Genomic DNA, 56,328 nt, shown 5'->3' with positions numbered 1-56,328 from the left:
CGATTTGGTGTCAATGTCCGCTTCTTCAACATTGAGGGCACCGAGGATATGCTCATCGACACAGTGGGCATGAACACCCTGTTCCTGCCGGACCTCCAGTACCACTTCCATAGCATGGATCCCAACTGGGTAGTGAACCACGCCTATAATGCGGCGTCGTACATACTGGAGCATGATAACCCCATTGGGGATGGGGAAACGATTGACGGCATAGAGAATGGCCGGATGAGCCGGGAGATTCAGTGGAAGTGCCAGTACGAGGATGCCCTGATCCAGCCGCCCAGGGGAGTGGTGGACATCCATATGGGCGACTATGCTTCCGGAAAACGCTGAACGGATAGAATGACTGCATGTACAGCCGGAGAAAATGTTTGCTCCCCTTAAGCGGATTTTACATTCAGCGGGTTATCTTGGCTATTGTATGATAGAAAATAACAGGAGAGAGTACACAGCTGATGTGTGGATGAACGCATCGGGGGGAGCCGATTTATGAGAAAGAACATTTCCCCACAGCATATTGTGGGGGGCGTCGGGACTGCGCAGCCGCGTGACTTCCTGCGCTGCGGATAAGGGAGGAGTGATCGATTTGCATCCAGAAGAATGCCTGATCTGCAAGGCACCGCTGGAATATCTGGTCCGGGACGAGGACATGGAGTGCGCCATCTGCCATAAAAAGGAATCCAGCAAGACCCGGTGCGTCAACGGCCATTATGTTTGCAATGACTGCCATACCCAGGGCATGGACACCATCTTCGGCCTGTGCTTGGCGGAGACTTCCGCCGACCCCGCCGCTATCCTCCGCCGGATGATGGACCTGTCCTTCTGCCATATGCACGGGCCAGAGCACCATGTGATGGTGGGAGCGGCGCTGCTCACCGCCTATAAAAATGCCGGGGGCAAGTTGGACCTGGAGAGCGCTCTCCGGGAGATGTACAGCCGGGGCAAAGCTGTCCCCGGCGGGGCCTGCGGCTTCTGGGGCGCCTGCGGGGCGGGGATCAGCGCGGGGCAGTTCCTGGCCATCGCCACGGCATCCACGCCCCTGGCCCGGGAGCCCTGGGGATTGAGCAATCAGATGACCGCCCGGGCCCTGGACAGCATCGGCAAGGTGGGTGGCCCCCGGTGCTGCAAACGGGATTCCTGGCTGGCCGTCCAGGCTGCCGTGGACTTTGTCCGGGAGCACCTGGGGGTGGAGATGCAGCACAGCGTGCCCGTCTGCTCTTACAGTGCCCGAAACAGCCAGTGCATCGGAAAACGCTGCCCCTTCTCGGCGGCAAAGCAAAGGGCTCTCGAGGCGAAAACAGCCCCGAGTTTCTGAAAGGCCAGAAGCTCCGGGACATACTTGTTTTTCCGGAGAATCTGCTCCATAGGGGTCCCTTGGGCAGCTCGTCCACCAGCTTGCCCAGATACCGGATATCCCGTATCAGCAGGTCCCATACCCGGACACCGCAGACCTTGTCGGTGATGAGGGCACGGTCAGGATTCATGGCGGGGGCACGTTGAAAAAAGTGAGCGCAGGTGACGCTGGACCGCTCCAGCCGGGCGAGGTCCGCCAGCGTGTACCCGGTGAGACAGGCAGTTACCTGGTCCACCTCCGCCCGGGTGCGGCCCTTTTTCACTTATGATGGATACAAGATCAGCCTGGGCAAGGAGGGCAGGAAATGAACCTGAAGGAGGCCCTCGTTTCCGGAACAGGCTGCAGGTCCTGACGGAAGAGCGGCCGCCCGGGGCGCCGCTGCTTGAGGCGAGGGGTGATAATCCCTCCTGAAATGCACAGACTATTTCTGCTCTTTGGATGTGAAGGGGCGGGTGGATTGGAGACCTTAGCAGATTATCTGGCGCAGGCGAAAGCGCCGCAGCGCCGCGTCCGTATGGCGGAGGTGCTGGAGTGGGCGGAACGGACGTTTTCCGGCCTGGAGCTCAGGGTTGCATGGAACCAGCCTGTGTTCACAGATCATGGGACGTTCATCGTCGGGATCAGCGTCTCCGCCGGGCATCTGGCCGTTTCTCCGGGGCGGGCTTGGAGGGCTTTTTCCGGGAAATCGCCCGGGGCGGCTATGCCGGGGCAAAATGCTGTTCCGCATCCCGTGGGAGAGGGACGTGGATTACACGCTGCTGCGCCGGATGATCGCCTTCAACCGCACCGAAAAGGCCCACTGCAAGACTTTTTGGCGGGGGAAGGCATGACGACCTGGATACCTTGGCGGGCCAGGGCGCTACTTGCCGGAATCTACCTGCCCGGTCCGACACCAGGGGCGCGCTTTGCCCGGCCGCTCCCGCCGGATCTGGCCCGCTGAGGCGGAAGTCCGCGGAACAAACTGCGGCCCCCGGCCCGTGCCGGATGGGGAAAACGCCTTGTATAAGCAGGGGGCAAGCGCGGCACTGGACGGAAAACCTGCGGAACCATGCGGGCGGCAGTGCGCCGCCCGGTCAAAGGAGGACGACCCATGCCCAACCGGCTGCAATTTGAACAATCCCCGTATCTGCTCCAGCACCGGGAAAATCCCGTGGACTGGCGGCCCTGGGGGAGCGAGGCATTCCAGACCGCACGGGAGGAGGACAAGCCGGTGTTCCTCAGCATCGGCTACTCCACCTGCCACTGGTGCCACGTCATGGCCCATGAGTCCTTTGAGGACGAGACGGTGGCGGAGGCGATCAACCGGGATTTTATCCCGATCAAAGTCGACCGGGAGGAGCGCCCGGATGTGGACGCGGTCTATATGGCCGCCTGCGTGGCTATGACAGGCTCCGGCGGATGGCCGCTGACGGTGCTGCTCACGCCGGAGCAGGAGCCCTTCTGGGCGGGGACGTACCTCCCCAGACAGGCGCTGCTGTCCCTGCTGCAGCAGGCGGCGCGCCTGTGGCGGGAAGATAGGGGCAGTCTGCTGACCGCCGGAGAGGCGCTGACCGACCGGCTCAGGGAAGCGGAGGGCGCAGGCACCGGCTTTCCAGACCGGGCACTGGCAGGCATGGCGGCGGGCCTTTACGCCCGGAGTTTTGACACCCGCTGGGGCGGCTTCGGGCACGCGCCAAAATTCCCCACGCCTCATAATCTGATCTTCCTGCTCCGGTACGCCCGGCGCACAGGGGAGTCCCAGGCCGGGGCCATGGCGGAGCAGACGCTGGAGAGCATGTACCGAGGCGGCCTGTTCGACCATGTGGGCGGCGGCTTTGCCCGGTACTCTACCGATGAAATGTGGCTGGTGCCCCACTTTGAAAAGATGCTCTATGACAACGCCCTGCTGGCACTGGCCTATACGGAGGCCTATCAGCAGACCCGGCGCCCGCTCTATGGGGAGATCGTCCGCCGCACGCTGGATTACGTCCTGCGGGAGCTGCGTGATTTTCAGGGCGGATTCTACTGCGGACAGGACGCGGACAGCGAGGGCGAGGAGGGGAAATACTATGTATTCACCGAAGGCGAGCTGAGAGACCTGCTGGGACCGGAGGACGCAGAGGCGTTCTGCGGCTGGTACGGCGTCACCGAGACGGGGAACTTTGCGGGGAAAAATATCCTCAACCTAATCGGCCGGGAACAGGTCCAGCGGGAGCCGGTGCGCATCAGGCCCCTGCGGGAGAGGGTGTATGCCTACCGCTTGGAACGGACCTGCCTCCACAGGGACGACAAGGTGCTTGCCGCATGGAATGGACTGATGATTGCGGCCCTGGCCCGGGCGGGACTGGCCCTGGATGAGCCCCGCTATCGGGACGCCGCCGTGGGAGCCGCGGCATTTTTGAAGCGGAGCCTCACAGAGGAAAACGGTCGTCTGCTGGCCAGATGGCGGGCGGGGCAGGCGGCCCACCCCGGAAAGCTGGATGATTACGCCTTCTGCGCCTGGGGCTTGCTGGAACTCTACGGCGTGACCTTCCGGACCGCCTATCTGGCGGAGGCCGGGGACCTGACGGCACGGCTGCTGGAGCAGTTTTTTGACGGGAAAAACGGCGGGTTTTACCCCTACGCGGCGGATGGGGAACAGCTCATCACCCGGACAAAGGAGACCTATGACGGGGCCATGCCGTCGGGCAATGCGGCAGCGGCGCTGGTTCTCTCCCGCCTGGCCCGCCTCACCGGGGAGGCCCGCTGGCGGACCGCCGCCGATCTGCAGCTGGGCTATCTGGCTGGGGCCACCCGGACCTATCCCGCCGGACACGGTTTTGCCATGCTGGTGTTTCTGGAGGAGCTGTGGCCCTCGGCGGAGCTGGTCTGCGCGGCCCGGACCATGCCGGAGGAGTTGGCGGCTTTTCTGCGGGAGGCCTCCAGGCCCGAACTGACGGTGCTGGTGAAAACGCCGGAGACGGCAAAGCCGCTGGAGGAGCTTGCCCCCTTCACGGAGGCCTATCCGATTCCGGAGACAGGCGTCCGGTACTATCTATGCCGGAACGGCGCCTGTGCCCGGCCGGTGGACAGTATTTCAGAAGTCAGACGGCTGCTGGAACAGAACTGAGGATCCTGCCCAAAGGGCTCCGCCGGACCGCGCGGTTTGCCGCATGACAGGTTCCTTTTCCGTGGCCTGCCGCTCTGCAAAACAAGGATACAAAAACTGCCCGGAGGAATCTGTTCCATCAGATACTCCGGGCAGCTGTGTTCTTTTCAGGCCGCCTGCATCCCGGATGCCTGCATTTTGAACGGGATGGGCATATATGCGGGAGGACTTCAGCCGTTCTCTGCCGCATTTCTTCGATCAGGCGCCGCCTGCCAGATATTCTTCCGCCATGTGGACCGCCATGGCCCCATCGGCCACGGCCGTCACTACCTGGCGCAGCGGCTTCGTCCGTACATCGCCCACGGCATAGACGCCGGGGAGATTGGTCCTTGTGGTTTCGTCCGCCGTCACATAGCCGCCGGCATCCAGCTCCAGCTGGCCTTTCACCAGCTCCGTGGCCGGCTTTCTGCCGACGCTGATGAAGAGCCCGTCGCAGGGAAGGACGGATTCCGCCCCGGTCTGCACATCCCGCAGCCGGATGCCGGTCAGCTTCTCTTCGTGCAGCAGCTCCGTAACAGTGCTGTTCCAGCGGAATTCCACGTTCTCTGCCTGTATCAGTGGCTCGTGGTAGATCTTCGTGGCCCGTAGCTGGTCCCTGCGGTGCACCAGGACCACCCTTTCGGCGATACGGCTCAAAAGCAGGGCGTCGCCGGCGGCGGAATTCCCGCCGCCCACCACGGCGACCGTTTTGCCCTTGTAGCGCATCCCGTCGCAGGCGGCACAGTAGGCCACACCCCGGCCCACCAGGGCCTCCTCGCCTGCAAGGCCCAGCTCCCTGGGATTGGCTCCGGTGGCAAGGATTACCGTCCTGGCATAAAAGGTCCCCTCGCTGGTCTTCAGCGCCTTGGGGGCAGCGGTCAGTTCCATGCGCTCCACCTGTGCGTACGCTGTCTGCGCACCGAACCGCTCTGCCTGCCGCTGCATCTTCTCCGCCAGGGTGAAGCCGTCGATCCCGTCCTCATAGCCGGGATAGTTGTCGATCTCCTCCGTCAGGGCCATCTGCCCGCCTGCCGAGAGTTTCTCCAGCACCAGTGTATCCAGCCCGGCCCTGGCTGCATAGAGCGCCGCCGTATAGCCGCCCGGCCCGCCGCCCACCACGATCATGTCGTAGACACGAGTTTCGCCCATGGATTCCGCCTCCTTACTTCGCCATAGCCTCCTGGATGAACTGGTCGATGGCCGCTTTGGACCCGGGGTTGACGATAGAATCCACGGCTTTCCCGTCCCGATACAGGACCAGCGTAGGAATGACCTCGATCTGCGCCGCCTCGGCCAGCGCGGCCTCCTCGTCGATGTTTACCTTCGCCACGGTGAGACGGTCGCCGTATTCGTCCGCGATCTTCTCATACGCGGGCCCGATCCGGCGGCAGTAGCCGCACCAGGGAGCCCAGAAATCCACCAGGATGGGCTTGCCGCCCTCTGCCATCTGCTGGAATTGTTCCTTGTTTAGATTGATAGCCGCCATGCTGGTCAGCTCCTTTCCTTGGTTTGGTCCTAGTATAACCGAAAGTCCGCGATTTTTCTGTGACGACATCACCCAAAACACGGGATTTTCCGAAAAGCGGGCCGGTTGACAGCAAAGCTCCTGTCAACTATACTGAGAACACGATGAGGAGGGACACGGAATGACCTTTCAGGACTATTTTCCCATCTGGAACAAGCTCCAAACAGACCAGCAGGACCGGATCCGCAGCAATCTGAATTTCCGAACCGTGAAGAAGGGGACGATCCTGCACAACGGGGACATGGACTGCACCGGACTCCTCCTGGTGAAGGCGGGGCAGCTCCGGGCCTATATCCTCTCTGATGAGGGGCGGGAGATCACCATTTACCGCCTGTTCGACCGGGATCTGTGCCTGTTCTCTGCGTCCTGCATCATGCGCTCCATCCAGTTTGAGGTCACCATCCAGGCGGAGAAGGACACGGACCTCTGGGTCATTCCCGCGGAGGTCTACCAGGACATCATGGAGACGTCGGCGCCTGTGGCCAACTACACCAACGAGCTGATGGCCAGCCGGTTCTCCGAGGTCATGTGGCTGATGGAGCAGGTCATGTGGAAGAGCCTGGACAAGCGGGTGGCGGCCTTTCTGCTGGAGGAGGCTTCCATCGAGGGGAGCAGCGTGCTGAAGATCACCCATGAGGCCATTGCCAATCACCTGGGCACCCACCGGGAGGTGATTACCAGGATGCTGCGCTATTTTCAGAGCGAGGGCATGGTGCGGCTCTCCCGGGGCATGGTCCGGCTCCTTGATGAGGACAGGCTGCGGCAGTTGCAGGATTGAGCCGCGTGATACGGCACGGTCATGTGCGGCTGTTCCTTGCTTTGCAGATCAGCTGTGTCATGGTGCCCATGGGGCAGTAGACACACCAGCTGCGGGGCTTGAACAGCACCATGGTGATTAGCCCCAAGACTGTGGATGTGAGCATGACGCCGTAGAAGCCGAAGGCGAACTGCGCCACGCCGGGATGGAAAAGGGTGCCGTGGTAGGCCCAGTTCCAGGGCAGCTTGAAGGTCCACAGCAGGGTGACCGCCTGCCCCAGATCCCGCACACCGGCGAACACCAAATAGGTGTTCCACAGCATCAGAAAGAACATGGCGAAGAAAAAGGCGAGAAATCCGTATCGGAACGCCTTGCTTTTCATCCATTTGGGGATGTCTTTCCTGCGGGACAGCCCGAAGCGCCCGCCCAGCAGCCCAAACAGCTGGCCCCGGCCGCAGTAGCGGTTGCAGTAGCTCTTGGTCCCGCTGACCACGGAGATGATGAGGGGGATGAAGAAGCACAGCAGGCCCAGCCAGGCAAACAGAATGTTGAAAAATCCCAGCAGGAGGTACAGGAGCGAAGCGATCCACAGATAGTCGTACCAGTGCTTCTTCATGCCTCTACCTCCCGGATTTTGATGACGCTGGCCGGACACTCCCTGGCGCACTTGCCGCAGCCCACGCATTTGTCCTGCCGGACCTGGGCCATAACGCCCCGCACGATCTCAATGGCCTGCAGGGGACAGACCTTCACACAGCAGCCGCAGGCCACACAGGCTGACGGGTCCACCACGGCTCTGCGCCGCTTTTTCACGGAATTCATAGCATGCCTCCCTAAATTGAGTGGGTTCATCATACCGCATATCTATGAATTGCACCGTGATGAAATCACAAATGCCGCAGGCAGAATAGCACCGCACGCACCGGCCTAAACGGGATGCGGGGAAGGTGAGGGCACGTCCGGGGCTTGTGCCTTGGAGGGACAGCTGTGAGGAAGGTCATCTGTTTCGCCGATTCCAGCACCTGGGGCTACGATCCCCGGTCCCGGCTGGGCGGGCGCTGTGCCCCGGGCAGCTGATGGGTGGACATCCTGGCGGCCGAAACCGGATGGGTGTTGGGCAACTGGGGCGCCAACGGCCGGGAGCTCCCCGACGCGGCACCTGACATTCCGGCGGACACCGACCTGCTGATCGTGATGCTGGGCACCAATGACCTTTTGCAGGGCCGCAGGCCCAAGGCCACGGCGGAGCGGATGGAGCGATTCCTGACCGGCCTGGAGCTGGCACGGGGGAAGATCCCTCTGTTCGCGTTGCCGTCCCGGTCCCCGGGGGAATGGGTGCCGGGCCAAATGCTCATTGCCGCTTCCCGGACCTTCGCCGGGTGCTGCCGGACCCTTGCCGGGCGGTGGAACGTCTCCCCGGCCTATGACGGTGTGCCACTTCGCGGAGCAGGGGCACAGGGCCCTTGCCGCCGGGATTTCGCCCCATGAAACGCATCGTTCCCCGGCACCGTGCGCCTGCTGGAGGGAACCATCAATGGGAGAACCGGTGCCGCCCAGAGCGGGCCGCTGCGGCTCCGGCGGGATATGGGGATATCAGCAAATCCGGCAGGGGGCTTATGGAGCGCTGCCCCGAGCATTGACGGCGGGAGCCTTTCGCGCAGACGCGCACGGAAACGAGACAAGGAGGAGCACCATGCGGATTCTGATGCTGGGCAACAGCCTCACCTCTGCCCAAGATATGCCGGACATTCTGGCGGAACTGACCGGGGCGGAAGTGGTCTGCCATACCCGGGGCGGGGCCCGGCTGTCCGAGCATCTGAACCCGAACACCCGGCTGGGCGCCCGAACGCAGGCGGCGCTTGCAAAGGAGCAGTGGGACTATGTGGTGCTGCAGGAAATGAGCCACGGCCCCATCACCGCTCCCGGGAGCTTTTTCGCCAGCGTGGAGCGGCTCTGCCGGCAGATCCGGGAGAACGGGGCCATCCCGGTGCTCTATGCCACCTGGGCCTATCAGAAGGGTGGGGCCCGGCTGTCGGCCAAGGGATGGGACTATGGTGGGATGGCCCGGAACCTGTCCGCGGCGTACCGCAGGGCGGCGGAGGAAAACCGCGCCCTGCTTGCCGACGTGGGGCGGCGGTTTTACCAGCTGCCCGGCACGCAGGACCTCTACGCCGCCGATGGCGTCCACCCCAGCGGGCAGGGGGCCCGCATTGCGGCGGAGACCATAGCGGCGGCGATTCAACGACACAAGGAGGACCCATCATGATTCGGGACATCTGCAAAGACCAGGCATTTCTGGCCCAAAAGGCCGAGCCCGCCTCTCCGGAGGACCTGCCGGTGGCGGCGGATCTGCTGGAGACACTGGAAGTCCACAGGGACGGCTGCGTAGGTATGGCGGCCAACATGATCGGCGTGAACAAGCGCATCATCGCCTTCGACAACCAGGGCGGCTATATGGTCATGTTCAATCCGGAGATCGTGAAAAGGGCCGGCCCCTATGAGGCGGAGGAGGGGTGCCTGTCCCTCTCCGGCACCCGCAGAGCCCGGCGGTGGGAGTCCATCAAGGTCCGCTGGCAGAACGAAAAATTCCAGGAGCGGATCAAGACCTTCACCGGCTGGACGGCCCAGATTATCCAGCACGAGATCGACCACTGCGAGGGCATTATCATCTGAGGGGGAGGGGAAACCTATGAAACTTGCCATTCTCTCCGACACCCACGGCCTGCTGCGGCCGGAGGTCACGGAGCATCTAAAGACCGCCGACGCCATCCTCCATGGCGGAGATATCAACAGGCAGAGCATCGTGGATGAGCTGCGGCAGTATGCGCCGCTGTACATCGTCCGGGGCAACAACGACAAGGACTGGGCGGAGGCCATCCCGCACGATCTCACCGTTACCCTGGGCGGCGTGACCTTTTTCATGGTCCACAACAGAAAGGAGGTCCCGGCGGACCTGGCCGGTGTGGACGCGGTGGTGTTCGGCCACTCCCACAAGTACGTGCAGGAGGAGAAAGGCGGCGTCCTCTGGCTCAACCCGGGCTCCTGCGGCCCTCGGCGGTTCCATCAGGAGATCACCATGATGACGGCGGAGGCGGAGGATGGGAAGATCCGGGTGGAGAAGGTCATCATCCCCCACGGGACGGCGTGAGAACGGCGGGAAGACTGCTTCTCACCGGCGGTTCCGCCGTCTGCGGGGGCGGGGCGGCGCACCCCGGGCGGGGGAGGGGACAGGGCATTGACAACCGCCTGGCACAGGCAGTTCTGCCCTGAGATGGGGGCCGGCTTTGGCGGCGCACCGGGGATGCGGCGGCTCAAACAGACTCCGCCGGGCCGGAGTTCCGGAGCGTGCCGCTGCGGCGGCCCGCTTGCTGAAAGCCGGGGAACCGGCAGTGTATTCGAATTCTTGCAGACCTCACAGCTGCACACAAGCCGGCGCGGCCTGAAATCACTTGATTTCAGGCCGCGCTTCTCTGTCCATAGCGGGGGGCCTTCCATACGCCGCCGTGCATACTGTGCGGCCCCGGGGCTTCAGCCCACGATGCGCAGGAGCTCATCCAAGTCACGGACGGCGCCGCACATCACCTCTCCGCCGCTGACCGCGGCGAAGTGTGCGCGGGCGCACTGGAGTTTCGCCGCCTCCACGCCCTGGGGCTGTGGGGCCCTGCCGCTGGTCTCTGCCACGAAATAGACGGGATCCCCTGCGCGGTCCCGGAGGGCGATGGCCCAGTCGGGCGTGTACCGCCCCACCGGGGTGGGAATGAAGAAGGACTTGGGAAGTCGGACATATAATCTGACCGCCTCGCTGGCCTCCAGCGCCTCGGCAAAGGCCCGTTCCCTGTCGGTGTCACAGATCACATAGTCTGAGATCGAATGGGCGGCGGGCACGGCGGTGCACCCCAGCCTGCCCCGGCGGACGGCATTGGTGAAGAGGGCGGCGTCATACGACGCGTCCAGCCGGTGGTATGTGATGTGCCGGACGACGGCGGCCGCCTTCTCCCGGTTGATGAGCCTGGAGGCCTGGAGGAGGAAATCCTCCGGATTCAGGCGGAACATGGCAAATGTCTCAGGGGCTATGCCCTGGAGAATGGCTGCCGCAGTGGTACGGGTCAGGCCGGTTTCCTCCACCAGCCTGCCCACTAGGTCATACCGTACACCGCCCGGCGCCGGGGGACCGGCGGCCTGCACACGGCTTTCCCTGCGGCGGAAGGCCCGGCCCTGAAGCAGCTGTTCCCGGGACTGCAGCTGCGTCGCCTGCTCGCCATACACCGTCCGGACAGAGACGGGGGTCACCTGTAGATGCGCGTCCAGAGCCTGGATGACGTTCCCGATCAGCTCCCGGGTGTCAAAGGAGACGGTGTAGAAGGACTTGGGGCCGACCCGCGCCCAAAGGGAGCGGAACGCCTCGGTCTGCAGCTTCTCCGGGTCCGCCCGGGCGGTGACGTTGCCGCCGTGGGCGTTCTCCGCGGGGATGGCCCGGGGGGTATAGACGCCGGAGAGGACTTGCGCCACGGCGGCGCTGAGGTCCTGAAGGCTTCCGCCCAGCCGGACGGCACCCCGGTCCCGGTCCGCAAAGAAGCTGCCGGTGAGGACGCGGTCCTTCACATAGCCCTGTTTCCGGAGAGCGGCACAGATCTCATCTGCCAGCTCCCGCGTCACCCGGACCCGTGCCCCGGTGGTGCCAGTGAGGAGCCTGCCGGCAAACAGGCCCGGCTCCACCATCCGGGGGCGGCCGGCAAGGGACGCCGCCAGCCCCTGCTGCAGGGCCTCCGCGAATCTGCCGAACTCCATATCGGTGATGAGCGTCAGCTTGTTCAGCTCCTGCACCGCCCCGCCCAGGACGCTTTCGTCCATGCGTTCGCCCTCCTGATTGACACACAGGCGCAGACCGCGGCCGATCTCCTGGCGGCTGCGGATCTCCGACTCCGTCTGGGGCTTCAGCATACAGATCTGGAACACATTGGGGTTGTCCCACCCCTCCCGGAGGGCGGAGTGAGAGAAGAGGAACCGCACAGGTTCATCCAGGCTGAGCAGCCGCTCCTTGTCCCGCATGATCAGGTCATAGGCGTCCGCGTCGAAGGAGGTTCGGCTCTTGCGGTCGATCTTTCCCTCCACAAAGCGGGCCTGGCGGCCCTTCCGCCGGTCTACGGAGAAGTAGCCCTGGTGGGTCTCGCGGGCATCGATGCCGTCCAGATAGGCCCGGTACGCCGGGTCGTCGATCTCTCGCCGGAACGCCTCCGCCACGGCGACGTACTCCTCCTCAAACATTTTGGCGTACTCGCCGCTGCGGCCGCTGCCGCTGTCCCCGTCGTACAGGCGGTATTTGGACACCTCGTCGATGAAGAAGAGGGACAGCACTTTCACTCCCCTGGAATACAGCTCCCGTTCCCGGCGGAGGTGGGTGCGGATGGTCTCCCGAATCTGCACCCGGCGCTGGAGAGCTGTCCGCTCCTCGCCGCCGCTGAACTGACCGGCATATAGCTTCAGGCCGTTGAGAAAGGTCACCGAGCTGTCCCGACCGTCGATCTCTGCCACCACATAGCGGTCGGCGTATTCGGCCAGGCCGTTGGACGCCGCGAACAGATCCGCCTTCCGGCGCAGCTGTTTCACCACCGTCCGAATGCCGGACGCCCCTTTGACCTCAAAACCGATCCGGGCGGCGGGGGCCCTGTCCCGGCTCAGGTCCACGCCCTCCAGATAGACAAAGCCGCCAGCGGCGGGGGAGGATGTGAAGGTCACCCCCAGGGCGGCGATCCGTTTCACCAGATGCCGGTTATAGGCGTCCAGGGCGTCCAGACGGTACACCATGTTGTACGCCTCCCGGTGGGTGGCGGAGTAGCGCAGGGTGAACAGGGCGTTGAACTTGCGCAGGCTCTCCCGAGTCTGGCGGCCCTCCACGCTCTGGGGCTCGTCAATGATGAGAATAGGCCGGGTGGCCGCGATGACGTCGATGGGGCGGCGGCCCCGGAAGCTGTCCGGCCGCTGGTCGATGATCCGCTGGTTCCTGCCCGAGTTGAACGCCTGCATGTTGATAATCATGACCTGAATGGCGCTGTCGGAGGCGAAGCGGTCCACCTGGGCGAGGCGGTCGGAGTTGTAGATGAAAAACCGCAGCCGCCTGCCGTACTCCCCGGCGAAGTGCTCCTGGGTCGTCTGCAGGGAACGGTAGACGCCCTCCCGGACGGCCACCGACGGAACCACGATGATGAACCGGCTCCAGCCGTAGCGGGCGTTTAGCTCGTAGATGGTTTTCACATAGGTATAGGTCTTGCCGGTGCCGGTCTCCATCTCCACGGACAGGTTGATCCCCGGCCCGGCCAGGGCCTTGGACAGAGGCAATCCGACGCGCCGCTGGACCGCGTGCAGATTTTTCAGGATCCGGGCGTCGGTCAGCTCCGGAGCCAGGGGTTGGTTGCACAGGCCGGTGCCGGTCCCTGCCAGGGACAGCGGCCTGTCGGCCGCGGCGCCCAGGCCCTGCCGGTGTGCCTGGGCGCACAGTGACTGGCCGCGGAACACATCGCAGACCGCTGCGGCCGCCTCCGCCTGAAAGGGCTGGTGCTTGAATTGGAGCTTCATGAGGTCACCTCCTTATGTCCGGTGCGCTGGGGACACATCCGGGCAAGACGGGGAAAGTTTCTGCGGAATGGAACCAGGCGGACGGTCTGCACTCAGAGTACCTGGACGCGGGTGCCGGGGGACAGGCTTTTGAAGATCTCCGTCACGTTGATCTTGGCGGCGTCCGAGGCGAAGGCGCTGTCCCGGAAGACAGCCCACTGGGGGCGGGAAGCAGCTATGTCCCGGATGACCGTGTCCGGAACGCCAGCGTCGAAACAGGCCGCCAGGACGCCGCCGTCCACCCGGTGGACGGTGCAGCCGCCGACCACCCGGCTGGTGTGGGGCAGGTGGATGCCCAGGCCCAGGTCCAGCAGGCAGGCATAGAGCAGATCCAGGTCGGTGCGGTCCTCCCGGATATTGGACACCGTCTGCCCGATCAGCGGCTGGGATATCTCCTCCGGGGGATAGAGGACCTCCTTCCGGCAGCCCTCGTCCACCCGGAAGACCCGGAAGCCGATGTCCGGACAGGCACCGGGGAATTCGGTCCGGATCTGATCCCCGGCACGGCGGATGCGGGCTTTGCCGATCTCACAGATGGTCTGGAAGCCCGCCTGGGCGGCCTCGCTCTTCTCACCGCAGGGCTCGGGCAGCTGCACCATAATGAAGCTGCGGTGGCCACCGTCCTCCGTGTTGAGGCGCATCACCGCGTGGGCGGTGGTGGCGGAGCCGGAGAAGAGGTCCAGGCATACGAAATCCTTCCCCGGAACAGAGCCGATCAGGGTCCTCAACAGGTCCACGGACTTTGGGTAGTCAAACAATTTCCGGCCGCCGAACAGCTTCCGCAGCTCCGCGTCTCCGTTGGGGATGTCGGGAATGACGTCCTTGAGCAGCGTCCTGCCGAAGTCCCTGATCTTGGTGTGGATCTCATACCTACCGGACGCTGTGGGGAGCACGATCAGATTATATGGCTCGTCCGCAATCTTCTGCCGGGACCACCGCCAGGCATGGTACTTGTGCACGCCATCCCCATTTGCATGGGGCGGCAGCTCGACCCACCCGGGCCGCCTCTCCCCGATGGCGCCTGTGGAGATCTCCTGGGTCTGGGGCTGATAGAAGATGGAGAACACGAGGTTCGGCCGGGTCTCTTCGTTGAACTTGCGATTATGATTGTAGAGGGGATCGCCGACCGCAAAGGGGCCCAGCCGGTCCGTCCGAACGTCCCTGCGAAAGCCCTTGTACGCATCGGGCATCTTCTCCCTGGCGAAGCGGATGTCAATGGACAGGCTGCCGCACGCGTCGATGTCCCTGGCGTAGGCCAGGACGGACTCCCAGGTTTTGGCCGCGCCTCTGCCGGATATCTGGCGGCCCGTGATATTGGAGACCCACGCGAACTGGTTCAGGTAGTTGCTTTCGCCGAACACCTCGTCGCAGATCTTCTTCAGGTTCGCTGACTCATGGTCGTCGATGGAGATCAGGATGACGCCGTCCGGGGAGAGCAGGCTGCGGGCCAGCAGCAGTCTGGAAAAGAGCATGGAGCACCAGTCGGAGTGATACCTGCCGTCCGAAAACGTGTTTTTCCGCTGAAAGTTGATCTTCCCCTCCGCGTCCCGGTATCCGCTGGCACCGTGATATGCGCCGCGGTCCATCACAAAGGAATCCGGATAGATGAAATCGCTGCCGGTGTTGTAGGGCGGGTCCAGGTAGATCACCTTCACCGCGCCCAGATAACTCTCCTGGAGGATTTTCAGCACTTCCAGATTGTCTCCCTCGATGTAGAGGTTCCGGGTGGTGTCCCAATCCCGGCTGTCCGCCTTCACGGGGCGGAGGGTTCTGGAGGTGGGGCGGGCGGCCTCGGCCATGGCGGCCCGTTTGCCGACCCAGGTGAATTCGTAGCGATCCTCCCCCTCCGCCACGTCGGGGGCCAGCAGCTGCTTGAGGACCTCGAAGTTGACGGCCTTTTTCACCTTCCCGTCCGCGCCTCGCGTCTCCGTGACGGCGGCGGGAAACAGCGCGGCGATTTTTTCCACATTCCCCGCCGTCAGGCCGGGGGCTTCCAAGTCCAGATAGTCCATGTCTGCTTCCTCTCGTTTCATGCAGATGCGGGCGCTTCCACCGGATGCAGATGCCGGAGGCGCCCCGGCGCGCTCCGGTATCCACGGCTGCACCCCGTCCGGCGCCGCGATACGTCCAGTTTACCGCACAACCGGCAAAGAGACAAGCTGAAAATCGCCCGGCCCGGCGGGGCATTGTCGCATTTCCCTCCCGGCTGTATGATATCTCTCATAAGACCGGCGGAGAGGAGCGTGCACAATGGCCAAGGAAAATGGCGCATATACTTTTTTATAAGTTTTACCTCAGTGGGCGCCCCTGTGTTTTCTGCAAGGGTCCCATTTGTCTCCCAAACGAGACCCTTGCAGGGAGGGAACCTTCCTTGCTCAGGCCAGGGCTTGGATTGCATCGCAGAGCGCTTCATCAGAGACGCTGGCGACCAGCTCCTCATGGACCGCACGGCCCACAGCAGCAAAGACCCATAATCGGATTCCGTCACGGTTAGCCCGGGAACTTCGGCTTTCATCTTCTCGATATAATAGGCATCCTCATCACGCGTGATCTCGTTGTTCTTTTCCCGGATCTGGTCCATGCACTCCCGCAGAACCGTCTGAAGGTCCTCGGGCAGCTTGGCATAGTTGTCCTCATTATATAGCACGGTAGCGCAGTTTCCGACAGCCTCCGCGATTTCCACGATGTCCAGCCCCGGGATCACGGGGAACTGGGGCTCCATCGTGATAGGACCCCGCCCGGTCTGCAGGTCCGCATAGTTGACCTGACGCCCTCCACCCGGGTGCGCATCTGCGCCTCTCGTACCTTGGCGTGACCTGCTCCCCCGGCGGCGGGTATTACGACCGCTACCTGGAGTACTATCAGGGGCCCGCCATTCTGGTATGCCCCGACCGCCTGCTGCAGCCCCGCGTACCAGTGGGCCTCCATGACCGCCGGGTACCCATAGTGGCCACGGAGACGCAGATCTGGCGGACAGGTGCGGCGCTGTGAGGTGCTGGGCATTTTTCGGGATGCACGATACAACCGGCCCGCCCTCCCGGCTCCTGGGGAGTGGTCCGCTTCCGTAGCGGGGTCTTCCGGAGGGAGGCCGCCGCTTCAGGACGGCGGCAGCCGTCCTGATTTTTTCTTGCGGTTTTCACAAGAGACGGCGCGCTTTGCCAAGAGATGTCTGTCAAACCGTACCAAATCCGCTGTGAGGACAGATTTCCTCACTTGACGTCCTTCGGCGGAGCTGTTATACTCTTCCCATCTTCCAAAATGCGATGAAGGGGAAAAGGCGATCCCACGCCCCGTTTCAGAGAGCCGCCGGTCGGTGCAAGGCGGTACGGAGGGGACCGCGTCACTGGCCCTTGAGCAGCCGCGCTGAGAGGCGTCGCCTTTAGGTGCGGACGGCCGCTGTCCGTTATCATGCAGACGCGATTCGCCCCCCTCAGGAGGAGCCGATCGTACAGAGTGGCCGGGTCTCCCGGCAATGAGAGTGGTACCGCGGGTACAGCATTTTTTGCTCCCGTCTCTCAAAGACTGATGGTCTTTGGAGAGATGGGATTTTTTGTTGTCCTCCTTCCAAAGACAAGACCTTGGAAGGAGGACTTTGACATGATGGACGCGACGAAATATCAGATTGGCTACTATCCCCCGCCGGTGGAGCCGGGGCACGTGTACGAGTGGATGCAGAAGGACCATATCGAGACTGCCCCCGCCTGGTGCAGCGTGGACCTGCGGGACGGCAACCAGAGTCTGGTGGTGCCTATGAGCCTGGAGGAGAAGCTGGAGTTCTACGAGATGCTGCTGAAGATCGGCTTCAAGGAGATCGAGGTGGGCTTCCCGGCGGCGTCGGAGACGGAGTATGAGTTCCTCCGCAAGCTGATCGACGAGGACCGCATCCCCCAGGACGTGACGATCCAGGTGCTGACCCAGTGCCGGGACCACATCATCCGCCGGACCTTTGAGGCGGTGAAGGGCGCCCCCCGGGCCATCATCCACTTCTACAACTCCACCAGCGAGGCCCAGCGGCGGGAGGTGTTCCACAAGTCCAGGGAGGAGATCAAGCAAATCGCCGTGGACGGTGCCAAGCTCATCAAGGAATTGAGCCGGGAGTACGAGGGCAATTTCCTCTTTGAGTACAGCCCGGAGAGCTTCACCGGCACAGAGCCGGAGTACGCCGTGGAAGTCTGCAACGCAGTGCTGGACGTGATGCAGCCCACGCCGGACCGTCCCATGATTATCAACCTGCCGGTGACGGTGGAGATGAGCATGCCCCACATCTACGCCAACCAGATCGAATGGTGCTCCAAGCATCTGAAGTACCGGGATGCCGTGGTTCTCTCCACCCATCCCCACAACGACCGGGGCTGCGGCGTGGCGGACGCGGAGCTGGCGGTACTGGCCGGTGCCCAGCGGGTGGAGTGCTGCCTCTTCGGCAACGGGGAGCGCACGGGCAACGTGGACGCCATCACCCTGGCCATGAACATGTACAGCCACGGAGTGGACCCGAAGCTGGACTTCTCCGATATGCCCGCTATCTGCGAGGTATACGAGCGGGTGACACGGATGCACGTCTATGAGCGCAGCCCCTACGCCGGCAGCCTGGTGTTCGCCGCCTTCTCCGGCAGCCACCAGGACGCCATCGCCAAGGGCATGACCTACCGGAAGGAGCACCACCAGCACCGGTGGGACTGCCCCTATATCCCATCGACCCCCACGACATCAGCCGCACCTACGACGCGGACGTCATCCGCATCAACAGCCAGAGCGGCAAGGGCGGCATCGGCTTCCTGCTGCAGCAGAACTACGGCTATAACCCGCCGCCCCACATGCGGGAGCAGCTGGGCTACCGGGTCAAGGAGGTCAGCGACCACGACCACCGGGAACTCTCCGTCCAGGAGGTGCTGGAGGTGTTTGAGGACAACTACGTCAACAACGCGGCCCCGCTGAATGTCACTGCCGCCCACTACACACAGAACCAGGACGGGTCCATCTCCGCCAACCTGACTCTGCGCCGCGGCAGCCGGATGATCCAGTGCGGCGCCGCCGGAAACGGCCGCCTGGACGCGGTGGCCAATGCCATCGAGCAGGCAGCGGGCATGGACTTCACATTGATCCATTACAGCGAGCACGCACTGGACCCTGACACCGACAGCCGGGCCTGCAGCTACGTAGGGCTGAAGTGGCCAGATGGCAGAGAGACCTGGGGCTGCGGCACCCACACGGACATCATCGTGGCAGGCGTCCGGGCGCTGGTCAGTGCCATCAATAACCGGTAAACAGCGGGGGAGACCCCTGGACTTCATCACAGAGAACGGAGGCACAATACCCATGGGAATGACTATGACACAGAAAATCCTGGCTGCCCACTGCGGCCAGGAGCACGTCAAGGCGGGACAGCTGATCGAGGCGAACCTTGATATTGTCCTGGGCAACGACATCACCACTCCGGTGGCCATCAACGAGTTTGAAAAGGCGGGCTTTTGCGATGTTTTCGACAAGACCCGGGTGAACATCGTTCTGGATCACTTCGTCCCCAACAAGGACATCAAGAGCGCCCAGCAGTCCAAGCAGTGCCGGGAGTTCGCCTGCAGACACGGCATCGTCAACTTCTTCGACGTGGGCAAGATGGGCGTGGAGCACGCCCTCCTGCCGGAGCAGGGCATCGTCACCGCCGGAGACTGCATCATCGGCGCCGACAGCCACACCTGCACCTACGGCGCGGTGGGGGCCTTCTCCACCGGCGTGGGCTCCACGGATATGGCCGCCGGCATGGCCACCGGCAAGGCGTGGTTCAAGGTGCCCGCCGCCATCCGCGTGGAGCTGACCGGCAGTCTGCGGCGGCCTGTGTCCGGCAAGGACGTGATCTTGCACCTGATCGGACTCATCGGCGTCTCCGGCGCCCTCTACAAGAGCCTGGAGTTCATCGGCCCCGGCGTGCAGAGCCTGACTATGGAGGACCGGCTGTGCATCTGCAACATGGCTATCGAGGCCGGTGCCAAGAACGGCATCTTCCCGGTGGACGAGACCTGCGAGGCGTACCTGAAGGGCCGCAGCCGGCGGGAATGGAAGAAATACGAGGCAGATCCGGACGCAGAGTACGAGCGGACCATCACCATTGACCTGGACACCCTGGTGCCCACCGTCAGCTGGCCCCACCTGCCGGAGAACACCCACCCGGCCGCCGAGGGCGGGGACATCAAAATCGATCAGGTGGTCATCGGCTCCTGCACCAACGGCCGGATCGAGGACATGGAGGCCGCTTACAACATTTTGAAGGGCCGCCACATCGCCGACGGCGTCCGGGGCATCATCATTCCCGCCACCATGGAGGTGTACAGGACCTGCATCGAGCGGGGCTACACCACCGCCTTTGTCGACGCCGGGTGCATTGTCTCCACCCCCACCTGCGGGCCGTGTCTCGGCGGCTACATGGGCATTCTGGCGGAAGGGGAGCGGTGCGTCTCCACCACCAACCGCAACTTTGTGGGCCGCATGGGCCACGTGAACAGCGAGATTTATCTGGCCAGCCCCGCCACGGCGGCGGCCAGCGCCCTGACGGGCCACATCACCGATCCCAGGGAGGTTTGAACACCATGGAAGCAAGAGGTTCTGTATTCAAATACGGTGACAACATCGACACCGACGTCATCATCCCCGCCCGCTACCTGAACACCCAGAATGCCCGGGAGCTGGCGGACCACTGCATGGAGGACATTGACAAGACCTTCATCACCCGGGTGCAGGCGGGCGACATCATGGTGGGGGGCGAGAACTTCGGCTGCGGCTCCAGCCGGGAGCACGCGCCCCTGGCCATCAAGACCGCCGGCATCGCCTGCGTCATCGCCGCCAGCTTTGCCCGGATTTTCTACCGCAATGCCATCAACATCGGTCTGCCCATCCTGGAGTGCCCGTCAGCCAGCACTGCCATCCGGGAGGGAGACACGGTGTCTGTGAACTTTGACACCGGCGTCATCACCGACGAGACCACAGGCGAGACCTTCCAGGCGGAGCCCTTCCCGCCCTTCATCCAGAAGATCATTCGCTCCGGCGGCCTGATGGCCAGCATCCAGGCGCGGTAAGGAGGCGGCAGTATGGAGAAGAATATCGCGGTGATCTACGGCGACTGCGCCAGCCCGGAGATCGTCACCCAGGCCCTGCGGGTGCTGGACGCGGTGGCTGAGAAATTCGGCCACACCTTTACTTATACAAAAGTCCTGATGGGCGGCGAGGCCATCGACGCCTACGGGGATCCCCTGCCCCAGTCGGAACTGGACAAGTGCCTGCAAAGCGACAGCGTGCTGCTGGGGGCCATCGGCGGCCCCAAGTGGGAGGGCCTGCCCGGTGACAAGCGGGCGGAAAAGGGCCTCCTGCGGCTCCGGGCCGGCATGGGGCTTTACTCCAACAACCGCCCTGCCAAAATCTGGCCCCAGTTGGCGGACGCCTCGCCCCTGAAGCCCGCCATCGTGGAAAAAGGCATTGACTTTATTGTGGTGCGCGAGCTGATCGGCGGCGTCTACTTCGGGGAGCACAGGACCTACGAGGAAAACGGCGAGAAGGTTGCCGTGGACACCATGCCCTATTCCGAGCACGAGATCGAGCGGATCGGCCGCATCGGCTTTGAGACCGCCCGCAAGCGCCAGAAAAAGCTCACCTGCGTGGACAAGGCCAATGTGCTGGACACCAGCCGCCTGTGGCGGGAGGTGATGCACCGCCTGGCGGCGGAGTACCCGGACGTGGAATACCGGGAGATGTTCGTGGACAACTGCGCCATGCAGATCTGCAAGGATCCCGCCCAGTTCGACGTGATTGTCACGGAGAACATGTTCGGCGACATCCTGTCCGACGAGGCCAGCGAGATCACCGGCAGCATCGGCATGGTGCCCTCCTCCAGCCTGGGGGACGGCACCCGGGGGCTGTACGAGCCCATCCACGGCTCTGCCCCGGACATCGCCGGACAGGATATCATCAACCCCATCGCCTGCATCCTGTCCGCGGCCATGATGCTGCGGTACAGCTTCGATATGGCGGCGGAGGCAGACTGCATCGAAGCTGCGGTGAATCAAGTGCTGAACGACGGCATCCGCACCGCCGACATCTGGCGGCCCGGATGTGAGAAGGTGGGCTGCGCTGCCATGGGCGATGCCATCCTGGCCCGGCTGTAAGAAAGATGGAATATGCGGACGGCGTCGGGCCCGAAAAAGCCCGGCGCCGCTTTTTTCGTGGAGGCTGGAATTTACTTTGCCCACCGGATATGATATCATCCCATCAAGAGAACCGACCGACGGAGGCTCTGACAGCTGTCCGTCCCATCTTGGAAAAAGGAGTGCTGCATATATGAAGCTGCAATTTCTGGGCCATGCCTGCTTTCTGCTGGATGACGGCGTCCACAAAGTCCTGACGGACCCCTTCCTCACCGGGGCTGGCCGTCCTGAATGGGCAGAGAAGGTGGACCCGGACGTGATTTTTGTCACCCACGGCCATGGGGACCACGTAGGGGATGCAGCCGCCATCGCCAGACGTACCGGTGCGCCGGTCTGCTGCACAGCGGATCTGGCGGATGCGGTGTTTGTCCCTGCGGGGGTGGCATGCGTCGCCGGAAATCTGGGCGGCACGGTCCGCCTGTCCTTTGGCTGCGCCAAGTTTTTCCAGGCCCTCCACGGCGGCGGTGCGGCGGGCTGTCCTGCCTGCGGCTTCCTTTTTGAGATGGGGGGCAGGAAGATCTATCACGCCGGAGACACGGCCCTGATGACCGATATGACCCTGCTGGCAGACGAGGACATCGACGTGGCGCTGCTGCCCATCGGAGATTTCTACACCATGGGCCCGGCGGATGCCCTCCGGGCAGTGAAGCTGATCCGGCCCCGACTGACGGTCCCCATGCACTACAACACCTTCCAGGCCATCACCCAGGATCCGGAGGCATTCGCCGCCGCCTGCAAAGAGGCGGGATTTGCCGCCAAAGTCCTTCAGCCGGGAGAGGAGATGACCCTGTAAGCAGCCTGGGACGGGAGCGGGCGGAGCACCACAGCGGCTGCCCCGGCACGGGCGAATGAATCGCTTCCGTGCGAAGCCAACAGAGAGTTCTTGGGGGGACAGATCTGCCCGATCATGCAGGCGGCCAGTCAGGCGGTGCTGGAAGCATCGGCATTGAAATTGCTGGCGGAGACTTCACAGCGACTCCAAATCTTACAGGGCAATCGAAGCGAAATTTGATATATCCCTTGCTGGTAACCCGTTACGAACAATCCCTGGTATTTTCCGGCTGTAAAAACCTCCTGAAGCATTAGCCCTTCAGGAGGTTTTTACAGCTTGTGTTGACAGAAGAGATGCGGACATTGGAGCTCCGCACAGCAGGACGGTGCGTTTGCGCAGTACAAGCGTTTTGCCGCAGGCGGAACCTTGGCGGAGGCAGAATTCATTTCCGCCGAGCATTTGAATCGCCGAAGGGTTTCGCGGGCCAATGGCCTGCGAAACCCAAAAAGAAAGACACGACGAAAGTCGTGTCTTTCTTTTTGGTGACCCGTCGGGGATTCGAACCCCGGACCCACTGCTTAAAAGGCAGTTGCTCTGCCTGCTGAGCTAACGGATCACATGGTATTCTATTTCGGCCGTCCAATGCGGGCGGGCTGGAAAGTCTTGGCTGGGACGGCTGGACTCGAACCAGCGGATGAGGGAGTCAAAGTCCCTTGCCTTACCACTTGGCGACGCCCCAATGGAAAGGAAAACAGGGGACCGGGGTGACCCCGATCCCCTCTTTTGTGGGGTGGGAGATGGGACTCGAACCCACGACACCCGGAACCACAATCCGGTGCTCTAACCAACTGAGCTACACCCACCACATATCGAGATCCTAAACAGGATGCGTGCTGACCGACCGCCCCGGAAGGAGTTGGTACGCCAGAAGGGACTCGAACCCCTGGCCTACTGCTTAGAAGGCAGTTGCTCTATCCAGCTGAGCTACTGGCGCGAATTTGATTGGAGCAGGTGACGAGAATCGAACTCGCATCCCCAGCTTGGAAGGCTGGTGCCCTGACCATTGTGCTACACCTGCGTCTGCCCTCCGTGGAAATCGTCAGCTTAGATATATTACCATGGACAAGCCCATCTGTCAAGCGGAAACCCGCAATTTTTTTCTAAGATTGTCCTGTGCCACCAGCCAGCGCCAGCCAGGCGGTGAAAAGGCACCCTCCATCTGCGGCTCCGGACAGGGATAAGGGGCCGGCCAGCCGCTCCGGGTGCCACTGGACACCCCACACCGGCAGGGACTGGTGGATGACCGCCTCCACCGTGCCGTCTATGGCCCATTGGACCGCCCGCAGTCCCTGCCCCAGCCGGTCTGCCGCCTGATGATGGGCGCTGTTCACCACCAAGGTCTCTCCGAAAAGGTCCTGCAGGGGAGAGGGGGCTGTCCGTACCCGGTGGAGCCGGTCCCGACCCGCCGCCTGGCTGTGGCCGGGCAGGTCCTGGATCAGTGTGCCTCCGAAAAACACGTTCAGCACCTGCAGTCCCCGGCAAATTCCCAGAACAGGCTTTTTCTCCATAATGAACTGCTCCAGCAGGAACAGCTCTCCCGCGTCCCGCTCTGGCTCCAGCCCCCGGCTGGCGGTGTTTGCCTGGCCGTAGCGCCGGGGCTCCATATCGCCGCCGCCGGGCAACAACAGGGCGGCACACCGCACCGCATCCCGCAGATCCGGAGAGGCCAGGGGCCGTCCACCTGCTATCTCCAGCGCACGCTCGTAATTGATGTACTGGCCCGGCAGGCCCCAGAGAAACACTGTTGGACGCAAGGCGATCCCTCCTGTCAAATGTCTCAGGCCCATTCTATCCGGGCAGCACGTCCAGAGTTCCGCCCGGTGGTTAAAAGCGGGGCGAAGAGAAACGAACGAAAAGTTAAAAGGTTTTCCTTGAAACTTTCCCGAAAATATGCCATAATAAAACCGCTTCCCGTCTCGCAGGACGGAACTGTACAGAGTGGCATCGAAGTGGTCACAACGAGCTTGACTTGAAATCGCTACGTCGGCGGGACGTGCTAACAGCCAAAAGGCTATGTCTCCCAAGGGCTTCCGGGCGCGGGTGTGAGCGGCGCTTCGGAAAAACGCTAACAAAATGCTCACAGTTATCCTGATTTGCGTTCTCACAACTAGATATGCAGCGGTATCGAAGTGGTCATAACGGGGCTGACTCGAAATCATGTGATCCATTCATAAAAACTGCATATTTCTACACGGAGTGGTATCGAAGTGGTCGCAACGAGCTTGACTCGAAATCAAGTTGTCCGCAAGGGCACGTGGGTTCGAATCCCACCCACTCCGCCAGGAAGTCCTTGAAGCACAATGCTTCAAGGACTTCTATTTTTCCCGAAGATTTCTCAATTCCCATCGTCAGCAGCAAAATGGTGCCCATGGTGCCGAGGTTTGTGGTGCCCGGCCAGTGAATGAGATATTCGGGATTTCCTTGCTGTGGTGCTCAAATGGTGCCCGTCACCTCAAAAGCGACCTATAAAAAGCAATATCAAAATACGTGAGATTTCCACAGTTCGAGAGGTCACAAAAAGAGATTCGCAGCACTGCGGTGCTGCGGCAAGCGCGGAGGTGCGCGCGATGCATGAGCATCGCGCGCACCTCCGCGCTTCATGTTTTCTCACTGGAACCCAGGACCGCTTCATGGTAGATGTTTAGGACATATAGCTTCCTCTCCATTCTCACATCTACATACTGCGCCGTGACGGCTTCCAGGTTGTTGGAGAGCTGGAGCTGAATGCCGATCCCCTTCAGGCTGTGCCCCAGGATCTGTCCAACCGTATAGAAGTCTCCGGTCAGCTGGTGCATATTGGTTGCTGCTGTGTGCCGCAGATCGTGAAAGCGGATATGGGGCATCTCTGCGTGACGCAGCAACTGTCCAAAATTCGCGGAGATCCGCTCCCGCCGCTTGGGAGAGCCGTTAGGCTTTGCGAATACAAGGTCGTTGTCAAAGTACAGATTCCCTGACTGCTTTGCAAAACGCTTCTGTTCCTTCTGGAGTTCCAGATGCCGCTCAAAGTATGGTCTGACGAGCGGTGTAATGGGAAGCGTCCGCTCACTGGATTTCACGGGAGCCATCTCAGAGATCACTGTGGTGTTCGCAGGCGTGTTGAATGGGAGCTGCTCCACAACGCCAAAGGTATTTTCAGCCAGATCCACGTTCCTCCACCGCAGTCCGATGATCTCGCTGAGGCGAAGCCCATACAATCCTCCCAGCACTACGATCAGCTCCCACTCCGTCCCCATGACAACAGCCAGCAGCTGCCGCATCTGGTCTACCGTGTAAGGATCTGGCGTCTTGCTCTGCTTTCCGAACTTCGTCAAAATATCCCTGGCCGGATTGCTGCTAATGTAGTGATACCGGCGGGCATGTTCCAGTGAGACGCCCATGATCCGGTGTGCGTATTTGACCGAGGACTGAGAGAGGCCCTTTTCAGCAAGCTGCCGGTACATATCGTCCAGCATGGCCGGGGAGAGCTGGTTCAGAAATACATCTCCGATATAGGGGAAGATGTGGTTCTTCATGTGACTCCGATAGCTGGCCTCGGTGCTGGGGCGGAGATTTGCAGAGCCATGCCGGTCGATCCACTCCGTCATGTACTCCTGCACAGTCATTTTTCGCTGAACAGCAGAGGGCGGCGTGTATGCCGGGTTTGTCAGCTTCGCTTTCATCTCCGCTTCATGCTGTAAGGCGTCCTTCTTTGTCAGGAAGCCCTTGCGGGAATAGGTCTTGCTCTTTCCGCCGGACTTGTACTTGACATTCACATCGTACACAGTGCCGGCCTTTCCAGTGAGTTCTCCCGCGCTGTTGCGCTTATTTCTCACGGTTCGTTCTGTAACAGCCATACATTATTCCTCCTTTTAGAGGTGGGCGGTGGTTTGCTCTCCAAGCAAACCACCGCCCACCTACTCTTGACGCGCCTAGGGCCAGATGGTAAAATCAGGGTAACGCATCCTTTCAGGCCGCAGCCGGTACTTTGGCCCGCTTGTAATAGTCCAGCAGAGCCTGGACGGTTGTCAGCCGCCGGTTGCCGACTGGCAGATACTCCAACTGCCCATCCTCCATCAGCTGGCGGATGCGGTTGACGCCGAGGCCGCTGATTTTTGCTGCCTGATCCGGGGATAAGAAGAGCGGGAGATCTTCACGCTTTTTCTTGCTGGGCATCGTCTTCCTCCCTCTTTGAAATGATATGTGGTCCACCTTCCGTGGAACTTTCTCCCCTTAGCCACGCAGGCGTTCGAGGCTGTTGTTCCAAAGTTCCATGGGATTCGCTTTTCTTTAGAGAGATTCCCACATGTCCTTGCCGGTTCTCTTTTCCGATACGGATGCGCTTGGCGTAGACGCCTGGAATTCCAGACAAAAGGTCATGGAACTGGCTGAGTGAGAGTGCCTCCAGCCCATTCTGTGCGCAATAATCCACGAATGCCGCAAAGAGGTCCGTATTGAATACGCGAGCCTCCGGGGAGAGGATACAGCGTTCCTTTATAAAGCCGGACAGGACGTTTGATCGATTGACAAACGATTCCAGAAATGCCTTAGAATCCTCCGGTAGAGCAAACACAAAATTCCGTTCCATGAGGTCCTGCAAGGCATGAAGCGCAAGGGTCACGATGGAGTCCGCCTCTTTGCAAAGCCTATCCAGCAGGCTCTTATCCTGTTTCTCCGGCGGGATGCTCTGATTGAAGAGTAGGACCACGAGCCGGTTTGCAAAGGCGGCGGTGGTATCCGCCTCGGTCGTCCGCGGTAGCGTGTTGCCTGCAAACAGCAGCTTGCACCGTGGGATGAAATAGAAGAGGTCTTTCCCTTTGAACTCGCCCGTGATACGGTCGCCGCCGGTGACAGACTTGAAAATGGAGATGTCCCGTAAGGCTCTCCCAGCAATCTCGCCGGCGATATTGACTTTCTTGCCCGCCAATTCTGCTCGGGAAAACCGTTCTCCTAGCTGATGAAGCGGTACATTGGACACGAGCGATGGATCAAATAACCGACTGATGAACTCGGCGATGACACTTTTTCCGGAATTTGGTTGTCCCTGTAGGAAGAAAGCACACTTCCCAACGGTCAGGTCGGAGCAAATGTAGCCGATCATCTCCAGAAGCAGCTGCCGCTTTTTAGGGTCTCCATCGAGAGAAGAACGGCAGAAATCTTCGAGAACGGGACATTTGATTTGCTCAGGATCTTCCAGGTAACTGGCCTTAACCTGGTAAGTAAAGTGGAACCGGGGATCGTGCTCCAGCAGCTCGCCAGATTCCAGATTGAAAACCCCATTTTCCAGATTCACCAGTTCTTTACTCCGGTTGAACTCATCGCGGCAGCACCGGAGGTCTTCCCGCCAAGTCAGGCGCTGGGCAATTTCGCGGAGATCGTTCGCCAAAAGACTCCGGGTCGTGATTTCCGGGAAGAAGTTTGCAAGCCATGCCGTCAGTTGGGGAATGGGCTGGTAGCAGCCCAGCTCTTCGTCATAGGCGAACGGCTCCCCGTCCTCGGTAAACAGGAGAATTTTGGCTTTTGCGATCTGCTCCACCAGATCGGAGAAGAAATTCGCCCGCTTCCGAGGGCTTTTGGCTGTGGGAGCCGGCGGTTCAGGCTCCTTTTTCTCCGGAAGCCCCTGGCGCTCCCGTCGGGCGGCTTCCTCCGCCATCTCGCGCATACGTCCACAGAGATCCTGCGAATCGTCATCCTCGTTCTCCCAATCAGGGAACAGAAATTTCGTACTCATCTTGACTCCTCCAGATAGTGTGTAGTAGCCGGCTCGAGAGCTATCATATACAAACTCGGCAATTGCCGCGAACGCTTCTTTTTTTTCATGCGGCTTATTTTGGTTTTCAGAGGACAAATCAGAATACAGAGGGGGCTCAATTTTGCTGTGCCCCCTCTGTATTCTGATCTGGATTTAGGGATATTCACCATATTTTTCCTGTTTTACGGCCCGCTTTTTCTACGAATTAGTCGCCTGAATTAAATTAAGCAATGCTAAAAAAGGAAGAGTTCTATGAAAAATTGGGAGATTATAGCATCTCTTTTGGAACGAGAAGAACATGCCTTAGGCTCCGTCGTGGAGTATATGATACACGGATATCAGTCACGGAATATTCCAGCACAAAACATCCGCGAAGAAAGCAATAGTGAATGTCCAGCAGATAATGAGTTATTGATGCCTTGTAAGAATACACAAACCTTCTGGGAAACTATAGAGCGTGAATTTGAACATCACTTTCAAGATATCGATGCGCATTTCAATAAGCTGTTTAAGCTGCGGACCCGGCGACCAGGAGCGAAGAAGCTTCAGCCATTAGACCCATGGTGGTATCTTGAAGATTTGGAAGACTCTTTTGAAGATGTCAAAGAATATTTGCTGATAAGAAATCGCACAAAATGCGAGTGCCTTTTTAAAAAATTAAAAAACGAAATCAAAAAGGGCATGGAGCCTACACCCCCTACTTGTCCGAGTGTTCTTGGAAGCATACCATTAGAACGAAAATTCAGGTATGTTCATCAAATGCTCAATTTGGAAGAATCGGCTGTTTGTAGTCTTTTGCCCTTCCTCTTGACTGCTTATATATGCAATTTTAGTAAAAATTTTTTTATTCTGAGAGGGAGTACCTCTGTCGAGAACGCCTTTATCAATGAAGAATGCGGAGTTCCTCTTTCGCAATATAATTTTATTATCGAATCCCTTAAATCATTGAGCCGAATATTTGGCTTTAAGGATTTCTTTACCGAAATCAAGGAAGTGGAACCCCCTAAAAATAGTGAAATGGTGCGTCCTGCGGTATTTCAGCCTTCATCTTTTCCAAATTTAGAGGATCGCCACATACGGGATTTAGTCTTTGAAACATGGTGTGTTGTGATTTACAAATACTTAGCAGGTAATACAGATCCTGTTTGTAATTCTCTTTTGGATAAAATAAGCTTCTCTGACAGCTATATTTTATATCTGTATTACAATAATCAACACCTATACAGTCACTATTTGGCGGAAAGCGGAACATATTCGGACTCCGAGATTCTATCTGATATTTTCTTGCGTTATGAGGGGCATTTAAATATTTAGCTACGGTTGCAGAGAAAATATTCGACTGCTTCCAAAGTCAAACGCCAAGAGTGCCCAATCCGAACTGCCGGCAGCTCCCCCGACTTTAAGAGCCGGTACATGGTGTTTTTCCCCACACCGAGAAGATCCATGGCCTCGGCGGCGGTCAGCACCACCGGGAGACGTTCCTGCTTATAGGCGTCCAGAGCTTCTCTGTATTCGCTATGATCCATTTCAAATTCCTCCATTCCGGTTGATTATCCCCCTGTTTCCCAGATAGCGCCTTGTTTGCTTTTCCTGTCCCTTTCAAAGAAATATCATTCTTATAGAGCGGCGGCGATTGCTGAATGCCTTTGGCATTCAGCAATCGCCGCCGCTTTTTCATTTTGAAAGGAAAAAGGAGGAAAACCATGCTGAACACACTGCTTTCCGTGATCCGCGCTATTCTGGTGGAGCTGGTAGACCAGCTGCTCCGCAAGGTCTGCACCCTGGGGTGAAAACTGATTCCAGGAAAAATGTCCTGGGGATCATCCTGGCTGCCGCCGCTGCTATCTTATGTACGATCATCGACCAAGTGATGAAGGAGGAATGAGTGATGAAAGAGGAAACCTATGTCTGCGCGATCTGCGGACGTGAATACCTTATCTCCCAGCGGGAAGAGTTCGACGGGCAATTCCTTTGCCCCCGCTGTTTTGCAGAGGAGACCGTGACCTGTCATGTCTGTGGAGAACGGATCTGGACCGACGATAATGCCGGGAACAGTGACACGCCGCTCTGCGAGCGTTGCTATGACCGCTATTACACCAACTGCGTCCGCTGCGGGGAGCTGCTTCACAACGACGAAGCCTACTATGACCGGGATGACCCGGACGAGGAAGAACCGCTCTGCCATGCCTGCTATACCCGGACCGCCGGCGACCGGGCCATTCAGGACTACTGCTACAAACCGGAGCCGATTTTCTATGGAGACGGCCCCAGGTTCTTTGGCGTGGAGCTAGAAATCGATGGAGCCGGGGAGTACGGCTCCAACGCCAAAAAACTCCTGCGGATCGCCAACGAAGAAGAGGAACGGATCTACTGCAAGCATGATGGCTCCCTGGAAGAGGGATTTGAGATCGTCACGCACCCCATGTCCCTGAGCTACCAGCTCCAGCAGATACCCTGGGAGCAAATCTGCAAAGGAGCTGTGGATCTGGGCTACACCAGCCATCAGGCCGGGACCTGTGGCCTCCATGTCCATGTGAGTCGTCTGGCTTTTGGAGAGACTGAGGAACAACAGGACACCGCCATTGCCCGTGTCCTCTACTTTTTCGAGAAGCACTGGGAAGAGCTGCTGAAATTCAGCCGCCGCACCCAGCACCAGCTGGATCAGTGGGCATCCCGTTACGGCTATAAGGAGCAGCCCATGGAGATCCTGGATCACGCCAAGAAGGGGTATCACGGCGGGCGCTATACCTGCGTAAACCTCACCAACCGGGACACCATCGAATTCCGGATGTTCCGGGGAACACTCAAATACAATACCCTGATCGCCACGTTGCAGCTCGTTGACCGGATCTGTGACGTGGCGATCTATCTGTCTGACGACGAGCTGAAAGCCCTGTCCTGGACTTCCTTTGTCTCCGGCTGTCAGGCTCCGGAGCTGGTGCGGTATCTGAAAGAGCGGCGTCTGTATGTCAACGAGCCGGTCATGGCGGAAGTGGAGGTGTGACAATGTGCTGTCTGTTTGGATTGATCGACACGGAGCTGCGCTTTACCGGGAAGGAAAAATCCAAGATGCTCCATGCGCTGGCATCTGCCAGTGAGGCCAGGGGAACGGACGCCACCGGTGTGGCCTATGACTCCGGCAGGAATCTCCATATCTATAAGAAGCCCATTCCCGGCCACAAGCTGAACTTCTACGTCCGCGACAACTCCCGCTTCGCCATGGGCCACACCCGCATGATGACCCAGGGCAGTGCCAGAAAGAACTATAACAACCACCCGTTCCGGGGGATCATGCAGACTGGGACCTTTGCCCTGGCCCACAATGGCGTTTTAGACAATGACATCAGCCTGCGGAAGAGCCTGCATCTTTCCAGAACCAGGATTGAGACGGACAGCTACATCGCCGTCCAGCTGATTGTGCAGAAGGGCATTCTGAACTTTGACAGCCTCCGGTATATGGCGGAGCTGCTGGAAGGCTCCTTCACGATCACGGTGCTGGGAGATGACGGAAGTTTCTACATCGTCAAGGGAGACAACCCCTTCTGCCTGTATTTCTTCCCGGACTGCGGTCTCTATCTCTATGCCTCAACGGAAGAAATCCTTCGTCAGGCGCTCCGGAAGCTTCAAGTACCGCTTGGAAAGAGCCGGAAGGTTCCTGTCCAGTGCGGAGAGATTCTGCGGATTAACCAGACTGGGCGGCTCGACCGGGAGACCTTTGATGACAGCAAGCTGTTCCGGTTCAGATACCCCCGGTTCCTGATGAACGATCCATACTGCCGCAGTTTCCCCCATGCGGAAAAAGACACGACCCATTTGGATGAACTGAAAACCGTGGCGCTGGCCTTTGGGTATTCTCCGGAGGATATTGACCTGCTGGCCGCCCAAGGCTTCACCGCTGAAGAGCTGGAAGACCTGTTTTACAGCGGTGAGATCTAATCCATTCCCCATCGGGAGTGGACGCAAAAAAAGAATCGCTTGTCAAAGCGATTCTTTTTTTGCATTCATTGCCATGATAAAGGTTTTCAGAAGCTGTTCCGCATAGGCCTGCTCAGAGGAGGAACAGCTACGGAGCAGCTGCGTGATGGGGCTGGAACTCTCGGTGTTCTCCCTGCCAAAAAGGATGAAATCCGTGGACAGGCGCAGGACCTCAGAGATCCGGCACAGGGTCTGGACGGACATCCCCTTGACACCCAGCTCAATATCCGAGCAGAATTTCGGCGTCACGTCCAGCAGCTCCGCGAACTGCTCCCGTGTGTAGCCCAGAAATTCCCGCTGCCTGCGAATTCTCCCGCCGATTGATACCCAGTCCATAGCGCCCCTCCGTTTTTCATCAGTTTAACCCGGAGAGTTTTATCTATAAATGAACTTGTGGGGTTGAATGGATATAACTTTTAGGGTATAATGACGTTGAACTTTCAGCGCAATTTTTTACATGGACAAAAAGTGTCTATGTCCGCTGCTATGATAGAGACAGGAGGTGGTGGCGTGGAGACAGACAAGAACAGCCGCCTGCTGTATCTCTATGAAATGCTGGTCCACGGAGAGGGATTGCAGAAAAAAGAAGCCGCTGCTCGCTTTGGTGTCAACGAGCGCAGCATCCAGAGGGACATCGACTGCCTGCGTAATTTTTTTGCCAGTCAGGAGCCGCCGCAGGAGATCCTATACAAGGCGAAGGAGCAGCGGTATGAGCTGACCTCCGCCGCCGGGAGCTTTCTCTCCTGCGGGGAGCTGCTGGCGGTGTGCAAAATCCTGCTGGACAGCCGCTCCATGCCGAAGGATGAGATGGAGCCGATTCTGGATAAGCTCCTGAGCCGGTGTGCCTCCCCGCAGAGCCGGAAGCTCCTGGGCCAGATCCTGGCGAACGAGCGGTTCTACTATGTGGAGCCATATCATGGGAAACGGCTCTCGAACCAGCTTTGGACACTGGGACAGGCGATTTGGAGCCATTCCGTGGTCGAGGCAGTCTATCGCACCCAGCAGGGAGAGCGGAAGAGCCGACGGCTCCAGCCTGTGGGCCTGCTGTTTTCGGAGTTCTATTTCTATCTGACCGCTTTTATTGAGGGCATCGACCGGGCAGAGCACTTTGAGAATGCCGATGATCCCTTCCCCACGATCTACCGGGTGGACAGGATCGAGAAGCTCCAGGTGCTGGACGAGCACTTCCAGGTGCCATACAGCCGCCGTTTCTCTGAGGGGGAGTTCCGGAAGCGGGTCCAGTTCATGTACGGCGGGAAACTGGAAACGGTGCGTTTTATCTATAAAGGGCCATCCGTGGAGGCGGTACTGGACCGGCTCTCCACGGCGGAGATACTCAGTGAGCACGACGGATGTTATGAGATCCGCGCGGAGGTCTTTGGCAAGGGCATTGAAATGTGGCTAAGAAGCCAGGGGGACCGTGTAATTTGGAAAGACTGCCCACAAAAAACGAATGAGCAAGGAAAGGGGATGCAATAATGGAGGATTTAATTGAAAAAAAAGATGGTGAACTGCTACAGAAACACGCCTGCGATTCATCCGACTATTTAATTGCAGTGGCCTGTGGGGCAGTCTCTGGTTTAGTTGATATTTTTCTAGTAGGTGCACCGAGCCAAAGCGTCATTGGAAAATGGACGGATGCGCAAGTAGATGAAGCTGTAAAAAAATTTGCAGAAAAAAGTGGATGGTCTCCACGACCTGGAAAAGAAGGCAACGTTGCTAGTGCAATTGGTTATCTGGAAAGACAATATAAAGTCAACTACGACCAGAGATATTCAGCGGATGTGGGCGGTGCATTCAATATGAGTACCAAAAACCACCACATCAAATCTCTGTCACATTCGCCCGATATCATCGGATTGTTTTTCTCAGTCTTAAATCAATTTACATCTACATCTTCGTTTGTGAGCGGGGGAAAACTGGTTACTATCAAAACAGAATCCTTTGAATTGCAAGGCAATAACCTTGTCTCTAAAGTTTTCTGCGGCATTGTAAATTGGTTTGGACACATCATGTCCGATGTTGCGGGAAGTTCTGGTAGTCGCGGTAACATTGGAAGAGGATCAGGTGTGGCGATTCCATTTTTTGAACTCTTCCAATTTTGCAACTTCGGAAAGTTCAACATTGGACAGGATAAACAAGATTTGGCCACATTGGCTGTTCGAGCCTTTCAAGAGGGGTACGACGCCCGGTTTGGCATAGCCATGTCGCTTCCTGTACTACTTTGTGAGCTATTGGTCCGTTTTATCTGGATGATAAAGCAGCGATTCTATTTCAAGAAGCCATTAAAGGAGTGCATCCCCACCCAGTCACATACCGACTTGCGCATAATGCTCCTTTTCGGACATGGTACATTATGTTTGATGGATGGGGCAGACGCATTGGTCCGTTCTGGTGGAAATTGGCTAATGTTTTTTACTCGTATGAACATCATCGCATGGGGACGTTTCACGGTGCTGGTGCTAAAGGAAATTTGCCTCAGGGCTGGTATTCAAGCACCTCTGCAAAAGCAGTTGGATGCCTATAAGAAAATTACCGCATCACTGCAAACATATATGGAGCAACTCAAAAGAATTGATTTGGCTGCATTCCAAAAAGAAACCGCCCAATACCAACCGCTTGAAAGTTATATTGACTGCATCGAAGATGAAAAGAGCCTCAATTTCTTTTTGAAAAAGAACATGGTGGAGCTTGGCATTTCGATTCCCTGGGAAGGTGATTTTGACACTTTTATGAGGGATAAGAGCCGGCATCTGATTTACGAATGAGCAATCGCTATGTTTGAGTGTGATCGTTGTGGAGCCTGCTGTCGGCACCTGGATATATCTAAGCTGTATGCAGAGCTGGATCGGGGCGATGGCACCTGCAAATATCTGTCTGGAAATCTGTGCAGCATTTATGAGAAACGTCCATTGCTGTGCAGAGTAGACGAGAGCTACCAGAAATTCTTCAAGGAAGTGATGCCTATCGATACATATTATCGCCTGAACCGCGAGGCCTGCCAAAGACTAAAGAATTTAGAAAAATAGGAGGAATTTACGATGCCATTACCTTTAATTTTAGGAGCTGCAGCAGCAGTTGCCGGAGCAGCTGGTGTTGGGAGTGCAATTCATGGTGGAGTTAAAATGAAAAAAGCCAATGACACCATGAAGCAAACTCAAGAGGCACATACAGCCAATGTCAGGCGGTTTGAGATAAGGAATGAACGTTGCACTGCTGCCATGGATCGTCTGGGAAAGCTGGAGCTGGAGATTCTGCAGAGTTTTCAGAAGTTCTCAGACATTTTTGAGCGCATCCAGAATAAGCCGGAGTTCCGCGCTTTCAAGCACGGTGACGTCACGATTCCAACATACAGTCCAGAGGATCTGAAAAAGGTGTCGGTCGGTGCTGGTGTTCTACTGGGAGGGCTGAGTGGAGCAGCTTTGGGAACTGCCGGTGGGTTTGCTGCTGCTGGTGCTACTACTGCTGCCGTTATGGCTTTGGGTACTGCCTCCACAGGCACTGCCATCGCCTCGCTTAGTGGTGCAGCTGCCACTAACGCCACGCTGGCTGCCCTGGGTGGTGGTGCACTGGCTGCCGGTGGCGGCGGTATAGCTCTTGGAACCACCATTCTTGGTGCCACCACTCTGGGCATGGGTCTCCTGGTAGGCGGCATTATCTTCAACTTTACCGGAAACAAGCTCTCAGCCAAAGCGGACGAGGCTATGGAACAGATGAAAAAAGCCAAGACAGAAATTGACCGAATCTGTGCCTATCTTGAATCTTTGCACATGACAGAAGAACGGTTCGAAAAAGCTCTGTCTGCTACTAACAATGTGTATATGCGACATCTCGCCCAACTGGGCAACTTGGTGATTCTTACCGGAAAAACTGACTGGAACGAATTTACCGATTCGGAGAAGCTTATGACAGAGAACACTGTCCAACTGGTAGCTCTCCTCTTCCAGATGTGCAAAGTCCAGCTCGTTCTCTCCAGTGGCTCCACTACCGAGGTCAATCGAATTAACCAGGTCGACATTGATTTGGCTATCAATAGTTCCGATGCGTTCCTGAAAGAAAAGGGACTTACAGCTCTGACTTGATAGAAAGTATAGAGGTTTAAGACAAGTCTACGACCTCCGCTCCCACATCGTCAAAATTTTGGCCTTCGGCGCCCTGTCGGGAAGGCGTCAAATGAAGGCCTACAACCCCCGTCCGGCCAGGGGGTTGCACGGCCTTCATTTGACGCGGCTTAAGCCGCGATGTCTCTGACGTTACCCCAGGGAGGATGATTGCTTAGCGTGGTGCCGAAATGGTGCTTTTGCCGATCTGTGATGATATGAAGTCAGAAATTCACCAGTGTGAAGAAAAATGGAATTTTTCTTTTATATAGCTACTTTCCATGGCAAAATAAAACGTTATGCACAAATATGAGCAAATATTTTATGCATTATTCCCCTCGAAATCGTTTGACGGTTAATCCCGTCCGTGGGTTCGAATCCCACCGCCTCCGCCAAAAACCCTTGGAAATGCTGAGTTTCCAAGGGTTTTCTCTTTGCTTGATATTAAGTTTCGATTGCGGCAAAAACCAAAATGGTGCCCATGGTGCCCTGTTTGTGGTGCCCAAGCACTGAATACCATTCGGCGAAAATGAATGCTGTGGAGCCCAAATGGTGCCCAGAGGGGCGGTAGAAACGTATAAAACTTCAGAATATCATATGCAGAACTCATATAGCTTTTGAGGGTTACCACGCATCATACGGAAACGTATAAGACGATATGATAACAGGGATTTTCGGTTGTGTTTGTATGATTTTATTTGTATAATCAATGTAGCCTGATTAAATGCAAAGGTGATGGAAATGGTTACAACAGTTAGTTTTGAAATTACGACATATGACTATGCCTCCCCTGACTACGGCAAATGGACATTCCCTCATGATTTTCACTATGTGTATATCTTAGAGAATGGCAGAGATGCGTATGTCGGTGAGACAAATGATATTATTGAACGAAGCAAGGAGCATCATCGTAAGGATGATTGGTGTTACCGTTTTCATTTTAAGAGAATCCACGTAATAACAGGCGAGGACATTGAAGAAACTCCGGCAAAGCATTTTGAAAAACTTTTGATTAAATTAATGCGTATTGATCGCAGATTTCATGTCATCAATCGCAGTGAGGGTGAACGCACATTTTATCGGCGAAAAAACGAGTTTGAACTGGGCTTTGACAGGCTATGGCCACAGCTGGTAGAGCGTGGATTGGTAAAGCACAAAGAGTTTCAAGCCATCCTGAATAAAACGGAGTTTAAGTATTCTCCTCAAACGAGCCTTACAGATAAACAGATTGCCACCTTGACAAATATTGTAAATGCCATACATACCAGCGCATCACAAAACAACGAAAGGCAAAAAAGGCTAGGCCCATACTTCTGGAAGGTGATGCAGGAACCGGAAAGACGGTCATTGCATCCTCTTTGTTCTATCACCTTAAGACGAACCCTGATTTCAACGGAAAGCAAGTCGGTTTGGTATTTTCCAATTCTGCCACACGAAGTGAACTAAGATCTGCATTTAAGCGTCTGCCTGGGGGCTATGATAAAGAGATTATTAGCCCAATTGATGTTACAAAAAAGCATTATGACATTATCATTTGTGACGAGGCGCACAGATTACGAAGAAACAAAAATCTGGGTATGTATATTACTAATTTCCGAAGCGGCAACACTAGGCTGGGGTTGGATGATACGCATGACGAATTAGACTGGCTTGTGAAAAACTCCGATTGTCTTGTGTTGCTCTACGATAGAAAGCAAATTGCGTGTCCTTCTGATATTCCTTACGATGTTTTTCATCAACGCCTTGATATTTCACATTGTGGTATCCGTCCGGTAGAACTACAGGATCAGATGCGTATTCGCGCCGGAAACGACTACGTTCCCTATATTCATGCCGTATTGAATCAAAAACAGCTCTCCGCTTTAAATTTCAAAAACTATGAATTCAAGATTTTTTGCTCCTTTAGCGATATGATTGAGACTCTTGATATGAAAGAAAAGTCTGTTGGCTTGTGTAGATTGTGTGGAGGGTATGCTTGGAAGTGGATTGCGAAAGACTCTCCTGATAGACCGGACATATCTATCGATGGAGTTGATGTATGGTGGAATCGCCAGACTGGCGGATGGCTTAGAAACCCGAACGCAAAGCAGGAGATGGGCAGCATATATTCATTGCCTGGGCTTGATCTGAACTATGCTGCGGTAGTTATTGGCCCGGATTTGTATTATGATACTGAAAGCAGAGAAGTTAGAGTTAATCGAAAACACTTTTTTGACAATAAAGTGAAACGGTCTGTAGCAGATGATGAATTAAAAAACTATATTCTCAACACTTACGCAGTTCTGCTGACTCGCGGAATATTAGGAACCTATGTATATGTTTGCGATGATGCTTTGCGCGAATATCTAGGGAAGTTTATTCCGATAGTTAGATAAGAGTGTTACTAAAAGATATACGTTGAGAATAAGGCCAGCGCTGAAATTCAACGCTGGCCTTATTATTTAAACATTGGTGCCACTCAACACAGCTCTATGGTATGTATCAAGCACCACCTGTTTCCGATCCAGACGCACATCTACATACTGAGCGGTGACAGACTCAAGGTTATTGGAGATTCCGAGCTGGATACCGATGCCCTTCAAGCTGTGCCCCAGGATCATACCTACGGTATAAAAATCGCCTGTAAGCTGATGCATGTTGGTTGCTGCCGAATGTCTCAAGTCATGAAAACGCATATGAGGCATCCCAGTGTGCCTCAGAAGCTGACCAAAATTCGAGGATACCCGCTCCCGGCGCTCCGGTGCCCCGTTGGGCTTGGCGATAACCAAATCATTGTCATAGCAGGCTTGTCCCGCTCCGGTCAGCAAAGTTCTCTGTTCGGCCTGTAATGCCAGCTGGCGCTGAAAGTATGGCAGAGTAAGGTCTGTGATCGGCAGGACACGATCACTGGATTTTACAGGAGCCATTTCATCAATGGTCACTGTTCCCGCCGGTATTCCGAACGGCAGCTGCTCAACCACAGCAAACGTCTTGGATTCAAGATCAATATTTCTCCATCGAAGACCAAGAATTTCAGACAACCGAAGCCCATAAAGGCCTCCGAGAACCACGATCAGTTCCCACTTGGAACCAGCCACATTGGCAAATAGTGTGCTCATTTGCTCGGTCGTATAAGGGTCAGGAGTCTTGCCCTGCTTGCCGAACTTAGTGATAACGTCCCTTGCAGGGTTGTTTTCGATGTAATGGTACTTCCGTGCGTGTTCGAAAGCAACCCCTACAACGCGATGGGCATATTTCACTGAGCTATGGGAGAGACCTTTCTCGTACAACTGCCGGAACATATCATCCAGCATGGCAGGAGTTACCTGCCCAAGCGGAACGCTTCCGATATACGGAATCACGTGATTACGGATATGAGACCTGTAGCTGGCCTTTGTACTGGGACGGAGATTAGCATTTCCGTGCCGCTCGACCCATTCCTCCAAATATTCCTCCACAGTCATTTTCCGTTGGGCAGCTGTAGGTGCAACATAGGACGGATTTGAAAGCTTGTTTTTCATGGCTGCTTCGTACTGCAAGGCCTCTTTTTTTGTGGCAAAACCTTTCTTGGAATGTGTTTTCTGCTGTCCGTTGACTTTGTGCTTGATGTTCACGTCGTAAACTATACCGGGTTTCCCGGTTAATTCCCCGACACTGTTACGCTTATTTTGAACGGTTCTTTCTGTAATAGCCATTTTTGCCTCCTTATAGTTGGATCAGAGTCCCGGAAGGCGTGTGCCTTCCGGGACAGATTTGATTATGCGCTCTCCGCATTCATTTTCTGGATAGCGTCAAACCTCGCCTTAATAGCAGGCTTAGAAGGTGTCTTATGGGTTTCGTAATAGGCCCAGATGGCATTGACGCTGAGTAAGCGGTGGTTGCCGATCTGCAGGTATTCGATTTCCCCCTGTGCCATCAAGGTTCGCAGAGTTGCCTCGCCGATCCCGGAAACCTTTGCCATCATACTGGCCGGCATCAGCATCGGGAGCAGTTCAGGCGGGTCAGATTTCATTTTCTTGGCCATGGCTATTCTCCTTGGGTATTCAGGGGAAGCTTATTGGCAAAGTAAATCTTCCCGGGTTTGAGGAACTCCGGTATAGCCCGGTTCAGCGGGGCAATTTCCCACAGATGGTCGGTTGCTTCGGCTGTTGCCTCGGCAATGCTGCCGAATGCTTTGGTGTAATGTGCACCACGGAAGTACTTGTGCAGGCAATACCTTGCGTGCTCATAGGAATACTCAATCATAACAGCATTATCTCCGAAAACCGCATAAATTCTCATTTCACTTGCCCTCCATCCTTAAGTCGTATTCCTTTTATGTAATTTTTGGGATTTCCACCACCGGGCAATCTCACCCGACCATGTTCAATAGGATGTTTTTGAGAAACAAACCGAGTAAATAACCGGGAAAAAGCGTTATCGTTTATACTAAGATTATAAATGCTGCAAAAAAGTTCGCAGGCTTCGCAATTATGGACACCTCCATTGGGATCGGGAATAATCCAGTCTTGTACAAATGCTGCCATACATGATTCGAGGTCGCTACTGATTGATGTTGCCTCAGTAACCGCATTGATCTCGTAGTTGCCAGAAAAGATGTAATGCTTACTGCGGAGACAAAAATATGCCTGTAGTGCCCGATTAGCTATACGATCCGTTTCCTCCTTTAGGTTATCGATTAACGACGGCATGCGGGCCTCCTTTGCCACGGGGAAGGCAAAGGGAATTACAACGATACGGTCAATCAATGCCTCATCTCTCCTTTTGGTGCATAACATGTGATTTGTTGCTAAAACAAATGTTGCCTCGCACTCAAATTCCACCCGAGATTGGAATTTTACATCGGAGGATACTTTGTCGTGGCCACTGAGTTTTTTCAGAGCACTGACTGACTTATCATCGAGCACTCCGGCGGGAAGGTCAGGCGACAAACATATGACCTTGCGACTCAACTCGGACACAGCGAACTTGTCACCAAGTTCATGGACATTCAACGATGAAACGACTTCGTCGGGATAAAGACTGCGGAGAAAATTCGAAATTAAAGATTTGCCTGCGCCAGAGTAACCTTGAAGCAAGAAAATTACTCGCCCATCAAGATCCGGAACAAGACAGTAGCCAATGAATTCCAACACCCTGGCCTCTAACAACCTATCACCACCACTCATCTGATGGAGGAAGGTATCAAAATAGGGCGTAGACAGATTAGCGAAGCTCGGGTTATACTGACATTTAAGGCAGTATGTTGTAAAATATTGGGGTGAATGGGGATGTAGCTGGCCTGTTTTAAGGTCGAGGGTTCCATTCTCAAAAGTTACAAAGCGATAGCGTTCAGTACTGTTTTCTCCCACTTTGCATTCAATGCGAGGTTCGTTGCGAAGACAATCATATACCGATTTAGGAAAACTGGGGGTACCGGCGGCCTTGGCTTGTGAGCGACACTTATCAACAATAAAGCGTAACGCTGTATCTGTTGGATATGGCCGGTAACACTGACCATCAAATATGTGCAGTACATTACTTATTGACTTCATGTGGAAGCGTGTAAGTAAATACTGCGCAGTATCATACGGTGACATTTTGTCTTCTGAGGTAGAGGGAGCGCTCTCAGCGTCGGTAGCTTTTGATACTTTGACTTTCGGAAGCAATTCCTGCACTGTGGGCTGCTCATCCTTTGAAGGAACTTGTATCTGACGGTACACAGGTGTTGACGTGGGTATGGAAGTATTTCTGTACATCGCCGGTTCCGAAACAAGGCCCTTCATCTTGAGGATCTCTTTGTTGCTCATATCGATTGCATCCGGTTCATGAAAGTCCATAGGGATTAACAGATTTCTCGGATTCGGCGGATCGGGGATGCGTTCTCTGGTTTCGTCTATGTAAATAACTTTTGAGTGGTTATTTACGTCCCTAATTGGTCGTGTAGGTATCATGGGTTCGAATAGTTTTTGCTGTGAACCAATGTGCTCAAGGTACGGGTTGGAATGTTTCTTTTCCATGGCAAACTCTCCTTTGCTGATTTTGGTGTCATTTGACTATTTCATCCTGCCACGAAAACTGAAAGTCGAGAATTCGCAACATAAACAACCTTTTTTCAACAAGAGAAAGTTACAAAGGAGAGAAACCATGCCTCGCAAGAAAAAAGAAGTACTCAAGACCTGTGGAAAAATTGAGACCCAATTTCCTGCTCATGTAACGCAAACCGAGATAGCTATCAGCAAACTCAAGGACGCGGAGCTGATTGACCCCAAAACAGTCTCGTATTATGCAACAAAATTGCGTGAATGTCGGGAAAGAATTGGATTGACTGAAACATCTGTAGGAAATCTACTTAACTTGTCCCATGTTTCAATTGTTGGTTATGAGAATGCCCTCAGGCCAAGGGCATCTATTGACAGAACATATCTTAAGCTGTTTGCTTTAATCTATGATGTATCTCCGCTGTACCTTGTTGGGAAAACAGATAACCCATTGGACTATACGGGGGAGTTTCCAGTAGAAAAGTTTTTGCCGACAATTACAGAGCCTATAATGTTTGCACTCAGTTGCGCTAATAGCACACCAAGACCGCCAGCGCTGATTTATGCGGATGAAGCGGTAATGGCCCTTTATAAAGATGGTGTATTGGCTTCCAAAGAGGATCGTGAGTTGATGCAGGTTTTCTTACGAATCTGTGATGCCAAAGACAAGCGGCATGAAGTGATTAAAAATGCATTATTTGGCATTCCTTTGATACAAAGACTTTTTCAAAAGATTGGGGATGAAGCCTTCGCAAAGGAGCGCCGTACCGATATCAAGAGCAACAGATGCGAAAGAATAACAGAAAAGGATCCATATCATATACTTGAAACAATCTTTACGCTCGAGAAACTTGGGTACAAAGACCTTGATTTGTTGAAATGTTTCCTTGCGATTACAAGAGGTACACCAGAGGAAAAGCTTTTTGTGTTGCGATTTTTAAGAGATGGTGGGTTTATTGACGAAAGCAGTTCGTTTGTACAAAATAACAGGGCTACAAAGTTACAATCGTTGTCAGACCTTGCTTTCACGCATACGGAACAGGATTGATAAATTATTGTGCCGATGTGTCAGTGTCAAAAGCAGCTTGAATCATCGACTGTGAATCCGCCGTAATTATGCTTTTTGACCCGTAAAATTTAGAGTAGTTCTGACACAAGCACATTGACACAGTAAAGTTTGGTGAGCAGGTATTGTTTGGGCCAGAAGGGAAAGAGGCTTGGGGGAGGGGAAGGCCGAGCCGCCCGCAGGGCGTTGAGGCCCCATTCCCCTCCCCCAAACCAAAAGTTGACATATAGAAAAGGGGTTAGGGCCAGCGCCCTAACCCCTCAAATCATTTGTCCCGTTTCTTGAGCATGGACACATACACTGCAATAGCGGCACTGGCACCTTTCAGGAACAGAGTTATGGCATCCATGATGATAGCGGGAATCATTTTGCGGTGCAGACTTCGGTGAAGCAGAAAGCGATCATGGTGATAACAAATCCAACCAAGAACCAAATCACTGCGGGTTCCTCCTTTCAAACGTCTAATTTCAAATGGCTTTCAATGGCATCCTCCAACTCCTTCTGCTGGATGCCGATGTAGCGCTGTGTCACGGCAGCGCTGCTGTGCTGCAGGAGCTGCTGGACCAACGCAATATTGTAGTTGCTGTTTTTGTAAATCTCCGTTGCGTAATACTTTCGGAAGCTATGTGTGCTGATACCGGAGAAACCCAAATAGTCGCAGACGGTTTTCAGATGCTTCTGTACCGACCGTTCCGTGACCGGGAATATGAGATCATTGCTCCCAATGCCATTATCCAGACAGTAGCATCGGATAAACTGATACAGCGCCAGAGGAACGGTAAACACACGGGCCTTTCCGGTTTTCTGCTCTATGATGGCAAGACGATAGCGGTTGCCGTCCTTGACAATATCGCACAGGCGAAGCTGAACAATGTCCGAGATGCGCAAACCCAAGTTTGCTTCCAGCATGAGTGCCGTTGCCGCCCGTGGGTTCGGACGGCATCCGGTGAAGCCCTGCTTCATGGTTGAGATGATTTCCTTGTATTGCTCCGTGGTCAGAGCCACGGTTCGCTTGTTCATTTTGCACCTCCAATCCAGTCTGAAATACGAATTATCGTCCTGGGAAATACGAACTTTTAAGGCCAATCCGCTGAAAGCCTTGAAAACACTGGATTTTGGTAGTCGTATTTCTACAATTTAACGAACAATCACAAATTTCTCAGCACAAAGATGGCATCGCCGCCGATACGCAGAAAAGTTTCCGGGAAGCGGAACCGCTCCTTGTATCGCTCGATCTGCTCCTTGGATAGAGATGTGAAATTCCGATGCCCGGGTGGGGCGGCGCAGACAAAGAAGCTGCCGAAGATGATATCCCCTATTTCGTGAATAGAGCGGCACATGGGCAGATTCATCAGTTTGCCATCATCGTTGCAAATCAGAGCCACAGGTTCGTCAAAGGGATAGATGGCCTGAATCGTCCCACCAACAGCTTCCTGCATGGAATCCAGAGTGCCGGAGATGTTCTTTTCCTTCGGTGCCTTGCCGGGTTCGACCATGAGAATTTTCATGTCATACCTCCATCGTGTAAAAGCATTCTTCGATTTCTTCCGGGGTAAACCCATCGTTCAGCAGATCATCAATATCGTCGGGAGCATATCCGAAGGCTCTGGCTACCGATTTCAGTTCGGACACATAGCTGTCATAAGCGGTATCGTTGTCCCAGAGGGAAAAGCGGTAGGGCCAGCCAAAGTAACTGCGGCTGCGGAAAAGATGGGAGGTATCGAAAATGCTCCGGGTAATACGGCCAAAGCGGTCAATACGGACGATCTCCCCGGAGTCGATATTGACCTCCTGCGGTTTACCCAGCTTGAGCCGGATGCCCTGTAAGGCCCGTTTCAGGATGTCCTCGGTGGATGCGTAGAGGTACAGCCCTAACTTGGGCCAGTGGTACAGGCAGAGGGGATTGTTTCCCTTCACGATATACAGGTTGTCCGTATTGTCCGTTACCGTGAATGTAAAGGTTCCTTCCACGGCTTCGGCCATCTGTTTCAGGCTTGCAAAGGACAGTTCTCCGGATCGCTCGATCAGCTGGACAGCTACATAGCTGTCGGTTTCGATTTTTGTGGAAGGAAGTTTCCTCTGCCTCCGAAGTTCATGGTCATTGTGGAGAATGCCGTTGTGGGCCAGAGCGAAAGGAACCCCACCTGCACGGCCACTGAACGGATGATTATTGTGGTTGTGTTTCTCACAGCCTTGCGTGGTCATTCTTGTGTGGCCCATGACATAATTGGTGTCCTTTGGAATACGCAATCGAAGGTGGTGAGCAGGAAGTGGACGCTTATAGATCTGCAATCCGTTATCGGTGTTATAGGCGATTCCGGTGGCATCGGTGCCACGGGCCTCACAGACGGTAGAAAGCACCGCCAGAATGTGGTTTTTCTGAGCAGCAGTCAGAGAGTGGCCGTAATCTAAAAGTCCGAATAAGCAGCACATATCAGACCTCCTCAGACACAGCAACAGGTTCATTGAGGTACAGGCGGCGTTCCTTGAGATACTGGATCAGCTCCGGCTCAGTAACACCGGACACAAACTCACTCCACGACATGGCTCTGAGTTCATCATCGGACATACAAATCGCCACGTCGCAGATTCGGTTGACCATCTGCAGCGTGGCGATCAGCGTATTGTATTTCAGAGTGCCCCGGAAGATCCGGAACTCAATGGTATCCTCATTGGTCAGATTGACGCAGGTATAGCGGTTACACCGGCCTTTCTTGACATGCTCCATCATTTCGGTGGGATGATCCTTGTAGCCGTACCGGGCGGCCCAGCGCTCCAACTGGCGCTGAGTACGGCGGCTGAATTTCAGAAGCTCATTCCAGTGACGCTCCACAAAGAACAACACACGTGCAATGGCGCTGTCCTGCTCCACCGCAAATGCACCGAAGGCCTCCCGGCTCACATGGACATGCAGACCACAGGTGTTGGCCTGATGGGAGCGGTAGCCCTGTCGCACGGCCTCCGCCATGACCTCTACCCAGGGCATCTTTGTCAGCTGATATTCAAGCGACATAGGATGGGTCACGAGTTCAAGCCCTTCATCCAGACTGCCATCATGCTTGATATAGATATTCTCAGTATCCCGGTTGGCTACGTTCAACAGTTTCTTAGCTTTGGACTCATACTCGCCGCCCTCGTCGATCTCAAGCTCCACGCCGAAAAAGCGGGGGCCATTGCCGTAGAAGTTGGGTGCAGGGCGGTAGCTGTACTCGTGGATGATCCGACTGTCCAGCATATCATGGCAGGACTCACAGTACGGCTCATCATCGTCCCCGAAATAGAAAGCGTTGTTTTCGTGAAGCAGACGGCCGCAGCGGGAGCAGTGAACATAGTTTCTTTCATAACAGCTGCCGCAGAGGATCAAATCGCCGCTGCCCTCATTGTTGTCGTTCCAAATGCGCCTTCCGCAGTCTTCGCACACCGAAGTCTCCGTTTCGAGACAGGCGGGACAAAGGAACTCGCCATCGAACTCCGTCAGCTCTGTTCGGGGAAATTCATGCCCACAATGGGAACATACTTCCTTGGTTTTCATAGTCAATTACCTCCATAAACAAAATTTGCCCGAGGCTGTTTCGCCTCGGGCTTTATACATGGAGATAATATATCATTCAATTATTCATCTATCCGTTTCGCTCTGCTTTGCTTTTAAAAAATCAATAAATTTGTCTACGCACATTCGGTTTTCCTGTGTTAAAGTCTCCCACCGGGCCAAATACTCTTTTTGCGGAAAAGTCATTAGGGCTACTGATTCGTCCTCGGCAAAAAATTGCGATAGAGAAATATTAAAGCCTTTACATATCTTTTCGAGAGTAGGAATAGACGGAATAGTCCCTTTGTTCAACATAGCGCTCAAGGTGGAGTAGGTAATATCGCTTTCTTTGGCCAATCGATAATACGTCCAAGAATACGCATTGCACAGATCCTTTATTCGCTTTGTTACATCAAATTTAAGCACGAGGCACATCCTCCCTCACGAGGGGTTTTTATTATTGTACCCTGCACATCGCAAAATCGTTAGATTACAAATATCGTCATAAATCATTGAATTTATGACGATATTACGCTATACTTATCTGACAAGAAACTTGCAAAGGGGATCGCATTATGTTTTGCTATAATTGCGGAAAAGAGTTAAACGATGACTTCAATCTTTGCCCTTATTGTGGCGCAGATATAACACGATATTCTGACGAAACTGCCGATAAAGCCAAAGAATATATAGTAGAACCAGATGTAAAGTTTGAATTACTTGGTCGAGAACTTTTCTTTTCTCCTCGTTTTTTGGAGTACAATACACTGAGAAAGCGTTTTTTTGAAAAGGCCGAAAGTCTTGAAGAGGAATATATCAAGTTTTACAAGAGCCGAAAGCACACATTTGTGGGCCTTTTCGATGAAGAAATCCCCGAGGTTGTTCAAAAGGTCACCTCTGCCGTTCGTTTCGGTGTTGACGTTCTTATGGAATACGGCATTGATGACATTGATGACACCATGTTGGCAAACATGGTGGTCCAGAGTGGCAACATCAAAGAGTCTCTGGGATACATATATGCAAAAGCTGGGGAAATTCAGCGCTATGCAGAAAATTTGGGAGACTATAGAGATATAAAAAAAGCAAGCAGAGGTCATTGGGAAGGTGGCGGGTTTGGTGTCACCGGAGCGGTCAAAGGTGCAATTGTTGCAGGAGCATTCAACATTGGTGCAGGGGCATTTCATGGTATCGGGGATACCCTTACGAAAGCAAGCGACAAAGCAAAGATAAGTGGTATGAAACAGGAGCTTGCTATTGATCCAAGAGTGGCAACGTGCCTCTTTGATACCGTTTACGATTTCAGCACAAAAGTGTTTTATTGTGTAGAAAAACTGCTGATTGAAAATGATCTCATTGATGAATATGATTTCGATGAAGCTGCCGCAAATGCAAGGGCTAAAAACTATATTGCAAGAATTGCATCACAGGCATCCGCTGAAAATGTTGAAAAAGCTATAGATATCTTATGCGATTGCATACAACAGGCGCCATATTCCACCATTCTTTACGTTCACCTCTATAATCTTTTTACCGGGAGGAAATCGGATATTCATTCTGCGGCCAAGTTCTTTGGTAACGAGAGAAATTATAAATTATCCCTTCTGAGCGCAGACAAAAAGATTGTTGACTCAATAAAGACCGAACCAGAGAAAACAGTTGAGGAAATCCGGAAAAAGATAGAAAGTTATGAAACGCTCGCAAGGGATAATCCGTACTTGAATGTAGCCACCTATGTCAAAGCTTTGGAAAAGAAAGCAATAGAGATAGAAAAAGAAGCTGAAAGAACGAGCAAGGCACAAGCACTGGAAAAGCAGATCAAGGGAAAGCAGAAAGAACTTGCCGAGATGATAATCGCAGGAAAGGAAAATCTGCTGTGGGATATGGCTGAATGTGATGATTTGGAGGCCATGATTACCTTAAAACTCTACTACTATAAGCTATCTAATCCAGCTTGTGGAGAACAGTATGCCGTTCGTGAAAAGATGACTTCATTGATACAGCGTGCAAACAGTGGCAATAAATTTGCGGAATACTTAGTTGCCTTTCTTATGCACACAGTTTTAGATTATACCCCTTGGAGATGGCAATCCGTAGGACACAAAGAAGATAAGAGTAAATACTTCCGTGAAGCCAAAATATTTGCCGATGCCGGTAATATTTTAGCGATTGGAGATATTGGTAGATGGATGTGTGCAATTAACGACTCCGAACAGGGTATCGAAATGATAAAGATGGCCGCCGAAAAATTGGAGCCCTTTGCGGCGCTCAAATTAGGTAATTACTATAGAGAAGGGAGCAAAGCACTAAATATTCCACAGAACCCCAGTATGTCACATTACTTTTCAACCATTGCTTTTGCATACGGATTATCTGAGAACGCAAAAACTGTAGCTGGTCCATTGGCAACGGCTGCCGAAAAGGCTACTGCGGAAAATATTCAAATGAAGGTTCAATCCGAGGCTGAAGAAACATCTGATGAAAAAAAGTCTTCGACGTCTATAGGAACAGTAGGCCCAGCCTCAATTGAGGCCCAGTCTGCTGTTGGAATGGATAAAAAGCCATTAGAAATTTCAGATGTTTCCCCATGTCCCAAAGCAGGCGAAAAAACGCAAACCACTAATGTAGCGGAAGAAGCCAAGGCGGAACCAGTTCAGTCCAAGGAAGCTGAACAACAATCTAAAACAAACGCCTCTTTTGTTGGTAATACTGCAAACAAAAAAACTCCGTCAAATTCCGCTATCAAAAAAACTCAGAGTAAAACAATGGCTCCAAAGAGCAAGGCGGTGGCCGGACTGCTAACCCTTTTTCTGGGACTTGTAGGCGCACAATGGTTTTATCTCAATAAACCTGTAAGAGCAATAGTTTATTTGGCTATTACACTTTTGGGTATATTCGTCGTTCCAGGTGCAGTATCTTTTTGGCAGTTATTTTTGTTCGGCGAGTCTATATTCTTCTTTGTCGCAAAAGCAGCCAAAGTCGAAAAATATTCTAAACGTGCCATTAAACACAAAAAACAAGTGAGCAAAGAATAATCAAACAAGTGAGAGTGACGAGAACACAAAAAGTCTCGTCACTCTCACTTGCTATTTCATTCTGTGGAAGATGGCTTAATGAGTGTGGAAAGAGGGATGTTTAGACTGTTGCTCCCTACAGAAATCTTGCAATAAAGTTCCAAATCACCTCTACCATAGTATGGGGTTTTAGCATCTGGGAGATATGTAATTTTGATACCTCTATCCATACAAGGATTGCCCCACCGGGATTTTCCCCAATAGGTAGTCTTACAGATATCTCCGACGTTCCATTCACAGTTATGATCTAAAAGCCAGTGGTCATAGCAAAAGTTGCGGATATTTCCGCTCGAATCTGCCAGTTCAAATGTTTCCCAATATATCTCGTCAAATTGGGGCGAAATATGAAACACCCTCTTTTTTGCGTGGGGAGTCATAACTGAATAGCTGTCCCGCAGGGAAACCGGGAGTGAATCTGCTGGTATGATGCCGTCTGCTTCTTTCTGGTGCATGATGATGGTATAGAACTCTTTTCCAACAGGTAATTCGGACTGCTTACAGGCCAACAGCGCAGAGCGGAAAAGAGAATGTTCCTTGCCATTGACCTCAAAGGAGCGGGAGCACCCCCAAAAAAGATTCCAGCACTTGCAATACACGCCAGCGCTGCCGATATTCACAAATGTAGATACTGGAATGGCCCCAAAGGAAATGCGTAGTTCCCATCGTCATAGACAGTGCCGTCAGAGAGCACTTCCACGGAATAGCAATCGTAGGCCATATGAACATCCATCAGCCCGGTATATTCTTTGGACGGATCACCAAAGGCGGGTTCTGGGACAAAAGGCGTGTTGATCTGCTTGGTGTACTGCTCGCTAAATTTGCTTAGGCAAAGCTCGGTTTCCTGATAGACAGGATAATTGCCGTAAAGAAGTCCGTAGTCATAGAGGTGTTCATTGGAGAAAATATCGCTTTCATACAAATCAAAATATTCCGTGTAAACCTCGCTCAGATCTACAGCAATTATGATGATACGGACAGGAGCATACCGACATAGAAAGTCCTTGGAGTCCTTTACAAGCAGTCCAGCAGGCAAACAGGCGCAATCAAATATCTTGGGTGCATTCGGGTTGGTAATACTGATGGGAATTCCGGCTCCCCATATCTTTTTGCATCGTTCAATGGACAGCCGCTTGCAATAAGCTAAAGCCTTGTCTATGCTGGAAAAAGTGTGGTCATTAACTTGGTAGGAGCACCCTTCCGGAATAACGACCTTATCCAAATACTTGATTTGGTCATTCGACAGGTTCAGGCGATCTCGATGGTGCTTTTTCCTTTCTTTGGCTTTTGTTCGGGCTTCATGTATGTAATAGCCAATGTGGGAGAATTTCTTGAGGGATAATAATATATTCATAGGCTGTTCCTTTCAGTGTATTAAGGAAAAACAGCGGCGGAGTCGTGCCACAATCACGAACATCCGCCGCCTAACCGGACCTGTTGACAACATAGGCAGGAGAATAAGCCGATGGTTGCGCAACGGATCAGACTGATTAGAGAATAGCACACGGCATGGACAATAAATGTCCTTATCTTTCGCTCCACAGATTTTTTGAGATTTTTGTGCGTAATAAAGGAACATCATGGTAAATCAATCTGAAAAAGGAGAGAAAAACCATGATGAGTCCTGAAATTGAACGTGAAATGATTCGCCGCCACCGTAACGGCACGATTCGCTTCGATCACGAAGGTGAGTTTTGGCGGGACGATGAAAAGCGAACTGTAAAAATGATGTTTGAAGAAGGCTACGGCATTTCTGAAATCGCCTTTGCTGTTGGCAGATCAGAGCCGGCAGTCATGCAGCAAATTGAGAAAATGGATCTCTACCAAAGGACGCTGAACCCCAAGCGCCACAAGTCGCCGCCCAAGGCTCCTACTTGTTTATGTGACTCCTGCTCGCTTGATTTGAGCGCTTGTCCCCGCTGTGAAGCCCATCTTTCGGTGCAGGAGGTGGAATGAATGTTAGAGGAATATCCTGATATTCTGACAGTAGAAGAAGCCTGTGAAGCCCTGAGAATGGGCTACAATGCTATGTACGATCTCCTAAACAGCGGTAAGCTCAAGGGGTTTCGGAATGGCCGTGTATGGCGTATTCCAAAGCTGGCTATCAAGGAATACATATTGGAAAGCGCCAGAATCAAAGTAAAAGAGGAACGTGTCCGGTGACACGTTCCTTGCTGTTTCTTTAAGAATATGCTATAATTTGAAAAAACCTGTAGAAAGGTTGGCATCCTTATATGAAACTCAAAGAAATTCATCTGAAAAAGTTTAAACGTTTCACAGATTTGACTATAACAGCTATTCCCTCAAGTGCTCGATTGGTTGTACTTGTTGGACCGAATGGATGTGGTAAGAGTTCCGTTTTTGATGCATTTAAGGTTTGGCAATTGTGGAAAGGATATACCGGCCTCCCCACAGACCAAAGCTACTGCAATAAAACTCCAGTAGGGCAAGATGGTTATGAAAATTCAAACAAATTAGTTGATTTATCATTTTATGATTATGATGGTGAGGATACCAATAAAAACCATTCGATTTTCTATTTTCGAACCGCGTATCGGAATGACCCTTCTCTAGCTATCAAAGGTATATCGGCGGTGGAAGCGCCTACAGCAATTGCAAATAAAAACATGATGATAGAGAACGATCAGGAGGTTGCGAAAAACTACCATCGTTTGATTTCTAAGACGCTTGAATGTGTATATGATACATCATACAACGAGAAATCGGTAGCCACACTACGTGATGAATTAATCGGAAAAATTCGAGAATCTCTAACTCGCCTTTTTGGTGACTTAACTCTTTCTGGTGTGGGAAATCCCACAGAAAATGGCGACTTCCTTTTTGACAAAGGGGTTTCCAAAAATTACTCCTATAAAAATCTCTCTGGAGGAGAAAAAGCGGCGTTTGATTTGATATTAGACTTGGTCATTAAGCAAAAATACTATCCAGACACCATTTTCTGTATCGACGAGCCAGAGGCCCATATGCATACAGCATTACAGGAAAAACTCTTAGGTGAACTTTACACTCTGATCGGAGCAAATGGTCAGTTATGGATTGCTACGCATTCACTTGGTATGCTAAATAAAGCCAAAGAACTTGAAGCCGAATGTCCGGGAAGTGTTGCATTCTTAAATTTTGATGGATTTGATTTTGATGATGTAGTTCAGATTATGCCTTCTCCCGTTTCACATAATTTGTGGAATAGAATTCTATCTTTGACTTTAGAAAATTACTCTACCTTACTTGCCCCGGAAACAGTAGTGTTCTGCGAAGGGACTACTAGGGGCAGGAAACGGAAAGACTTTGATGCAAAGTGCTATGCAAATATTTTCAGCACAACTCACCCGAGCACTGTGTTCTACTCATTAGGAGGCTGCAACGACATCGAGGAAGACAAACTAAAGGTAATTGGGCTAACACAAGCTATTGTCCCGAACACCAATGTCATTCGAATTATTGATCGAGATGATCGAAGTGAAAATGAAGTAGAAGAACTTTCTGAAAAGGGAATTAAGGTGCTGGATAGGCGTCACCTTGAATCCTATTTACTGGACGATGAAATAATCAAAAAATGGTGCGCTACAGTTGGGAAAGCAGAGTTGGAAAATAGTGCCCTTACAATAAAGCAACAGGCGATAAATGCTAGCATTAGTCGAGGAAATGCCACGGATGATATTAAATCTGCTAGCAACGATATAGTAACCAACATCAAAAAGTTGCTTGGACTTACAGCGTGTGGAAATAATGGTGAAGCAATTATTCGTGACACAATTACACCATTAATAACACCGGATACCCAAGTATATCAACAACTAGAACGGCTGATTTTTGGTTGATGCTTATGGTGCCCAAATGGTGCCCTCACTCGTTTTGATGCTACATGAATATTCCTCTGCATCAGAGAAAAAGGTGCGACTTTTGAGCAAAACAACACATTTTAATTGACCTAGAACGGCTCGATGTGGCGGTATGGGATTCTGTTTATCCTTCGAAATCAGTTTGCGAGCAATCGCACGAGGGTTCGAATCCCTCCCGCTGCGCCAAAATGAATGACCCTGCCTGATTTGGGCGAATGCTTGGCGTTATTTTGGGTCAGGCAGGGTTATTTTAAGTATGAACCCCTTGCATTGCAAGGGGTTCATACTTTCTTGTATTAAGCACCTATGCTACCGGCAAAGTACAAAACATTGAAATGATAGAGGTCAAATTCCTGTTATGCCACTGAAATATGGTCCAAAAAAGAATTTTCTAAGGCAGAAGATATGATTTGTGAACTTGGCCTGAAATAAGTGTGATTTGCGGCACAAGGATTCCCTATACCTGCGGTTAATTTGAATGTCTGCATCCTTCTTCCCTGTTCTTCGTATGCCAATCCTCAGCCATAGGAGATCTGATGGATTTTTCAGAAGAGGTTGAGAACATCTGCGGGTTCTGATATAATGGAAGAAACAGATGTTCGACAGGGAGGACGCCACGATGACCGATTTGCTCTCCGGCCTCAACGCTGCCCAGCGCCAGGCTGTGACCGAAACCGAAGGATTTGTCCGTGTCATTGCCGGAGCCGGCTCCGGCAAGACAAGGGCGCTCTCCCATCGTTTTGCCTTTCTGGTGAACGAGCTGGGCATCCTGCCGGGAAATATCCTCTGCGTCACCTTCACCAACAAATCCGCAAATGAGATGCGCCAGCGCATCCACATCCTCACCGGCGACAATGACACGGGCTATATCAACACCTTCCACGGTTTCTGCGTCTCCGTGCTCCAGGAGGACAGCTACGCCGTCCAGTATCCCAAAAGCTTTCTGGTGCTGGACAACGCGGACATCGACGCTATGCTCCAAATCATCTACGAGGAGCGGGGATTGACGCTGCGGGATATGACCTTCTCCGCAGCCCGGGACATGGTCGAGATGCAGAAGCTGTTCAAGCGTCCGGACTACTATCTGGATATGATCGCCATGCCTCTGGACACGCTGAAGGAGAAGTATGACCAGGCGGACACCCCGGCAGACATCATTTTCTACGGCTATCTGTATCAGGAGAAGAAGTGTTTCGGACTGGATTATAACGACCTGATCAAGTTCTCCCTGTATATTTTCCAGCAGCATCCTGACATTCGGCTCAAGTGGCAGCAGCGGCTGGAGTACATCATGATCGACGAGTTCCAGGATATCGACCAGCTTCAGTACGAGCTGATGGAGGTTCTGTGTGGTTACCACAAGAACCTCTTCATCGTGGGAGACCCGGACCAGACCATCTACACCTGGCGGGGCGCCGACGTGAAGTACCTGCTGGACTTTGACAAGAAGTTTCCGGGGACAAAAACGATTCTAATGATGGAGAACTACCGCTCTGCGCCGGAGATTCTCTCTGCCGCGAATTCCCTGATCGACAAGAACCGGACTCGTATCAAAAAGGAATTGCAGCCCACGCTGCCCTCCGGCAGTCCGGTCATCTGCCACTTCGCGCAGACCCAGGAGGCGGAGGCCGAATGGATAGCGGGGGAGATGAAGGAGCTTCACGAGGCGGGCACGCCATACCGGGACATGACGGTGCTCTACCGGGCCCACTATGTGACCCGGGCGGTGGAGGAAGTCCTGCTGGGAGAGAAGATCCCCTATACGATTTACAGCGGCGTCCAGTTCTTTGACCGTATGGAAATCAAGGACGCCCTCTCGTACTTGCGGATGATTGCCTACAAGGACGACCTTTCCTTCCGGCGGATCGTCAACGTCCCCAAGCGGAATCTTGGGAAGCGGCGGATGGCATTTTTGCAGGAGTACGCAGAGAGGCAGGGCCGCTCCCTGTATCAGGCGCTGCAGGACAATCTGGAGGACCCACTTTTCAAAGGAACAGGCGCCGGAAGGTTTGTCGGCCTGATAGAGTCCTTTGCCGCCGGATATGGGGGAGACCGGTGTCCGAGGTGCTTTCGGCCCTCCTCAATGAGAGCGGCTACGAGAAGATGCTCCGCACCGAGGGCAGCCAGGAACGGCTGGACAATCTGGCGGAGCTGAAGCAGTCGGTATATGAGTACGAGACCACCTGCGGGGAGGAGGTCACCCTGGAGCACTATCTGGCCCATGTGGCTCTGTTCACCAATGCCGACACGGCGGAGCAGGGAGACAAGGTGAGGCTGATGACCGTTCACGCCGCCAAGGGCCTGGAATTTCCCTATGTGTTCCTCTGCGGCATGAATGAGGGGATCTTCCCCTCCCGGAAGGTGCGGACGCAGCAGGCCATGGAGGAGGAGCGGCGGCTGGCGTTTGTGGCGCTGACACGGGCGGAGAAGGGACTGTACATCTCCGAGGCAGACGGACGGAACTTCGACGGCACCCCCCGGTATCCCTCCCGCTTTCTTCTGGACATCGACCGCAATCTCCTGGCCTTCACCCGGCCGCCGGAGGAGGGCTTGATCCGGGCGGCCCGGGACTATATCGGCCACAGCCAGACCTATCTGCCGGAGACCGACGGGAACATGGCATTCTCC

General features: G+C 54.5%; 55 protein-coding genes, 7 tRNA genes, 2 pseudogenes and 1 other annotated feature (2 of these 65 running past the window's edge). Of the genes and pseudogenes, 34 read left to right on the top strand and 30 right to left on the bottom strand.

All coding sequences use genetic code 11. The features are described from left to right. Positions 1-333 carry the final stretch of a DUF4261 domain-containing protein gene (locus tag EIO64_RS03885; protein WP_119311438.1) on the top strand. It extends 546 nt beyond the left edge of the window, so the window shows 333 of its 879 coding nt (coding positions 547-879); its start codon lies beyond the left edge, outside the window; its stop codon occupies positions 331-333. A 253-nt stretch (positions 334-586) separates the two neighbouring features. Continuing rightward, positions 587-1,315: a DUF5714 domain-containing protein gene (locus EIO64_RS03880; RefSeq protein WP_036629430.1), complete on the top strand. Its 729-nt coding sequence runs from the start codon at positions 587-589 to the stop codon at positions 1,313-1,315. Between the two features lie 115 nt (positions 1,316-1,430). On the opposite strand, the pseudogene EIO64_RS03875 reads toward EIO64_RS03880, so the two are convergent. Next, a pseudogene (locus EIO64_RS03875) lies at positions 1,431-1,553 on the bottom strand (DUF2200 family protein); the annotation flags it as partial. On the opposite strand from EIO64_RS03875, the gene EIO64_RS03870 reads away from it, so the two are divergent. Beyond that, positions 1,516-1,662, top strand: a complete 147-nt coding sequence (locus EIO64_RS03870; RefSeq protein WP_021747654.1) for a hypothetical protein — start codon at positions 1,516-1,518, stop codon at positions 1,660-1,662. The pseudogene EIO64_RS03875 and the gene EIO64_RS03870 overlap by 38 nt on opposite strands. Positions 1,663-2,444: 782 nt before the next feature. Then, positions 2,445-4,442: a thioredoxin domain-containing protein gene (locus EIO64_RS03865; protein ID WP_119311437.1), complete on the top strand. Its 1,998-nt coding sequence runs from the start codon at positions 2,445-2,447 to the stop codon at positions 4,440-4,442. A gap of 237 nt (positions 4,443-4,679) precedes the next feature. On the opposite strand, the gene trxB is transcribed toward EIO64_RS03865, so the two are convergent. Together trxB and trxA are read right to left on the bottom strand one after the other, a co-directional pair. Next, complete coding sequence (gene trxB / locus EIO64_RS03860; RefSeq protein ID WP_021747650.1) at positions 4,680-5,609, bottom strand: thioredoxin-disulfide reductase; 930 nt, start codon at positions 5,607-5,609, stop codon at positions 4,680-4,682. A 13-nt stretch (positions 5,610-5,622) separates the two neighbouring features. Then, entirely contained in the window at positions 5,623-5,946 is a 324-nt protein-coding gene (trxA, locus tag EIO64_RS03855; protein WP_025543938.1) for a thioredoxin, read from the bottom strand. Positions 5,947-6,106: 160 nt separating this feature from the next. Here trxA and EIO64_RS03850 point away from each other — a divergent pair, with 160 nt between their 5' ends. Next, positions 6,107-6,763, top strand: a complete 657-nt coding sequence (locus EIO64_RS03850) for a Crp/Fnr family transcriptional regulator (protein WP_021747648.1) — start codon at positions 6,107-6,109, stop codon at positions 6,761-6,763. Between the two features lie 19 nt (positions 6,764-6,782). Here the strand turns inward: EIO64_RS03850 and EIO64_RS03845 are convergent, their stop codons facing one another. Beyond that, positions 6,783-7,358 (bottom strand): 4Fe-4S binding protein, encoded by a 576-nt coding sequence (locus tag EIO64_RS03845; protein WP_119311436.1) that lies wholly within the window; start codon positions 7,356-7,358, stop codon positions 6,783-6,785. Beyond that, a complete protein-coding gene (locus EIO64_RS03840; protein WP_025543941.1) occupies positions 7,355-7,564 on the bottom strand; it encodes an ATP-binding protein in 210 nt (69 codons plus the stop codon). Before EIO64_RS03840 ends, EIO64_RS03845 begins: the two co-directional genes overlap by 4 nt. Before the next feature lie 258 nt (positions 7,565-7,822). Here EIO64_RS03840 and EIO64_RS03835 point away from each other — a divergent pair, with 258 nt between their 5' ends. The 4 genes from EIO64_RS03835 to EIO64_RS03820 all read left to right on the top strand — a co-directional run bounded on the left by EIO64_RS03835 (position 7,823) and on the right by EIO64_RS03820 (position 9,890). Continuing rightward, positions 7,823-8,230: an SGNH/GDSL hydrolase family protein gene (locus EIO64_RS03835; protein WP_249390790.1), complete on the top strand. Its 408-nt coding sequence runs from the start codon at positions 7,823-7,825 to the stop codon at positions 8,228-8,230. Between the two features lie 205 nt (positions 8,231-8,435). Next, complete coding sequence (locus EIO64_RS03830; RefSeq protein ID WP_036629443.1) at positions 8,436-9,008, top strand: SGNH/GDSL hydrolase family protein; 573 nt, start codon at positions 8,436-8,438, stop codon at positions 9,006-9,008. Next, positions 9,005-9,415: a peptide deformylase gene (locus EIO64_RS03825; protein WP_119311435.1), complete on the top strand. Its 411-nt coding sequence runs from the start codon at positions 9,005-9,007 to the stop codon at positions 9,413-9,415. The genes EIO64_RS03830 and EIO64_RS03825 overlap by 4 nt, the downstream gene beginning before the upstream one ends. A 16-nt stretch (positions 9,416-9,431) precedes the next feature. Beyond that, positions 9,432-9,890, top strand: a complete 459-nt coding sequence (locus tag EIO64_RS03820) for a metallophosphoesterase family protein (RefSeq protein ID WP_021747642.1) — start codon at positions 9,432-9,434, stop codon at positions 9,888-9,890. 380 nt (positions 9,891-10,270) lie between these two features. Here EIO64_RS03820 and EIO64_RS03815 read toward each other — a convergent pair whose 3' ends face one another. From EIO64_RS03815 to EIO64_RS19170, 3 genes are all read right to left on the bottom strand, one after another. Further along, positions 10,271-13,315: a restriction endonuclease gene (locus tag EIO64_RS03815; protein WP_136890792.1), complete on the bottom strand. Its 3,045-nt coding sequence runs from the start codon at positions 13,313-13,315 to the stop codon at positions 10,271-10,273. 92 nt (positions 13,316-13,407) lie between these two features. Beyond that, positions 13,408-15,387, bottom strand: coding sequence for a site-specific DNA-methyltransferase (locus EIO64_RS03810; protein ID WP_203005781.1), 1,980 nt, complete (start codon positions 15,385-15,387; stop codon positions 13,408-13,410). Further along, positions 15,384-16,076 (bottom strand): hypothetical protein, encoded by a 693-nt coding sequence (locus EIO64_RS19170; protein WP_119311433.1) that lies wholly within the window; start codon positions 16,074-16,076, stop codon positions 15,384-15,386. The genes EIO64_RS03810 and EIO64_RS19170 overlap by 4 nt, the downstream gene beginning before the upstream one ends. An 89-nt stretch (positions 16,077-16,165) precedes the next feature. On the opposite strand from EIO64_RS19170, the gene EIO64_RS03805 reads away from it, so the two are divergent. The 6 genes and pseudogenes from EIO64_RS03805 (at position 16,166) to EIO64_RS03780 (ending at position 22,336) form a co-directional block, all read left to right on the top strand. After that, the gene (locus tag EIO64_RS03805) at positions 16,166-16,345 is read left to right on the top strand and encodes a 5-formyltetrahydrofolate cyclo-ligase family protein (protein ID WP_158629691.1); all 180 of its coding nucleotides are present in this window, start codon (positions 16,166-16,168) and stop codon (positions 16,343-16,345) included. Between the two features lie 263 nt (positions 16,346-16,608). Beyond that, positions 16,609-16,873 (top strand) — a binding site (T-box leader). Between the two features lie 78 nt (positions 16,874-16,951). Then, positions 16,952-18,618, top strand: a pseudogene (locus tag EIO64_RS03800) (2-isopropylmalate synthase). Positions 18,619-18,670: 52 nt separating this feature from the next. Continuing rightward, a complete protein-coding gene (leuC, locus tag EIO64_RS03795) occupies positions 18,671-19,930 on the top strand; it encodes a 3-isopropylmalate dehydratase large subunit (RefSeq protein ID WP_021747636.1) in 1,260 nt (419 codons plus the stop codon). Between the two features lie 5 nt (positions 19,931-19,935). Next, complete coding sequence (gene leuD, locus EIO64_RS03790; protein WP_021747635.1) at positions 19,936-20,421, top strand: 3-isopropylmalate dehydratase small subunit; 486 nt, start codon at positions 19,936-19,938, stop codon at positions 20,419-20,421. 12 nt (positions 20,422-20,433) lie between these two features. Further along, the gene (gene leuB / locus EIO64_RS03785) at positions 20,434-21,504 is read left to right on the top strand and encodes a 3-isopropylmalate dehydrogenase (protein ID WP_119311428.1); all 1,071 of its coding nucleotides are present in this window, start codon (positions 20,434-20,436) and stop codon (positions 21,502-21,504) included. Between the two features lie 172 nt (positions 21,505-21,676). Then, positions 21,677-22,336 carry a metal-dependent hydrolase gene (locus EIO64_RS03780; RefSeq protein ID WP_021747632.1) on the top strand — a complete coding sequence of 220 codons (660 nt, stop codon included), beginning with the start codon at positions 21,677-21,679 and terminating at the stop codon, positions 22,334-22,336. 519 nt (positions 22,337-22,855) lie between these two features. Here EIO64_RS03780 and EIO64_RS03775 read toward each other — a convergent pair. The 6 genes from EIO64_RS03775 to EIO64_RS03750 form a co-directional block, all read right to left on the bottom strand. Continuing rightward, a tRNA-Lys gene (locus EIO64_RS03775) sits at positions 22,856-22,931 on the bottom strand. A 48-nt stretch (positions 22,932-22,979) separates the two neighbouring features. Beyond that, positions 22,980-23,054: transfer RNA gene (locus tag EIO64_RS03770), tRNA-Gln, on the bottom strand. Between the two features lie 47 nt (positions 23,055-23,101). Then, positions 23,102-23,178 (bottom strand) — tRNA-His (locus EIO64_RS03765). A 54-nt stretch (positions 23,179-23,232) separates the two neighbouring features. Then, positions 23,233-23,309, bottom strand: a tRNA-Arg gene (locus EIO64_RS03760). A gap of 9 nt (positions 23,310-23,318) precedes the next feature. Continuing rightward, positions 23,319-23,393 (bottom strand) — tRNA-Gly (locus tag EIO64_RS03755). A gap of 82 nt (positions 23,394-23,475) precedes the next feature. Then, positions 23,476-24,129 carry a gamma-glutamyl-gamma-aminobutyrate hydrolase family protein gene (locus EIO64_RS03750; RefSeq protein ID WP_158629690.1) on the bottom strand — a complete coding sequence of 218 codons (654 nt, stop codon included), beginning with the start codon at positions 24,127-24,129 and terminating at the stop codon, positions 23,476-23,478. 439 nt (positions 24,130-24,568) lie between these two features. On the opposite strand from EIO64_RS03750, the gene EIO64_RS03745 reads away from it, so the two are divergent. Then, positions 24,569-24,657: transfer RNA gene (locus EIO64_RS03745), tRNA-Ser, on the top strand. A gap of 315 nt (positions 24,658-24,972) precedes the next feature. On the opposite strand, the gene EIO64_RS03740 is transcribed toward EIO64_RS03745, so the two are convergent. From EIO64_RS03740 to EIO64_RS03730, 3 genes are all read right to left on the bottom strand, one after another. Then, positions 24,973-26,208: a tyrosine-type recombinase/integrase gene (locus EIO64_RS03740; RefSeq protein ID WP_136890791.1), complete on the bottom strand. Its 1,236-nt coding sequence runs from the start codon at positions 26,206-26,208 to the stop codon at positions 24,973-24,975. A gap of 112 nt (positions 26,209-26,320) precedes the next feature. Further along, on the bottom strand, positions 26,321-26,527 hold the full coding sequence (locus tag EIO64_RS03735; RefSeq protein ID WP_119311379.1) for a DNA-binding protein: 207 nt from the start codon (positions 26,525-26,527) through the stop codon (positions 26,321-26,323). After that, entirely contained in the window at positions 26,505-28,082 is a 1,578-nt protein-coding gene (locus EIO64_RS03730) for a phage/plasmid primase, P4 family (protein WP_119311378.1), read from the bottom strand. The genes EIO64_RS03735 and EIO64_RS03730 overlap by 23 nt, the downstream gene beginning before the upstream one ends. Before the next feature lie 273 nt (positions 28,083-28,355). Between EIO64_RS03730 and EIO64_RS03725 the strand changes: the two genes are divergently transcribed. Continuing rightward, a complete protein-coding gene (locus EIO64_RS03725) occupies positions 28,356-29,417 on the top strand; it encodes a hypothetical protein (protein WP_119311377.1) in 1,062 nt (353 codons plus the stop codon). On the opposite strand, the gene EIO64_RS03720 is transcribed toward EIO64_RS03725, so the two are convergent. Then, entirely contained in the window at positions 29,414-29,644 is a 231-nt protein-coding gene (locus EIO64_RS03720) for a helix-turn-helix domain-containing protein (protein ID WP_249390789.1), read from the bottom strand. The genes EIO64_RS03725 and EIO64_RS03720 overlap by 4 nt on opposite strands. A gap of 105 nt (positions 29,645-29,749) precedes the next feature. Here EIO64_RS03720 and EIO64_RS03715 point away from each other — a divergent pair, with 105 nt between their 5' ends. The 3 genes from EIO64_RS03715 to EIO64_RS03705 all read left to right on the top strand — a co-directional run bounded on the left by EIO64_RS03715 (position 29,750) and on the right by EIO64_RS03705 (position 32,039). Next, positions 29,750-29,893: a hypothetical protein gene (locus EIO64_RS03715; protein ID WP_158629689.1), complete on the top strand. Its 144-nt coding sequence runs from the start codon at positions 29,750-29,752 to the stop codon at positions 29,891-29,893. Between the two features lie 98 nt (positions 29,894-29,991). Continuing rightward, positions 29,992-31,107, top strand: a complete 1,116-nt coding sequence (locus EIO64_RS03710; RefSeq protein WP_119311375.1) for an amidoligase family protein — start codon at positions 29,992-29,994, stop codon at positions 31,105-31,107. A 2-nt stretch (positions 31,108-31,109) separates the two neighbouring features. After that, positions 31,110-32,039 carry a class II glutamine amidotransferase gene (locus EIO64_RS03705; protein WP_136890789.1) on the top strand — a complete coding sequence of 310 codons (930 nt, stop codon included), beginning with the start codon at positions 31,110-31,112 and terminating at the stop codon, positions 32,037-32,039. A gap of 42 nt (positions 32,040-32,081) precedes the next feature. Here the strand turns inward: EIO64_RS03705 and EIO64_RS03700 are convergent, their stop codons facing one another. Continuing rightward, the gene (locus EIO64_RS03700; RefSeq protein WP_119311373.1) at positions 32,082-32,414 is read right to left on the bottom strand and encodes a helix-turn-helix domain-containing protein; all 333 of its coding nucleotides are present in this window, start codon (positions 32,412-32,414) and stop codon (positions 32,082-32,084) included. A gap of 174 nt (positions 32,415-32,588) precedes the next feature. On the opposite strand from EIO64_RS03700, the gene EIO64_RS03695 reads away from it, so the two are divergent. The 6 genes from EIO64_RS03695 (at position 32,589) to EIO64_RS03670 (ending at position 38,553) form a co-directional block, all read left to right on the top strand. Beyond that, complete coding sequence (locus EIO64_RS03695; protein ID WP_249390788.1) at positions 32,589-33,557, top strand: helix-turn-helix transcriptional regulator; 969 nt, start codon at positions 32,589-32,591, stop codon at positions 33,555-33,557. Then, the gene (locus EIO64_RS03690) at positions 33,557-34,846 is read left to right on the top strand and encodes a hypothetical protein (RefSeq protein ID WP_136890788.1); all 1,290 of its coding nucleotides are present in this window, start codon (positions 33,557-33,559) and stop codon (positions 34,844-34,846) included. Before EIO64_RS03695 ends, EIO64_RS03690 begins: the two co-directional genes overlap by 1 nt. A 9-nt stretch (positions 34,847-34,855) precedes the next feature. Continuing rightward, positions 34,856-35,107, top strand: coding sequence for a YkgJ family cysteine cluster protein (locus tag EIO64_RS03685; protein WP_119311371.1), 252 nt, complete (start codon positions 34,856-34,858; stop codon positions 35,105-35,107). 12 nt (positions 35,108-35,119) lie between these two features. Further along, the gene (locus EIO64_RS03680) at positions 35,120-36,160 is read left to right on the top strand and encodes a hypothetical protein (protein WP_119311370.1); all 1,041 of its coding nucleotides are present in this window, start codon (positions 35,120-35,122) and stop codon (positions 36,158-36,160) included. A gap of 759 nt (positions 36,161-36,919) precedes the next feature. Further along, positions 36,920-37,624, top strand: coding sequence for a GIY-YIG nuclease family protein (locus tag EIO64_RS03675; protein ID WP_197714229.1), 705 nt, complete (start codon positions 36,920-36,922; stop codon positions 37,622-37,624). Further along, positions 37,537-38,553 (top strand): DNA/RNA helicase domain-containing protein, encoded by a 1,017-nt coding sequence (locus EIO64_RS03670; protein WP_203005779.1) that lies wholly within the window; start codon positions 37,537-37,539, stop codon positions 38,551-38,553. The genes EIO64_RS03675 and EIO64_RS03670 overlap by 88 nt, the downstream gene beginning before the upstream one ends. Positions 38,554-38,619: 66 nt before the next feature. Here the strand turns inward: EIO64_RS03670 and EIO64_RS03665 are convergent, their stop codons facing one another. The 4 genes from EIO64_RS03665 to EIO64_RS03650 all read right to left on the bottom strand — a co-directional run bounded on the left by EIO64_RS03665 (position 38,620) and on the right by EIO64_RS03650 (position 42,156). After that, a complete protein-coding gene (locus EIO64_RS03665) occupies positions 38,620-39,852 on the bottom strand; it encodes a site-specific integrase (protein WP_119311369.1) in 1,233 nt (410 codons plus the stop codon). Between the two features lie 62 nt (positions 39,853-39,914). Next, complete coding sequence (locus EIO64_RS03660; protein WP_181446420.1) at positions 39,915-40,181, bottom strand: DNA-binding protein; 267 nt, start codon at positions 40,179-40,181, stop codon at positions 39,915-39,917. A 2-nt stretch (positions 40,182-40,183) separates the two neighbouring features. Continuing rightward, entirely contained in the window at positions 40,184-40,438 is a 255-nt protein-coding gene (locus EIO64_RS03655; protein ID WP_119311368.1) for a hypothetical protein, read from the bottom strand. After that, complete coding sequence (locus tag EIO64_RS03650) at positions 40,435-42,156, bottom strand: DNA primase family protein (protein WP_119311367.1); 1,722 nt, start codon at positions 42,154-42,156, stop codon at positions 40,435-40,437. The genes EIO64_RS03655 and EIO64_RS03650 overlap by 4 nt, the downstream gene beginning before the upstream one ends. A 127-nt stretch (positions 42,157-42,283) precedes the next feature. Here EIO64_RS03650 and EIO64_RS03645 point away from each other — a divergent pair, with 127 nt between their 5' ends. Beyond that, complete coding sequence (locus EIO64_RS03645) at positions 42,284-43,225, top strand: helix-turn-helix domain-containing protein (protein ID WP_119311366.1); 942 nt, start codon at positions 42,284-42,286, stop codon at positions 43,223-43,225. A 471-nt stretch (positions 43,226-43,696) separates the two neighbouring features. Here the strand turns inward: EIO64_RS03645 and EIO64_RS03640 are convergent, their stop codons facing one another. The 5 genes from EIO64_RS03640 to EIO64_RS03620 all read right to left on the bottom strand — a co-directional run bounded on the left by EIO64_RS03640 (position 43,697) and on the right by EIO64_RS03620 (position 47,198). Beyond that, a complete protein-coding gene (locus EIO64_RS03640) occupies positions 43,697-44,263 on the bottom strand; it encodes a tyrosine-type recombinase/integrase (RefSeq protein ID WP_119311365.1) in 567 nt (188 codons plus the stop codon). 128 nt (positions 44,264-44,391) lie between these two features. Further along, positions 44,392-44,751 (bottom strand): DUF3846 domain-containing protein, encoded by a 360-nt coding sequence (locus tag EIO64_RS03635; protein ID WP_119311364.1) that lies wholly within the window; start codon positions 44,749-44,751, stop codon positions 44,392-44,394. A 1-nt stretch (position 44,752) separates the two neighbouring features. Then, positions 44,753-45,676: a class II glutamine amidotransferase gene (locus EIO64_RS03630; protein WP_119311363.1), complete on the bottom strand. Its 924-nt coding sequence runs from the start codon at positions 45,674-45,676 to the stop codon at positions 44,753-44,755. Between the two features lies 1 nt (position 45,677). Then, positions 45,678-46,775, bottom strand: a complete 1,098-nt coding sequence (locus EIO64_RS03625) for an amidoligase family protein (RefSeq protein ID WP_119311362.1) — start codon at positions 46,773-46,775, stop codon at positions 45,678-45,680. A gap of 84 nt (positions 46,776-46,859) precedes the next feature. Next, positions 46,860-47,198, bottom strand: a complete 339-nt coding sequence (locus EIO64_RS03620; RefSeq protein ID WP_158629688.1) for a helix-turn-helix domain-containing protein — start codon at positions 47,196-47,198, stop codon at positions 46,860-46,862. Positions 47,199-47,347: 149 nt separating this feature from the next. Between EIO64_RS03620 and EIO64_RS03615 the strand changes: the two genes are divergently transcribed. After that, a complete protein-coding gene (locus tag EIO64_RS03615) occupies positions 47,348-49,804 on the top strand; it encodes a zinc-ribbon domain and TM2 domain-containing protein (RefSeq protein ID WP_119311360.1) in 2,457 nt (818 codons plus the stop codon). A gap of 56 nt (positions 49,805-49,860) precedes the next feature. Here EIO64_RS03615 and EIO64_RS03610 read toward each other — a convergent pair whose 3' ends face one another. Together EIO64_RS03610 and EIO64_RS03605 are read right to left on the bottom strand one after the other, a co-directional pair. Then, positions 49,861-50,460: a hypothetical protein gene (locus EIO64_RS03610; protein ID WP_158629687.1), complete on the bottom strand. Its 600-nt coding sequence runs from the start codon at positions 50,458-50,460 to the stop codon at positions 49,861-49,863. After that, positions 50,457-51,194, bottom strand: a complete 738-nt coding sequence (locus EIO64_RS03605) for a hypothetical protein (RefSeq protein ID WP_136890787.1) — start codon at positions 51,192-51,194, stop codon at positions 50,457-50,459. The genes EIO64_RS03610 and EIO64_RS03605 overlap by 4 nt, the downstream gene beginning before the upstream one ends. A gap of 260 nt (positions 51,195-51,454) precedes the next feature. Between EIO64_RS03605 and EIO64_RS03600 the strand changes: the two genes are divergently transcribed. The 6 genes from EIO64_RS03600 to EIO64_RS03575 all read left to right on the top strand — a co-directional run. Continuing rightward, positions 51,455-51,796, top strand: a complete 342-nt coding sequence (locus EIO64_RS03600) for a hypothetical protein (RefSeq protein ID WP_119311358.1) — start codon at positions 51,455-51,457, stop codon at positions 51,794-51,796. After that, positions 51,797-52,003, top strand: a complete 207-nt coding sequence (locus EIO64_RS03595) for a helix-turn-helix domain-containing protein (RefSeq protein WP_119311357.1) — start codon at positions 51,797-51,799, stop codon at positions 52,001-52,003. A gap of 71 nt (positions 52,004-52,074) precedes the next feature. After that, positions 52,075-53,679 (top strand): AAA family ATPase, encoded by a 1,605-nt coding sequence (locus tag EIO64_RS03590; RefSeq protein WP_119311356.1) that lies wholly within the window; start codon positions 52,075-52,077, stop codon positions 53,677-53,679. 125 nt (positions 53,680-53,804) lie between these two features. Continuing rightward, positions 53,805-53,886 (top strand) — tRNA-OTHER (locus EIO64_RS03585). A gap of 433 nt (positions 53,887-54,319) precedes the next feature. Further along, entirely contained in the window at positions 54,320-55,855 is a 1,536-nt protein-coding gene (locus EIO64_RS03580) for an ATP-dependent helicase (protein ID WP_249390787.1), read from the top strand. After that, positions 55,804-56,328, top strand: the 5' portion of a protein-coding gene (locus tag EIO64_RS03575) for a 3'-5' exonuclease (protein WP_249390786.1). 144 nt of this gene lie beyond the right edge of the window; 525 of the gene's 669 nt are visible here — the first part of the coding sequence; its start codon is at positions 55,804-55,806; its stop codon lies beyond the right edge, outside the window. The genes EIO64_RS03580 and EIO64_RS03575 overlap by 52 nt, the downstream gene beginning before the upstream one ends.

It is taken from the genome of Dysosmobacter welbionis (assembly GCF_005121165.3).
In the GTDB taxonomy this organism is placed as follows: domain Bacteria; phylum Bacillota; class Clostridia; order Oscillospirales; family Oscillospiraceae; genus Oscillibacter; species Oscillibacter welbionis.
The sequence above is the reverse complement of the archived record's forward strand: the minus strand, read 5'-3'. Positions and strand labels throughout refer to the sequence as shown.

Excerpts from the sequence above, each read along its gene's own strand:
- EIO64_RS03865 (WP_119311437.1), top strand. The coding sequence starts at position 2,445 with ATGCCCAACCGGCTGCAATTTGAACAATCCCCGTATCTGCTCCAGCAC.
- trxB (WP_021747650.1), bottom strand. The coding sequence starts at position 5,609 with ATGGGCGAAACTCGTGTCTACGACATGATCGTGGTGGGCGGCGGGCCG.
- trxA (WP_025543938.1), bottom strand. The coding sequence starts at position 5,946 with ATGGCGGCTATCAATCTAAACAAGGAACAATTCCAGCAGATGGCAGAG.
- EIO64_RS03850 (WP_021747648.1), top strand. The coding sequence starts at position 6,107 with ATGACCTTTCAGGACTATTTTCCCATCTGGAACAAGCTCCAAACAGAC.
- EIO64_RS03845 (WP_119311436.1), bottom strand. The coding sequence starts at position 7,358 with ATGAAGAAGCACTGGTACGACTATCTGTGGATCGCTTCGCTCCTGTAC.
- EIO64_RS03840 (WP_025543941.1), bottom strand. The coding sequence starts at position 7,564 with ATGAATTCCGTGAAAAAGCGGCGCAGAGCCGTGGTGGACCCGTCAGCC.
- EIO64_RS03830 (WP_036629443.1), top strand. The coding sequence starts at position 8,436 with ATGCGGATTCTGATGCTGGGCAACAGCCTCACCTCTGCCCAAGATATG.
- EIO64_RS03825 (WP_119311435.1), top strand. The coding sequence starts at position 9,005 with ATGATTCGGGACATCTGCAAAGACCAGGCATTTCTGGCCCAAAAGGCC.
- EIO64_RS03820 (WP_021747642.1), top strand. The coding sequence starts at position 9,432 with ATGAAACTTGCCATTCTCTCCGACACCCACGGCCTGCTGCGGCCGGAG.
- EIO64_RS03815 (WP_136890792.1), bottom strand. The coding sequence starts at position 13,315 with ATGAAGCTCCAATTCAAGCACCAGCCCTTTCAGGCGGAGGCGGCCGCA.
- EIO64_RS03810 (WP_203005781.1), bottom strand. The coding sequence starts at position 15,387 with ATGAAACGAGAGGAAGCAGACATGGACTATCTGGACTTGGAAGCCCCC.
- EIO64_RS19170 (WP_119311433.1), bottom strand. The coding sequence starts at position 16,076 with ATGGAGCCCCAGTTCCCCGTGATCCCGGGGCTGGACATCGTGGAAATC.
- leuC (WP_021747636.1), top strand. The coding sequence starts at position 18,671 with ATGGGAATGACTATGACACAGAAAATCCTGGCTGCCCACTGCGGCCAG.
- leuD (WP_021747635.1), top strand. The coding sequence starts at position 19,936 with ATGGAAGCAAGAGGTTCTGTATTCAAATACGGTGACAACATCGACACC.
- leuB (WP_119311428.1), top strand. The coding sequence starts at position 20,434 with ATGGAGAAGAATATCGCGGTGATCTACGGCGACTGCGCCAGCCCGGAG.
- EIO64_RS03780 (WP_021747632.1), top strand. The coding sequence starts at position 21,677 with ATGAAGCTGCAATTTCTGGGCCATGCCTGCTTTCTGCTGGATGACGGC.
- EIO64_RS03740 (WP_136890791.1), bottom strand. The coding sequence starts at position 26,208 with ATGGCTGTTACAGAACGAACCGTGAGAAATAAGCGCAACAGCGCGGGA.
- EIO64_RS03735 (WP_119311379.1), bottom strand. The coding sequence starts at position 26,527 with ATGCCCAGCAAGAAAAAGCGTGAAGATCTCCCGCTCTTCTTATCCCCG.
- EIO64_RS03730 (WP_119311378.1), bottom strand. The coding sequence starts at position 28,082 with ATGAGTACGAAATTTCTGTTCCCTGATTGGGAGAACGAGGATGACGAT.
- EIO64_RS03725 (WP_119311377.1), top strand. The coding sequence starts at position 28,356 with ATGAAAAATTGGGAGATTATAGCATCTCTTTTGGAACGAGAAGAACAT.
- EIO64_RS03720 (WP_249390789.1), bottom strand. The coding sequence starts at position 29,644 with ATGGAGGAATTTGAAATGGATCATAGCGAATACAGAGAAGCTCTGGAC.
- EIO64_RS03710 (WP_119311375.1), top strand. The coding sequence starts at position 29,992 with ATGAAAGAGGAAACCTATGTCTGCGCGATCTGCGGACGTGAATACCTT.
- EIO64_RS03705 (WP_136890789.1), top strand. The coding sequence starts at position 31,110 with ATGTGCTGTCTGTTTGGATTGATCGACACGGAGCTGCGCTTTACCGGG.
- EIO64_RS03700 (WP_119311373.1), bottom strand. The coding sequence starts at position 32,414 with ATGGACTGGGTATCAATCGGCGGGAGAATTCGCAGGCAGCGGGAATTT.
- EIO64_RS03690 (WP_136890788.1), top strand. The coding sequence starts at position 33,557 with ATGGAGGATTTAATTGAAAAAAAAGATGGTGAACTGCTACAGAAACAC.
- EIO64_RS03685 (WP_119311371.1), top strand. The coding sequence starts at position 34,856 with ATGTTTGAGTGTGATCGTTGTGGAGCCTGCTGTCGGCACCTGGATATA.
- EIO64_RS03680 (WP_119311370.1), top strand. The coding sequence starts at position 35,120 with ATGCCATTACCTTTAATTTTAGGAGCTGCAGCAGCAGTTGCCGGAGCA.
- EIO64_RS03675 (WP_197714229.1), top strand. The coding sequence starts at position 36,920 with ATGGTTACAACAGTTAGTTTTGAAATTACGACATATGACTATGCCTCC.
- EIO64_RS03665 (WP_119311369.1), bottom strand. The coding sequence starts at position 39,852 with ATGGCTATTACAGAAAGAACCGTTCAAAATAAGCGTAACAGTGTCGGG.
- EIO64_RS03660 (WP_181446420.1), bottom strand. The coding sequence starts at position 40,181 with ATGGCCAAGAAAATGAAATCTGACCCGCCTGAACTGCTCCCGATGCTG.
- EIO64_RS03655 (WP_119311368.1), bottom strand. The coding sequence starts at position 40,438 with ATGAGAATTTATGCGGTTTTCGGAGATAATGCTGTTATGATTGAGTAT.
- EIO64_RS03650 (WP_119311367.1), bottom strand. The coding sequence starts at position 42,156 with ATGGAAAAGAAACATTCCAACCCGTACCTTGAGCACATTGGTTCACAG.
- EIO64_RS03645 (WP_119311366.1), top strand. The coding sequence starts at position 42,284 with ATGCCTCGCAAGAAAAAAGAAGTACTCAAGACCTGTGGAAAAATTGAG.
- EIO64_RS03640 (WP_119311365.1), bottom strand. The coding sequence starts at position 44,263 with ATGAACAAGCGAACCGTGGCTCTGACCACGGAGCAATACAAGGAAATC.
- EIO64_RS03635 (WP_119311364.1), bottom strand. The coding sequence starts at position 44,751 with ATGAAAATTCTCATGGTCGAACCCGGCAAGGCACCGAAGGAAAAGAAC.
- EIO64_RS03630 (WP_119311363.1), bottom strand. The coding sequence starts at position 45,676 with ATGTGCTGCTTATTCGGACTTTTAGATTACGGCCACTCTCTGACTGCT.
- EIO64_RS03625 (WP_119311362.1), bottom strand. The coding sequence starts at position 46,775 with ATGAAAACCAAGGAAGTATGTTCCCATTGTGGGCATGAATTTCCCCGA.
- EIO64_RS03615 (WP_119311360.1), top strand. The coding sequence starts at position 47,348 with ATGTTTTGCTATAATTGCGGAAAAGAGTTAAACGATGACTTCAATCTT.
- EIO64_RS03605 (WP_136890787.1), bottom strand. The coding sequence starts at position 51,194 with ATGAATATATTATTATCCCTCAAGAAATTCTCCCACATTGGCTATTAC.
- EIO64_RS03600 (WP_119311358.1), top strand. The coding sequence starts at position 51,455 with ATGATGAGTCCTGAAATTGAACGTGAAATGATTCGCCGCCACCGTAAC.
- EIO64_RS03595 (WP_119311357.1), top strand. The coding sequence starts at position 51,797 with ATGTTAGAGGAATATCCTGATATTCTGACAGTAGAAGAAGCCTGTGAA.
- EIO64_RS03590 (WP_119311356.1), top strand. The coding sequence starts at position 52,075 with ATGAAACTCAAAGAAATTCATCTGAAAAAGTTTAAACGTTTCACAGAT.
- EIO64_RS03580 (WP_249390787.1), top strand. The coding sequence starts at position 54,320 with ATGACCGATTTGCTCTCCGGCCTCAACGCTGCCCAGCGCCAGGCTGTG.